The 56,803-nt window shown below is 59.6% G+C and carries 52 protein-coding genes and 1 riboswitch (1 of these 53 running past the window's edge); of the genes, 27 read left to right on the forward strand and 25 right to left on the reverse strand.

All coding sequences use genetic code 11. The annotated features are described in order from the left end of the window. Positions 1–1,215, reverse strand: partial view of a MocR-like pyridoxine biosynthesis transcription factor PdxR gene (pdxR, locus tag PMX21_RS00245; RefSeq protein ID WP_271757000.1) — the 5' portion only. The gene continues 225 nt to the left of window position 1, outside the view; the window shows 1,215 of its 1,440 coding nt (coding positions 1–1,215); the start codon lies at positions 1,213–1,215; its stop codon lies beyond the left edge, outside the window. Between the two features lie 145 nt (positions 1,216–1,360). Between pdxR and pdxS the strand changes: the two genes are divergently transcribed. Both pdxS and pdxT read left to right on the forward strand, forming a co-directional pair. Next, a complete protein-coding gene (pdxS, locus tag PMX21_RS00250) occupies positions 1,361–2,251 on the forward strand; it encodes a pyridoxal 5'-phosphate synthase lyase subunit PdxS (RefSeq protein ID WP_271757002.1) in 891 nt (296 codons plus the stop codon). A 20-nt stretch (positions 2,252–2,271) separates the two neighbouring features. Next, positions 2,272–2,859 (forward strand): pyridoxal 5'-phosphate synthase glutaminase subunit PdxT, encoded by a 588-nt coding sequence (gene pdxT, locus PMX21_RS00255; RefSeq protein ID WP_271757004.1) that lies wholly within the window; start codon positions 2,272–2,274, stop codon positions 2,857–2,859. A gap of 374 nt (positions 2,860–3,233) precedes the next feature. Here pdxT and PMX21_RS00260 read toward each other — a convergent pair whose 3' ends face one another. Together PMX21_RS00260 and PMX21_RS00265 are read right to left on the reverse strand one after the other, a co-directional pair. Next, positions 3,234–4,145, reverse strand: a complete 912-nt coding sequence (locus tag PMX21_RS00260; RefSeq protein WP_271757006.1) for a hypothetical protein — start codon at positions 4,143–4,145, stop codon at positions 3,234–3,236. A gap of 152 nt (positions 4,146–4,297) precedes the next feature. After that, the gene (locus PMX21_RS00265) at positions 4,298–5,713 is read right to left on the reverse strand and encodes an MFS transporter (protein WP_271757007.1); all 1,416 of its coding nucleotides are present in this window, start codon (positions 5,711–5,713) and stop codon (positions 4,298–4,300) included. A 205-nt stretch (positions 5,714–5,918) separates the two neighbouring features. On the opposite strand from PMX21_RS00265, the gene PMX21_RS00270 reads away from it, so the two are divergent. Further along, positions 5,919–6,329 (forward strand): peptide deformylase, encoded by a 411-nt coding sequence (locus PMX21_RS00270; RefSeq protein ID WP_238022531.1) that lies wholly within the window; start codon positions 5,919–5,921, stop codon positions 6,327–6,329. A 199-nt stretch (positions 6,330–6,528) separates the two neighbouring features. Here the strand turns inward: PMX21_RS00270 and PMX21_RS00275 are convergent, their stop codons facing one another. Then, complete coding sequence (locus tag PMX21_RS00275; protein ID WP_271757073.1) at positions 6,529–8,010, reverse strand: aminotransferase class I/II-fold pyridoxal phosphate-dependent enzyme; 1,482 nt, start codon at positions 8,008–8,010, stop codon at positions 6,529–6,531. Between the two features lie 201 nt (positions 8,011–8,211). Continuing rightward, positions 8,212–9,069, reverse strand: coding sequence for a LysR family transcriptional regulator (locus PMX21_RS00280; RefSeq protein WP_271757009.1), 858 nt, complete (start codon positions 9,067–9,069; stop codon positions 8,212–8,214). A gap of 118 nt (positions 9,070–9,187) precedes the next feature. Here PMX21_RS00280 and PMX21_RS00285 point away from each other — a divergent pair, with 118 nt between their 5' ends. Together PMX21_RS00285 and PMX21_RS00290 are read left to right on the forward strand one after the other, a co-directional pair. Further along, complete coding sequence (locus PMX21_RS00285; RefSeq protein WP_271757011.1) at positions 9,188–10,099, forward strand: DMT family transporter; 912 nt, start codon at positions 9,188–9,190, stop codon at positions 10,097–10,099. A 140-nt stretch (positions 10,100–10,239) separates the two neighbouring features. Continuing rightward, entirely contained in the window at positions 10,240–12,489 is a 2,250-nt protein-coding gene (locus PMX21_RS00290) for a KUP/HAK/KT family potassium transporter (protein ID WP_334204066.1), read from the forward strand. 81 nt (positions 12,490–12,570) lie between these two features. Here PMX21_RS00290 and bsh read toward each other — a convergent pair whose 3' ends face one another. Together bsh and PMX21_RS00300 are read right to left on the reverse strand one after the other, a co-directional pair. Further along, the gene (gene bsh / locus PMX21_RS00295) at positions 12,571–13,536 is read right to left on the reverse strand and encodes a choloylglycine hydrolase (protein WP_271757013.1); all 966 of its coding nucleotides are present in this window, start codon (positions 13,534–13,536) and stop codon (positions 12,571–12,573) included. 245 nt (positions 13,537–13,781) lie between these two features. After that, positions 13,782–14,201, reverse strand: coding sequence for a peptide deformylase (locus tag PMX21_RS00300; protein WP_035137017.1), 420 nt, complete (start codon positions 14,199–14,201; stop codon positions 13,782–13,784). A gap of 193 nt (positions 14,202–14,394) precedes the next feature. Here PMX21_RS00300 and PMX21_RS00305 point away from each other — a divergent pair, with 193 nt between their 5' ends. Next, the gene (locus tag PMX21_RS00305) at positions 14,395–15,705 is read left to right on the forward strand and encodes an NCS2 family permease (RefSeq protein ID WP_271757015.1); all 1,311 of its coding nucleotides are present in this window, start codon (positions 14,395–14,397) and stop codon (positions 15,703–15,705) included. A gap of 136 nt (positions 15,706–15,841) precedes the next feature. Beyond that, the gene (locus PMX21_RS00310) at positions 15,842–16,507 is read left to right on the forward strand and encodes an alpha/beta hydrolase (protein ID WP_271757017.1); all 666 of its coding nucleotides are present in this window, start codon (positions 15,842–15,844) and stop codon (positions 16,505–16,507) included. A 57-nt stretch (positions 16,508–16,564) separates the two neighbouring features. Here PMX21_RS00310 and PMX21_RS00315 read toward each other — a convergent pair whose 3' ends face one another. The 4 genes from PMX21_RS00315 to PMX21_RS00330 form a co-directional block, all read right to left on the reverse strand. Then, positions 16,565–17,899, reverse strand: a complete 1,335-nt coding sequence (locus PMX21_RS00315; protein ID WP_271757019.1) for a uracil-xanthine permease family protein — start codon at positions 17,897–17,899, stop codon at positions 16,565–16,567. A 122-nt stretch (positions 17,900–18,021) separates the two neighbouring features. After that, positions 18,022–19,155, reverse strand: a complete 1,134-nt coding sequence (locus PMX21_RS00320) for a 5-methyltetrahydropteroyltriglutamate--homocysteine S-methyltransferase (protein ID WP_271757021.1) — start codon at positions 19,153–19,155, stop codon at positions 18,022–18,024. Between the two features lie 155 nt (positions 19,156–19,310). Beyond that, positions 19,311–20,207 (reverse strand): LysR family transcriptional regulator, encoded by an 897-nt coding sequence (locus PMX21_RS00325; protein WP_271757022.1) that lies wholly within the window; start codon positions 20,205–20,207, stop codon positions 19,311–19,313. A 10-nt stretch (positions 20,208–20,217) separates the two neighbouring features. Then, complete coding sequence (locus PMX21_RS00330; RefSeq protein ID WP_271757024.1) at positions 20,218–21,126, reverse strand: HAD-IIB family hydrolase; 909 nt, start codon at positions 21,124–21,126, stop codon at positions 20,218–20,220. A gap of 93 nt (positions 21,127–21,219) precedes the next feature. Next, a riboswitch (TPP riboswitch) is annotated at positions 21,220–21,330 on the forward strand. A 51-nt stretch (positions 21,331–21,381) separates the two neighbouring features. On the opposite strand from PMX21_RS00330, the gene thiM reads away from it, so the two are divergent. From thiM to PMX21_RS00345, 3 genes are read left to right on the forward strand one after another with little or no spacing between them, the layout of a single operon-like run. Then, complete coding sequence (thiM, locus tag PMX21_RS00335; RefSeq protein ID WP_271757027.1) at positions 21,382–22,221, forward strand: hydroxyethylthiazole kinase; 840 nt, start codon at positions 21,382–21,384, stop codon at positions 22,219–22,221. Between the two features lie 3 nt (positions 22,222–22,224). After that, complete coding sequence (locus PMX21_RS00340; protein ID WP_271757029.1) at positions 22,225–22,566, forward strand: thiamine-binding protein; 342 nt, start codon at positions 22,225–22,227, stop codon at positions 22,564–22,566. Beyond that, complete coding sequence (locus tag PMX21_RS00345) at positions 22,563–23,258, forward strand: thiamine phosphate synthase (protein WP_006234517.1); 696 nt, start codon at positions 22,563–22,565, stop codon at positions 23,256–23,258. The genes PMX21_RS00340 and PMX21_RS00345 overlap by 4 nt, the downstream gene beginning before the upstream one ends. 111 nt (positions 23,259–23,369) lie before the next feature. Here the strand turns inward: PMX21_RS00345 and PMX21_RS00350 are convergent, their stop codons facing one another. Further along, positions 23,370–24,239 carry a patatin-like phospholipase family protein gene (locus tag PMX21_RS00350; protein WP_271757031.1) on the reverse strand — a complete coding sequence of 290 codons (870 nt, stop codon included), beginning with the start codon at positions 24,237–24,239 and terminating at the stop codon, positions 23,370–23,372. Between the two features lie 324 nt (positions 24,240–24,563). Here PMX21_RS00350 and PMX21_RS00355 point away from each other — a divergent pair, with 324 nt between their 5' ends. The 7 genes from PMX21_RS00355 (at position 24,564) to PMX21_RS00385 (ending at position 33,150) form a co-directional block, all read left to right on the forward strand. Next, complete coding sequence (locus tag PMX21_RS00355) at positions 24,564–27,332, forward strand: bifunctional diguanylate cyclase/phosphodiesterase (RefSeq protein WP_271757033.1); 2,769 nt, start codon at positions 24,564–24,566, stop codon at positions 27,330–27,332. A gap of 76 nt (positions 27,333–27,408) precedes the next feature. After that, positions 27,409–28,938: a diguanylate cyclase domain-containing protein gene (locus PMX21_RS00360; RefSeq protein WP_271757035.1), complete on the forward strand. Its 1,530-nt coding sequence runs from the start codon at positions 27,409–27,411 to the stop codon at positions 28,936–28,938. Between the two features lie 74 nt (positions 28,939–29,012). After that, positions 29,013–29,636: a flavodoxin family protein gene (locus PMX21_RS00365; RefSeq protein ID WP_271757036.1), complete on the forward strand. Its 624-nt coding sequence runs from the start codon at positions 29,013–29,015 to the stop codon at positions 29,634–29,636. A gap of 16 nt (positions 29,637–29,652) precedes the next feature. After that, positions 29,653–29,994 (forward strand): arsenate reductase family protein, encoded by a 342-nt coding sequence (locus tag PMX21_RS00370; RefSeq protein ID WP_055252194.1) that lies wholly within the window; start codon positions 29,653–29,655, stop codon positions 29,992–29,994. 86 nt (positions 29,995–30,080) lie between these two features. Next, the gene (locus PMX21_RS00375) at positions 30,081–31,211 is read left to right on the forward strand and encodes a GTP-binding protein (protein ID WP_271757037.1); all 1,131 of its coding nucleotides are present in this window, start codon (positions 30,081–30,083) and stop codon (positions 31,209–31,211) included. A 95-nt stretch (positions 31,212–31,306) separates the two neighbouring features. After that, on the forward strand, positions 31,307–31,906 hold the full coding sequence (locus tag PMX21_RS00380; protein WP_271757039.1) for a tRNA (cytidine(34)-2'-O)-methyltransferase: 600 nt from the start codon (positions 31,307–31,309) through the stop codon (positions 31,904–31,906). Positions 31,907–32,049: 143 nt separating this feature from the next. Then, the gene (locus PMX21_RS00385) at positions 32,050–33,150 is read left to right on the forward strand and encodes an ATP-binding protein (RefSeq protein ID WP_271757041.1); all 1,101 of its coding nucleotides are present in this window, start codon (positions 32,050–32,052) and stop codon (positions 33,148–33,150) included. A 40-nt stretch (positions 33,151–33,190) separates the two neighbouring features. Here PMX21_RS00385 and PMX21_RS00390 read toward each other — a convergent pair whose 3' ends face one another. The 4 genes from PMX21_RS00390 to PMX21_RS00405 all read right to left on the reverse strand — a co-directional run bounded on the left by PMX21_RS00390 (position 33,191) and on the right by PMX21_RS00405 (position 39,706). Next, positions 33,191–35,704, reverse strand: a complete 2,514-nt coding sequence (locus PMX21_RS00390; protein WP_465038252.1) for an excinuclease ABC subunit UvrA — start codon at positions 35,702–35,704, stop codon at positions 33,191–33,193. Then, complete coding sequence (locus PMX21_RS00395) at positions 35,697–36,815, reverse strand: AAA family ATPase (protein ID WP_271757045.1); 1,119 nt, start codon at positions 36,813–36,815, stop codon at positions 35,697–35,699. Before PMX21_RS00395 ends, PMX21_RS00390 begins: the two co-directional genes overlap by 8 nt. A gap of 93 nt (positions 36,816–36,908) precedes the next feature. Further along, positions 36,909–38,912, reverse strand: coding sequence for a GTP-binding protein (locus tag PMX21_RS00400; protein ID WP_271757047.1), 2,004 nt, complete (start codon positions 38,910–38,912; stop codon positions 36,909–36,911). Between the two features lie 305 nt (positions 38,913–39,217). Further along, positions 39,218–39,706 (reverse strand): GNAT family N-acetyltransferase, encoded by a 489-nt coding sequence (locus PMX21_RS00405; RefSeq protein WP_138375184.1) that lies wholly within the window; start codon positions 39,704–39,706, stop codon positions 39,218–39,220. A 77-nt stretch (positions 39,707–39,783) separates the two neighbouring features. Between PMX21_RS00405 and PMX21_RS00410 the strand changes: the two genes are divergently transcribed. Beyond that, the gene (locus tag PMX21_RS00410) at positions 39,784–40,080 is read left to right on the forward strand and encodes a hypothetical protein (RefSeq protein ID WP_271746880.1); all 297 of its coding nucleotides are present in this window, start codon (positions 39,784–39,786) and stop codon (positions 40,078–40,080) included. Between the two features lie 48 nt (positions 40,081–40,128). On the opposite strand, the gene PMX21_RS00415 is transcribed toward PMX21_RS00410, so the two are convergent. Then, on the reverse strand, positions 40,129–40,833 hold the full coding sequence (locus tag PMX21_RS00415; RefSeq protein ID WP_271757048.1) for a class I SAM-dependent methyltransferase: 705 nt from the start codon (positions 40,831–40,833) through the stop codon (positions 40,129–40,131). Positions 40,834–41,267: 434 nt separating this feature from the next. On the opposite strand from PMX21_RS00415, the gene PMX21_RS00420 reads away from it, so the two are divergent. Beyond that, on the forward strand, positions 41,268–41,669 hold the full coding sequence (locus PMX21_RS00420) for a hypothetical protein (RefSeq protein ID WP_055286664.1): 402 nt from the start codon (positions 41,268–41,270) through the stop codon (positions 41,667–41,669). Positions 41,670–41,798: 129 nt separating this feature from the next. Here the strand turns inward: PMX21_RS00420 and PMX21_RS00425 are convergent, their stop codons facing one another. Continuing rightward, on the reverse strand, positions 41,799–42,614 hold the full coding sequence (locus PMX21_RS00425; RefSeq protein WP_271757050.1) for a putative RNA methyltransferase: 816 nt from the start codon (positions 42,612–42,614) through the stop codon (positions 41,799–41,801). Positions 42,615–42,857: 243 nt separating this feature from the next. Between PMX21_RS00425 and PMX21_RS00430 the strand changes: the two genes are divergently transcribed. After that, the gene (locus tag PMX21_RS00430) at positions 42,858–44,240 is read left to right on the forward strand and encodes an MATE family efflux transporter (RefSeq protein WP_271757052.1); all 1,383 of its coding nucleotides are present in this window, start codon (positions 42,858–42,860) and stop codon (positions 44,238–44,240) included. A 27-nt stretch (positions 44,241–44,267) separates the two neighbouring features. Here the strand turns inward: PMX21_RS00430 and PMX21_RS00435 are convergent, their stop codons facing one another. Then, positions 44,268–45,134, reverse strand: a complete 867-nt coding sequence (locus PMX21_RS00435) for a LysR family transcriptional regulator (protein WP_271757054.1) — start codon at positions 45,132–45,134, stop codon at positions 44,268–44,270. A 158-nt stretch (positions 45,135–45,292) separates the two neighbouring features. Here PMX21_RS00435 and PMX21_RS00440 point away from each other — a divergent pair, with 158 nt between their 5' ends. Continuing rightward, on the forward strand, positions 45,293–46,195 hold the full coding sequence (locus PMX21_RS00440) for a DMT family transporter (RefSeq protein ID WP_161115293.1): 903 nt from the start codon (positions 45,293–45,295) through the stop codon (positions 46,193–46,195). An 88-nt stretch (positions 46,196–46,283) separates the two neighbouring features. Continuing rightward, positions 46,284–47,009, forward strand: a complete 726-nt coding sequence (locus PMX21_RS00445; protein ID WP_271757056.1) for a uracil-DNA glycosylase — start codon at positions 46,284–46,286, stop codon at positions 47,007–47,009. Between the two features lie 50 nt (positions 47,010–47,059). Here the strand turns inward: PMX21_RS00445 and PMX21_RS00450 are convergent, their stop codons facing one another. The 3 genes from PMX21_RS00450 to PMX21_RS00460 form a co-directional block, all read right to left on the reverse strand. Beyond that, entirely contained in the window at positions 47,060–47,740 is a 681-nt protein-coding gene (locus PMX21_RS00450) for an SDR family NAD(P)-dependent oxidoreductase (RefSeq protein WP_271757058.1), read from the reverse strand. 9 nt (positions 47,741–47,749) lie between these two features. Beyond that, a complete protein-coding gene (locus tag PMX21_RS00455) occupies positions 47,750–48,472 on the reverse strand; it encodes a VUT family protein (RefSeq protein WP_022093974.1) in 723 nt (240 codons plus the stop codon). Between the two features lie 156 nt (positions 48,473–48,628). Next, complete coding sequence (locus tag PMX21_RS00460) at positions 48,629–50,242, reverse strand: peptide chain release factor 3 (protein ID WP_055286676.1); 1,614 nt, start codon at positions 50,240–50,242, stop codon at positions 48,629–48,631. A gap of 566 nt (positions 50,243–50,808) precedes the next feature. Between PMX21_RS00460 and PMX21_RS10095 the strand changes: the two genes are divergently transcribed. The 5 genes from PMX21_RS10095 to PMX21_RS10105 all read left to right on the forward strand — a co-directional run bounded on the left by PMX21_RS10095 (position 50,809) and on the right by PMX21_RS10105 (position 54,115). Next, positions 50,809–50,952: a hypothetical protein gene (locus tag PMX21_RS10095; RefSeq protein WP_334204067.1), complete on the forward strand. Its 144-nt coding sequence runs from the start codon at positions 50,809–50,811 to the stop codon at positions 50,950–50,952. Continuing rightward, positions 50,949–51,188 (forward strand): hypothetical protein, encoded by a 240-nt coding sequence (locus PMX21_RS10100; protein ID WP_334204068.1) that lies wholly within the window; start codon positions 50,949–50,951, stop codon positions 51,186–51,188. Before PMX21_RS10095 ends, PMX21_RS10100 begins: the two co-directional genes overlap by 4 nt. A 23-nt stretch (positions 51,189–51,211) precedes the next feature. After that, positions 51,212–52,093 carry an ABC transporter ATP-binding protein gene (locus tag PMX21_RS00470; protein WP_271757060.1) on the forward strand — a complete coding sequence of 294 codons (882 nt, stop codon included), beginning with the start codon at positions 51,212–51,214 and terminating at the stop codon, positions 52,091–52,093. Then, positions 52,090–52,788 carry an ABC-2 transporter permease gene (locus tag PMX21_RS00475; RefSeq protein WP_271757062.1) on the forward strand — a complete coding sequence of 233 codons (699 nt, stop codon included), beginning with the start codon at positions 52,090–52,092 and terminating at the stop codon, positions 52,786–52,788. Before PMX21_RS00470 ends, PMX21_RS00475 begins: the two co-directional genes overlap by 4 nt. A 451-nt stretch (positions 52,789–53,239) precedes the next feature. Beyond that, positions 53,240–54,115 (forward strand): EamA family transporter, encoded by an 876-nt coding sequence (locus PMX21_RS10105; protein WP_271757064.1) that lies wholly within the window; start codon positions 53,240–53,242, stop codon positions 54,113–54,115. 94 nt (positions 54,116–54,209) lie between these two features. On the opposite strand, the gene PMX21_RS00485 is transcribed toward PMX21_RS10105, so the two are convergent. From PMX21_RS00485 to PMX21_RS00495, 3 genes are all read right to left on the reverse strand, one after another. Then, positions 54,210–55,499 carry a chloride channel protein gene (locus tag PMX21_RS00485; protein WP_271757066.1) on the reverse strand — a complete coding sequence of 430 codons (1,290 nt, stop codon included), beginning with the start codon at positions 55,497–55,499 and terminating at the stop codon, positions 54,210–54,212. Positions 55,500–55,624: 125 nt separating this feature from the next. After that, complete coding sequence (locus PMX21_RS00490) at positions 55,625–56,158, reverse strand: LOG family protein (protein WP_035136977.1); 534 nt, start codon at positions 56,156–56,158, stop codon at positions 55,625–55,627. Positions 56,159–56,194: 36 nt separating this feature from the next. Then, a complete protein-coding gene (locus tag PMX21_RS00495) occupies positions 56,195–56,620 on the reverse strand; it encodes a potassium channel family protein (protein WP_271757070.1) in 426 nt (141 codons plus the stop codon). Between the last annotated feature and the right edge of the window lie 183 nt (positions 56,621–56,803).

Consider the following 56,803-nt stretch of genomic DNA (forward strand, 5'->3'; position numbering starts at 1 on the left):
ACAGTAAAGGCCCGCATCTGCCTGCTCGATCGAGACTTCCCCTGCCGGAAACGCTTTCCGCACAAGCGACGTCAGGCCATCACGCGCCTCGCGAGCACGAACGCGCACGCGGTTCACATGTCGCTCGTAATCACCCGATTCCAGCAAACGCGCCAAAGCGACCTGGTCAACAGAGCTCACCGACGAGGCGTAGAAACCAAGGTTGCGCCTAAACCGCTCCATTAGCTCATCGGGCAACACCATATACGCCAAACGCAACGCCGATGAAAGGCTCTTCGAAAACGTGTTGGTGTAGATAACCGACTGGGCGGCATCGATCGATGCGAGCGCGGGAATCGGCTTCCCGGCAAGGCGAAACTCACAATCAAAGTCATCTTCGATGAGATACCGACCTGGTCGCTCGGCGGCCCAGCTCAGAAGCGCATAGCGACACGCAATGCTCGTCACAAGGCCGGTCGGATACTGATGGGACGGCATCAGGTGAAGGACATCGGTCCCGCTTTTCTGCAGAGTGCTCAAGTCCACGCCCTCGTCATCCAACGGGATATGTCGAACTTTGCAGCCCATAGCCTGATAGATACGCGTCAGACGCAAATAGCCCGGGTCCTCAACGGCATACACCTTGTCGGCTCCAAGCAACTGAACCAACATGGTATCGAGCAGCTGGGCGCCTGCACCGATAACAATGTTGTTGGGGTCGACATTCATGCCCCTTGTCCCACGCAGATGGTGAGCAATTGCGCGTCGCAGCCGAGCGGTGCCCTGCGCCGGTGCGGGCGAAAAGATTTCGCGCTCATCTTCGGATGCCAGCGTCGCCCGTAGTGCGCTTTGCCAAAGCCGCGCCGCCTCCAAAGCGGAAGGAGAAAGTGCATCGAACAGCTCGACCTGTCCGTTGACATCATGCGCGCTGAGGCCCACAGAGACGGTATCTCGGTCGATGCCCTGCGAAGCCAAAGGCAAAACCGGTGCATCCGGAAGCTTGCAAGCGTAGTAGCCACGACGCGGCATTGAGCAAATATAGCCCTCGGCAAGTAACTGGCTATATGCATTCTCGATGGTAATGACACTGATTCCCAGATGACTGGCAAAGGCGCGCTTAGACGGAAGATGCTCCCCCGCCACAATACGTCCAGCAACAATATCATCTCGAATTTGCTGGTAAACATACTCATAAAGCGATGCTTCGCCGCGTTTTTCCAAATTGTAGTCAAGCATGAGTTTGCCACCTGACCTTATCGAGCTGTTCAATCTGGTATTAGGCTGACATTATTATTATCTCGAAAACTGAGTATTTTGCCATACCCAGCTCCCCGATAGGATGTTCCGTCAAGCAATGCACATGCCAACCAAGGGAGCAACCATGGCAGGACAGACCAGCAAGGCCGATCGCGTCAAACTCAATCGCGAACTCGCGCAGATGCTCAAGGGCGGCGTCATCATGGACGTCACCACGCCCGAGCAGGCACGCATCGCCGAGGAGGCAGGCGCCTGCGCCGTCATGGCACTCGAGCGCATCCCGGCCGACATCCGCGCCGCAGGCGGCGTCTCGCGCATGAGCGACCCCAAGATGATCAAGGGCATCCAAGAGGCCGTCTCCATCCCCGTCATGGCCAAGTGCCGCATCGGTCACATTGTCGAGGCGCAGGTCCTGCAGGCCATCGAGATCGATTACATCGACGAGTCCGAGGTTCTCTCCCCCGCCGATGACGTCTATCACATCGACAAGACCCAGTTTGACGTGCCGTTTGTCTGCGGCGCCCGCGATTTGGGCGAGGCGTTGCGCCGTGTTGCCGAGGGCGCCACTATGATTCGCACCAAGGGTGAGCCGGGTACGGGCGACGTCGTTCAGGCCGTGCGTCACATGCGCAAGATCCAAAAGCAGATCCGCGACGTTGTTGCCCTGCGCGACGACGAGCTCTTTGAGGCAGCCAAGCAACTGCAGGTTCCGGTCGAGCTGGTACGCGAGGTCCATGCCACGGGCAAGCTTCCCGTCGTGAACTTTGCCGCCGGCGGCGTAGCGACCCCTGCCGACGCCGCGCTGATGATGCAACTGGGCGCCGAGGGCGTCTTTGTCGGCTCGGGCATCTTTAAGAGCGGCGACCCCGCCAAGCGCGCCGCCGCCATCGTCAAGGCCGTGGCAAACTTCACCGATGCCAAGCTCATCGCCGAGCTTTCGGAGGACCTGGGCGAGGCCATGGTGGGCATCAACGCCGACGAGATCGAGATTATCATGGAAGAGCGCGGGCGCTAGTCCAGCAGAAAGGATCGCACATGAGCGATTATGCAGACCAGACGGTCGCCGTGCTGGCGGTCCAAGGCGCTTTTGCCGAGCACGAGGCAAGACTAGCTGAGCTTGGCGCACACTGTATTGAGCTGAGGCAGGCGGCTGATTTGAAGCAGGACTTTGACCGTCTGGTACTTCCCGGCGGCGAGTCCACCGTTCAGGGCAAGCTACTTGCCGAGCTCGGCATGCTCGATGAGCTTCGCACCCACATTGTTGAAGGCATGCCCGTCCTGGGCACCTGCGCCGGCCTGATTCTACTGGCTCACGACCTTGCCGCCCATGACGATAAGGGCACGCCGCGTTTGGCAACCATGGATGTACTTGTCGAGCGCAATGCCTACGGCAGGCAGCTCGGCAGCTTTCGAACCAAGGGGCAGGTAGCTGGCATCGACGGTGAAGTGCCGCTGACGTTTATCCGCGCGCCCCGCATCGTCGAGGTCCACGGCGACGCAAAGGCCTTAGCGAAAGTCGACGGCCGTATCGTCGCCGCGCGCCAGGGCAACCAGCTCGGCGTAACCTTCCACCCCGAACTCGACGACGACGTCCGCCTCCACGAGCTCTTCCTCCAAATGTAGGCAGAGTAGAAACGAGCGTGGATTTTCGGACACGCAACAAATGAGAGTGGATAATCTCCCACTTTGAGCTTGAATGCAGGCTCAAACCGGGAGATCATCCACTCTTGTTCTATGTAGTCGTTTAAGAACGTCCCCAATGACTACAAGGAGTGTCCCAAGCTGCCGGCAGAAAAGGAACGTCCCTAACTGCCGCATCCGGAGCAAGACAACGCCGCAGGCAGAGGACGGACAGCGAGCGGGTCGCATTTGAGGCAAGGTGACGTGAAACGAAAGGGCGCTGACCTTCTGGTCGCGCCCTTGAAGTTGAACGTCAGATTGTCCAAATGCGGCCCGCGCAGCGTCGGCCCGTTACGGCGTTTGGTAAAACGCCGTAACTAAAAACGGTTACCGCGGAAGCCGCCACCGTTGCGGCCGCCACGATCGCCACCGCGACCGCCGCGGTCGTTACCGCGGTTGCCGCCGAAGCCGCCACGGTTGCCGCCGCGGTCGCCATAGCCACCACGGTTGCCGCCGAAGCCGCCGCGACCGCCACGGTCGCCGCCACGGTCACCAAAGCCGCCACGGCCGCCGCGATCGCCACCGCGACCGCCACGATCGCCGCCACGGCCGCCGCGGTCGCCAAAGCCGCCGCGACCGCCGCGGTCGCCGCCGCGGCCGCCGCGGTCGTCACGGCCGCCACGAGGACCGCGGTCCTCGTCCAGGCCCATGGCGACGAGCGGAGCGATAACCTTATCGAGAGCGGCCATCAGCTCGGTGGCCTCCTCATAAGAAAGCTCGGGCAGGAGCTTCTCCTTCTTGTTGGCAAGCTCGACCAGGCCCTCAGCGGCATCCTCGGCAGCGAAGACGACGATCTTGCGCATATCGCCCTCGGCGTCGTCGATGCGGCCGACCAGATCGGCAGCCTCGGCCTCGGCCATCAGGCCATCGAGCTCACGGAGGCGCATGCCCAGCAGGTCGGACATTTCCTTCTGCTCCATCTTGGGCTTGAGGTCAAGAAGCTTGATGGCGCGCTCGATGTTCGCCATGCGCTCGGCCTTGGCCTCCTCCTCCTTGGAAATAGCAAAGCGACGGCTACGCAGCAGGCGGGCGGCCTTCTGCATCTTGTCCATCAGCTCTTCGTCATCGAAATCAGCGGCGGCCTCGACAACCTCGGCCTCCTCCTCGGCGGAAACCTCGTCAGCAGCCTCAACCTCGGCAGCTTCGGTCTCCACGGTCTCGACTGCCTCGACCTCGGCAGCCATGGTCTCGTTCTCGGTCTCGTTCATGATCTCTTCGTTCTCGGACATGAGACTCCTTCTTGGCCCTCTCGGGCATCATCGCCCCATTCGCGGGGCCCGTCGCGCACTCTTTGCGCTTTAAACATTCATGCCTCTCGGCAAAACGTCCATTAGTTTATGGTGTCGCCATCCAATCTAGCTGCAGAATCTATGTGCACACATTAATGCGACATGTGCGACTCGCGACGAGCGTACACCAGCGACGTCGCGAACCCGACCACGGCAATCACAGCCGCCACACGCACGGCAGTTGCAAATCCAATCGCCTGGGCAACGTCGGTCGCAGCGCCAGCCGCGCCGGCAGTCGCGGCAGAACTCGAGAGCAGGCCGATAAACAGCGACGGGCCAAACGATGCGGCAATCATGTTCCACGTGTTGAGCAATGCCGTTCCGTGAGGATGCTCAGCGGCAGGCAGCGTCTCCAAGCCGGCCGTCTGCGAGGGACTCAGCACCAAACCGACTCCGGCATACACCACAACGGTCAGCGCCACGACGACGCCGATGTTCATACTTGCCGCCGTCATCGAGATGGCAGTCTGCCCCACGGCAATCAGGGCAAAGCCGACCGGCAGCAGCGGCCATGCGCCACGGGTGTCCATCACGCGTCCGCCCACAATCGAGGTCACGGCGTTGCAGGCAATCGCCGGCAAAATGAGCAAGCCCGCAATAAGTGCGGTCATGCCGTATGCGCCCTCAAAATAGAGCGGCAACAAAACGCTCATCGAGAACGTCGTCATCATCGACACCACCACAAGCAGGCACGCGGGCCAAAAACGAACGCTCGCCATGGGACGCACGTTAAGCACCGGATGCTCGAGCTTGAGCTGACGGGCCGCAAACAGGCCGAGCAGCACAATGGCGGCGAAAAGCGCCACGATGCCGGCAATCGGATTGGTCGAGAACTCGCCTACGGAATACACGAATGCCGTAATGCCGGCGGCGAGCAAAACAACCGACAGAATATCAAGCGTGGTGCTCGAGCGCTCTCCGACATTCTGAACAAGCTTAACGCCCGCCGCAGCGACCACAATGCCGCCCACCAGTGGCACTACGAACACCGCCCTCCAGCCGAACAACGTGCACATAAGACCGCTGATTACGGGTCCAAACGCCGGCCCTAGCGTAATGCAGGCACCGCCCAGGCTAAGATACAGACCGAGCTTCTCGCGCGGGGCGCAAGACAGCACCACGTTCATCATGAGCGGGAACAAGATGCCCGATCCCGCAGCCTGCAAAATACGACTTGGTAGCAAAACGCTAAACGACGGAGCGATCAGACACAGGACTTCGCCGGCGACCATACATCCGCATGCGAAAAACAACAGCTTGCGCGTCGAGAAACGGCCGGACAGGAAGGCCATGATGGCCGTAAAGATCGACGTCACGATCATGTAGCCCGAAACGAGCCACTGCGCCGTGGTGGCACTCACCGAAAAGGCTGCCATAATGTCGTGCAACGCCACGTTAATGATGTTCTCGTTAAACGCGGCAACAAAGGCTGCAATATACATAACGACGAGAAGTGCCGCAGTGGCCGATGGCGTTGCTTGAACTTGTTGCTGAGATTTGCTCCCCATGCATTTCCTTCCTCTTGGAACGACAGTCGCATCGCCCCAGAGGAACAGTCCAGGGCGAAAAATGAGCCCTAGACTTACGCCAGACGCCGTACACGACGAATCTGGCAACATGGTCCAACGTCAAAAGATTGTAACGCGGACGCGCAGCTTTCCTTCCGCGCTATTATTAAAAGTCCACGAAAGCATAAGACATGAGGAGCCCGCCATGATTAAGCCCATCATGAAATCCGAGTTCTTTTTGCGCCTGCCTTCCGAAGACGCGGGGCCCGACGATGCCGCGACCGGGCAGGACCTCCTGGATACACTCCACGAGCATGAGCACGAGTGCGTGGGGCTCGCCGCCAACATGATCGGTGTGCGCAAACGCATCATCTGCGTAAAGGACGGCAACAGGGCGCTCCTGATGTACAACCCTCAAATTCTTGAACAGGTCAATGCCTATCAGACGAGCGAAGGATGCCTCTCGCTGATCGGCGAGCGTCCCTGCACCCGCTATCGCCGCATTAAGGTTGAGTATTTGGACGAGAACTTCGTTCACCGCATCAAAAACTTCTCGGGCTACACCGCCGAGATCATCCAGCACGAAATCGACCACTGCAACGGGATTGTTATTTAGTTCCGCCGTTCTACCGAACGGCGGGCCACTTGACGCTGCGCGAGCCGCATTCACGCCAATCTGACGTTCAATTTCGAGGGCGCGACCAGAAGGTCAGCGCCCTCTCATTTCACGTCACCTTGGCGCAAATGCGGCTCGCTCGCTGTCGTATGTCTATCCTGCGACGCCTCGATTCTTGCGGCGGCAGGCACCTAATCCCCTACGATTGGCGGTAATGGTCAAAGAAGTCGGCGAGGTCTTCGAGGGACTCTTTGAGTACTTCCATGCGCGGCAGGTACACGATGCGGAAGTGATCGGGCTCGGCCCAGTTAAAGCCGCCGCCGCGCGTGATCAGAATCTTCTTCTCGTGCAGCAGGTCGAGGGCAAACTGCTCGTCATCGGTGATGTTGAACTTCTTAACATCCATCTTGGGGAAGATGTAGAACGCCGCGCGCGGCTTGACCACCGAGATGCCGTCGATCTTGTTGAGCGCCTCATACACAAAGTTGCGCTGCTCGTAGACACGACCGCCGGGACGGATGTAGTCGTTGACCGACTGATGGCCGCCGAGCGCCGTCTGGACAATCGACTGAGCCGGCACGTTGGAGCACAGGCGCATGTTGGAGAGCATGTTAATGCCCATGATGAAGTCGCTCATGCAGCGCTGGTTGCCCGAAAGCACCATCCAGCCAATACGATAGCCCGCGATCATGTGCGACTTGGAAAGGCCGCTAAAGGTGACGCAGGGCAGGTCGGGGGCGAGCGAGGCAATCGAGACGTGCTCGTAGCCGTCCATGCACAGGCGGTCGTAGATCTCATCGGCAAAGATCATCAGCTGATGCCTACGTGCAACCTCGACGATGCCCTCGAGCACCTCGCGCGGATAGACGGAACCCGTGGGGTTGTTGGGGTTGATGATGACGAGAGCTTTGGTCGCGCTCGTAATCTTGGACTCCATATCCTCCAAGTCGGGATACCAATCCGCCTGCTCATCACACAGATAATGTACGGGATGACCGCCGGCAAGGGTTGCGCACGCCGTCCAGAGCGGATAGTCGGGGCTGGGGATCAGAATCTCGTCGCCGTTGTCGAGCAGCGCGTTCATCGAAAGCTGAATGAGCTCGGACACGCCGTTGCCCGTGTAGATATGCTCCATCTGAACGTTGGGCAGGCCCTTGATCTGCGAATACTGCATGATTGCCTTGCGCGCGGAGAACAGGCCACGCGAGTTGGAATAGCCTTCGCAGTCGGGCAGCTGCTGGCGCATGTCCTTGATGACCTCATCGGGCGTGCGGAAACCGAAGGGCGCCGGGTTGCCGATATTGAGCTTGAGGATGCGCTCACCCTCGTCCTCCATACGGGCGGCCTCGTCGACGACGGGACCGCGCACGTCATACAGGACGTTATCGAGCTTGGTGGATTTAGAAAAAGTACGCATGGTGGTGCTCCTTGCAATTTGAGCTGAGGGATGGGGTTCGGGTTTGGAATCGTTGCGGGGTGATGATGCCTCGCCTTGATCGGCGTCACCGGTAAGCAGCCAGGTAACATCGACCTCCAAAATACGGGCGAGCAGCTCAGCCACATCGCGCCGCGGGATCGTCTTGCCGCTCACATATTGGCTCATCTGACTCTTGCCGAGTTTTTTGCCGAGCATCTCCGATGCGCGGATTACGTCCGACTGGCGAACGTCGCGATCGGACATAGTCTGTCGCAGGCGATCGCTAAACGTCTCTTGGGCCACTAGAACCTCCTTGCTGGCAAAGTTCAATTTATAGAACACGAATTGAACCAAGGTTCAATTTAGGCAGCAGTATAACGCGGTACCTCATTCGAAAGTTCAATTTCATAAGAAAATGCACCAGACTCTGAGATTTGCCCAAAGCGGACAATAACATGCACGCGTTTAGAGGTATTCAAGGAATCGAGCAGCGGCAAGCGAAACGTCGGTCGTTCGATATATGGCGTTGATCTGCCGATGAGGATGTCCCTCGAGTGGGCGCACGGCAACATCGAACTGACAGCGGCGCAAGATGAGCGCGGGAAGAATGCTCACGCCCAAGCCGTCCTCGACCATAGCCATAATCGCATAGTCATCCCAAGTCGACAGTTTTGAGCGCACTGTCAGTCCCGCCCGACGAAACAGCGGCGTAATCTCGTCATCGGTGCCGCGTTCTAGCAGAATAAACTGCTCGTTGGCTAAATCGGCAAGAGAAACGACCTCCGCCGTGGCAAGCAAAGAATCTGCCGGCACTACCGCCATCAACTCGTCGCGCACCAAAGACCGCGATGCCATGCCGTTTTCTCGAGGCTCATACGGGATAAAGCCCAGATCGCAGCGGCCCTCTGCCACCCATTGTTCGATCTCTGAATAGTCGCCCATCAGCAACTCATAATCGACGTCCGGGTGATCGGCGCGAAAGCGCGCAATCACCGGCGGCAGCACGTGGGTCGCCACGCTCGAAAACGTACCGATGCAGATTTTGCCGCGCATGAGCCCACGCATCTCATCCACCCGTCGCTGCAAACGAACAAATTCCTCGCATAACGCCTCGACCGCCGGCATGACTTGCCGCCCATCGGCAGAAAGTACTACGCCCTCGCGGCTTCTATCGAGCACTTTAAAGCCCCAGTCTGTCTCAAGATCGGCCACCATACGGCTCACGCCCGACTGCGAATAGCTCAGCCGCTCGGCGGCGCGCGTAAAACTGCCGGCGCGCACGGTCTCGAGCAGCACCTGCATCTTTTGAATATTCGTTTCCACGGCACCCCTCCACCTTTGCATGAGTTTTTGTCATGTTATCCATGCATTATATTCGCTTTTCTTCTAAAGCCAGTTCACCCATAGTGAACATGCTCGGATATAGAAGGGATGTCAGCGCATGAACAACGGACTGTTTACGTACTTAGCAGCATTGCTATTGTTTGGCTCCAACGGCATCATCGCCGCCGCCATCGCGCTGCCGAGCTCCGATATCGTGCTACTACGCACGTTTTTGGGTGCACTCTCGCTTGTCACCATCCTCGCCATCACCCAACGCCATAAGTTGCAGGCGCCATCTCGCCCCCGCGAAGCCGCAGCCCTCCTCCTCTCGGGAGCCGCGCTGGGCGCCAGCTGGATTTTTCTGTTCCGCGCCTACCAGACGATCGGCGTCGGCGTATCCTCGCTGCTGTACTACTGCGGCCCCATCATTGTCATGGCCCTCTCGCCATTTATCTTTGGCGAAAAACTGACCGGCGGCAAAATCGCCGGGTTTATCGCCGTCGCCTGCGGTGCTTTTCTCATTGCAGCACAAGGTCTAGGCGGCAATATGCCCATTGCGGGTATCGTCTGCGGTATCGCCTCGGCATTTTGCTATGCGCTGATGGTCATCGCTAGCAAGGGTGCGCCACACATCGAAGGCCTCGAGAACTCCACGCTCCAGGTGAGCGCCGCCTTTGTGACCGCGCTGGTCCTCACGCTCATCACGCAGGGCGCTCCCTCATTCCTGTCCGCCAGCGTCGCCGCCAGTATTGATTGGCACGCCGTTGCCATGCTCGGCATTGTCAACACCGGACTCGGTTGCCTGCTCTACTTTAGCGCCGTCGCCAAACTGCCCGTGCAGACCGTCGCCGTCGTCGGCTACCTTGAGCCGCTTTCGGCCGTCGTGTTCTCGGCCGTCCTTTTGGGCGAAGCCATAACACCGGTCCGCCTGATGGGTGCCGCGCTTATCATCGGCGGCGCGATTTTTTGCGAACTCGCCGGCAAACGCGCAAGCGCCAAGGCTGGCATAGCCCAGACAGCACGTGCTTAAAAGCCCCTGTTTTGAAATGCTACCTACGTACATAAATAATCCCCAGCTGGGGATTATTGTCTAAAATAACCTGATGTGCCAAACTGCTCTTGTATGTATAAAGACGGCATAAAGATTATCTGTCCTAGACAGACAACCGGATGTCTAAGGGAGTCCACGTGGCACACAACAAACTGGAGGCAAGCCCCCAAGACCAGCGTGGTCAAGGCGGGCACGGAGCCATCCCCCTCTCCGCTGGCATGCTGCTCGTAACGCTCGGCGTCGTCTATGGCGACATCGGCACGAGCCCCATGTACACCATGAAATCAATCGTCGCCAACAACGGCGGCATCGGTACCGTCAGCGAGGACATGATCCTGGGCGCGCTTTCACTCGTCATCTGGACCATGACGCTCGTGACCACGGTCAAGTACGTGGTAATCGCCATGAAGGCCGATAACCACAACGAAGGCGGCATCTTCGCCCTGTTTAGCCTGGTGCGCAAAGTAGCACCATGGCTGATCCTACCTGCCATGATCGGCGGCGCGGCACTGCTCGCCGACGGCATCCTCACCCCCGCGGTCACGGTCACCACAGCCATTGAGGGCCTGCGCACCATCGAGTGGGGCCACGCGCTATTGGGTGACGGACAAACCAACGTCATCATTATTACCATCATCATTATCTGCGGCCTGTTTGCCATGCAGCGCGCCGGCACCTCGTCAATCGGCAAGCTGTTCGGCCCGCTCATGACGCTGTGGTTCTTGTTCCTAGCAGGCGCCGGCCTGTTCAACATGCTCGGCAACCTGTCCATCCTGCGCGCACTCAACCCCATCCGCGGCATCATGTTCCTGTTCTCGCCCATCAACCACTCGGGCATCATGGTGCTCGGCTTCGTCTTCCTGTCGACGACCGGCGCCGAGGCGCTCTATTCAGACATGGGCCACGTGGGCAAGGCCAACATCTACGCATCCTGGCCGTTTGTTAAAGCGGCGCTTATCCTTAACTACCTGGGTCAGGGAGCTTGGCTGCTCGCCAATAACTCCAACCCCCAGATGCTCGCGATGGATATCGTCAACCCGTTCTATATGATGCTTCCCGAGCCCCTGCGCCCCTTTGCCATCGTGCTTTCGGCCGTGGCGGCCATCATCGCCTCGCAGGCGCTCATCACCGGCTCGTTCTCGCTGGTATCCGAGGCCACGCGCCTCAACCTTATGCCGCATCTGCGCATCCACTACCCCAGCGACACCAAGGGCCAGCTCTATATTCCGCTCGTCAACAACATCATGTGGGTCGGCTGCGTCTTCATCGTGCTGCTGTTCCAAAACTCCGAGCGCATGGAGAGCGCCTACGGCCTCGCCATTACCGTGACCATGCTCATGACCACGACGCTTTTGACGAGCTACATCGCCGGCGTCCTCAAGCACAAGCTGGGTGCCTGCGTCTTCGCCCTGCTCTTTGGTGCCATTGAGCTGTGCTTCTTCGCTTCGTGCCTCACCATGTTCTTTGACGGCGGCTACGTCATGATCTTCCTGGCCGCACTGCTGTTTGGCCTTATGTATGTGTGGCGCCGCGGTACTGCCATCGAACGCACGCAGACGATTCTGCTGCCCGTCTCCAAGTACATCGACCAGCTCAACCGCCTGCGCAATGACGAGACCTATCCCGTGCTCGCTGACAATCTAGTATTTCTCACCAACAGCCCCGACCCGCTCACGCTCGACCGCGACGTGCTCTATTCCATCCTGGACAAGCACCCCAAGCGCGCCAAGGCATATTGGTTCATTAACGTGCATGTCACCGATGAGCCCTATACGCACGAGTATTCCGTTGAGACCTTTGGCACAGACTTCCTGTTCCGCGTGCGCTTGGACCTGGGCTTTAAGGTCAACCAGCGCGTTAATGCCTACCTGCGCCAGATCGTTGGCGACCTGATGGCATCGGGTGAGTTGCCGCCGCAGCATCACACCTACTCCATCTACGAGACACGCGGCAACGTGGGCGACTTCCGTTTTTGCATGCTGCGCAAGATGCTTGCCCCCGAAACGGACATCAACCGCAACGACCACCGCGTGATGGCCATCAAGTACGCCGTCCGCCGCGCCTGCGGAAGCCCGGCACGTTGGTATGGTCTCGAGAACTCGGCCATCATCATTGAGTACGTACCGCTCTTTGCCCGCATGCGTCCGGCAGTCAAGCTCGTACGCACCCAGGTGCCGCTCGAAGTTCAGATTGAAGAGGCCGAGGAAATGGAAGTCGACATCTTCTCGGACGACTTGGTCAACGGCAACGAGGCCGGTAGGGACATGAACGTCGATCCCACCGAGCTGCTCGAGAGCGTCGCCGATACGCCCGAGCAACAGCAACTCGGCGGACTCGAAAGCACCCAGCTCAACGACGCCAACTTCTAACACGCCACCAGCCATTGACGACAGCGGCCCTGCACCTCACGAGAGACGCAGGGCCGCCTTGCATTGCAGTAAAGCTATCGGCTACGAACGACGCGGCTCGGGAACCACGAGCTTATCGGGGCTCGCGCCCTCGGCATCCATCAGGCTCACGTAGCGAATCGACGGATCCCCATACATCGCGTAGTAATAATTGCCCGTGCGCGCGCTAAAGCATCCGGTGTAGATAGTCTTCTCGAACTTGCCATCGCCCATCCTAGACGCACCCTCAATCATCACCACGCCCTCGAGCGATCGGAACATGCGGACGACGTTTTCGGTCTCGCTCTCCTTTTGCGGGTAATTGGCATTGAGGTACGCCGCCTTTACAAAACGGCTCGGCGAATAGCAGTCACCCGGAATACCGCGCATGCCGGCACCCGCGCCATAGGGTTTGAGCTCGACGCCACGCCATGTCGCCGTCTGCGGAAAATCGCTTGTGGCCGTGATATAGGTGCGCAGGTTTTCCATGTGCCACGGGAAGGTGGGCTGATTGGCAAGGGTGTCGACCGGATCGTCGTATACATGCAGGCCGTCAGCCATCATCTCGACCACGATGCTGCGCTGGCTGTCGCCGATAACCCAATGGAGCAGCGACACGCCCAGCCCCTCTCCTGCAGATTTGGCAACAATCACCGTATCGCGCAGCGCAGCCTCGACCTCGTCGACCGTCGAGAACGTCGCTGCCACCCACAGGGGAAACTCATAGGCCGCGATATTGGTCTTGCCATCAACCGGACCCTCGGCATACTCGGCATAACCCGGGAAATTGAGACCCGCCACGGCGAGGCCCGCATCGTTGCCGCAGTCGAAGAACATAGGGTAGTTCTTGTAATCGATGCACATACCGATCACCGCGTGTGCCGCTGTCACGTCGTCGATAAACGAATACGGAATGTGAAACCCGCGCGGCATCACGCGAACCTGTTGGCCGTAGTCAAAGCTCCAGTCGAGGTTGCGGCCCAGATACATGTGGCCAGAATTATCGGTAAATCGAATGCTCGTGCACATAGCGCCTCCTAGCCTTACGTTCTTGCTAAGGTTATTGTCTCCAAACAAAAAGGCGCTAAACACAAAAGCCCGGACATGACAACAATGCCACGCCCGGACTTACACAAGCAAGATAAACTCAACCAATTCAACCCCGCAGGTCGTCTAAGGGGTCAAAGTGCCGCAGATTGCCACGAAAGAGGAGCGAAGCGTACTTAAGGTACGCGAGCGACGATTGAGCGGCAAGGTGCGGTGCTTTGGTCCCCTTAGACCAACTTTCCAAGACAGTGATCGATCATATGCTGGATCATCTGTGCCTCAAAGCCCGCGTAGTCGCGGCGGCACTCCTTCATCTTGCCGTCGACGATCTGGTCAAAGGCAACCTTGCACTTGATATAGCGCGTGGACTTGGTGACCTCCTCGTGCGTCAGGCAGCTCTCTTCCATCTTGCTGGCGCCCAGGCCAAACACCAGACGGGGGTTGTAGAGTACGTGGGGCTCGCCGGCGTCGTCCAGGTAGACGCAGACCTTCTTGGTGACGCCAATCTGGTTAGCGGCAAGGCAGCCGGCATCGTCGAGCGACTTGATGGTATCGATCAGGTCCTGAGCAACCGACTCGTCCTCGACGGTCGCAACCTCGCAACGCTGGGACAAGATAGCCTCGTCGTGGCAAAGCTCTTTAATCATACGTTCCTCCATAGGGGTCGTTGTAACCGCTTAAGTATACGGTACCCACACGTTTTCATGCGAAAAATACCGTCCGTCTGCCACAAAGCGCCGAACATCAACATGCGAGGAACAACAGCGTCGTAAAGGGGCTATAGTGGGAGCGTTCGTGTCAATCGGCCTAAACTCGGGGCCGAACAAGGAAAGGGTATGCATGGACGAACTTTTTCACGTCAGTGAGCGCAAGTCCACAATCGGGACCGAACTCCGCGCTGGACTGACAACATTCCTGGCGATGGCCTACATCATCGCCGTCAACCCCGCGGTGCTCTCGGGCGCTGGCATCGATGCGGGAGCGCTCGCCTGCGCCACCTGCCTGGGCGCCGGCATCATGACCATCTGCATGGGCATCTTCGCCAACCGCCCGCTCGCCTGCGCGTCGGGCTTAGGCGTCAACGCGATGATCGCTGGAATCGCCACCACCGTCTGCGGCGGTGACTGGCACGTGGCCATGAGCGTTATCTTCCTTGAGGGCGTCGTCATCTTGCTGCTCGTGCTTTGTGGCCTGCGCGAGGCCATCATGGACGCCATCCCGGTTGTCCTGCGTCACGCCATCTCGGTGGGTCTGGGCCTGTTCATCGCCATGATTGGCCTGTGCGATGCCGGCATTATCACCGCTGGCGCCGGTACACTCGTCGGTCTGGGCGACATCACCTCCCCCACCTTCATCGTCGGCATCATCTCCATCCTGGTGACAGTCGCCCTCGCCTGCCGCAACGTCCCCGGCTCGCTGCTCATCGGCATCGTCGTCGCCGTCATCGCCGGTATCCCCCTAGGTGCGACCCAGGCCCCGACCGGTATCATCGCCCCGCTCGACTTCTCGAGCATCGGTGGCCCCATCGCCGACGCCGGCGGCGTGCCCGCCATCGTCAAGGTTCTTACCGACCCCACGCTCCTCGTCATCTCGTTCTCGCTGCTCATGAGTGACTTCTTCGACACCATGGGCACCGCGATGGCCGTGGCCAAGCAGGGCGAGTTCCTCACCGACGACGGCAACGTCGAGAATATCAAGGAGATCCTGATCGTCGACTCCGCCGCCGCTGCTGTGGGCGGTTTCATGGGCGTCTCCTCCATCACCACCTTCGTCGAGTCCACCTCTGGCGCTGCCGACGGTGGCCGCACGGGCCTCACCTCCGTCACCACCGGCGTGCTGTTCATTCTCGCCGCGTTCTTCTCCCCCATCGTCACCATCGTTTCCAGCGCCGCCACTTGTGGTGCTCTGGTCTACGTCGGCTACCTCATGATGAGCGAGGCCTCCGAGATCGACTGGTCCGACGTGTCGCAGGGTTTCCCGGCGTTCATGATTGTCGCCGGCGTGCCCTTCACCTATTCCATCTCTGCCGGCATTGGCCTGGGCTTTATCGCCTACGTGATCGTCGCGCTCTTTAAGGGCGAGGCCTCCAAGATCAAGCCGCTCATGTGGATCGCAGCCCTCGCCTTTCTCGTCTACTTCTTCGTAGCGTAGCGGCAAAGCTGCCAAAGCAGAACACCAAAGCGCGGAGTCGCATCGAGCGGCTCCGCGCTTTTCTTTTCGGCAGAGCGGATGCATCGGCGTGCGACAATTGGGACTGCCGATATCACAACGTCAAGGGAAGCCCGTCATGGAAGCGTGCCAAAAGCAGATAACCGTTTATCCGAATCATACGGAAAGCGCACCTGTCATCTACCTCCCCGTGGTCATGGGAGACGGCAGTGAAGTCTACGAGTGCTGCCAAGAGCTCGACTGCCCACCGCTTACCCTTGTCGCCATTGGCGGGCTCGATTGGAATCGCGAGCTGAGCCCCTGGGCATGCGACGGGACCGTACGCGATGCCGAGCCTTTCGGCGGCCAAGCTGCCGGTTTTCTTGATGAGCTGCTGAATCAGATAATCCCCCAGGTCGAGTCGTCGCTTCCTCAGCCGCCCACCTGGCGCGGCATTGCTGGCTACTCGCTGGCGGGCCTCTTTTCGCTTTGGGCCCTCTGGCAAACCGATGCCTTTGACCGCGCCGCAAGCGCATCGGGGTCCCTGTGGTTTCCTGGCTTTATCGACTATGCGCACGAGCACACGATGCCGAGCACGCCCGACGCCGCCTACCTGTCACTCGGCAAAAAAGAAACCAAGACGCCCAACCGCATGATGCGACACGTCCTCGAAGACACGCGCGCCATGGAAAAACTGCTCGGCGAACGTGGTATTCCCACGACGCTGGAGCTCAACCCCGGCAATCACTTTGCCCAAACCGACTTGCGCATGGCCCGCGGCATCCGCTGGATACTGACGTATTAATAATGGCGCCCACGCGTACGCACGGGCGCCATTTTTTGATTTAGCTGAACACAACCGCTATTCGACAGTCTCCTCGAGTTCCGAGACATCGAACTCAAAATCATTACCGGGCAGAATCGCATTGAGCACGATACCGACCAGCGAGCCCACGGCAAGACCGGAAAGCGAAATCGTCACGCCGCCCAGCTCCAGCACGATAGCACCGGCGGTGCTATACGCAATACCGAGCGAAAGCACGAGCACCAGAGCCGCCACCAGCACGTTACGGTTGTTCTGGAAATCGACCTGGTTTTCGATAAGGTTGCGAACGCCCACGGCACTGATCATGCCATAGAGTACGAGCGACACGCCGCCGATTACACACGCCGGCATGGCCGCAATGACAGCCGCGAACTTGGGGCAGAACGAAAGCACGATGGCGCAGCACGCGGCAATGCGAATCACGCGCGGGTCAAACACACGCGTCAGGGCAAGCACGCCGGTGTTCTCACCATACGTGGTGTTGGCCGGAGCGCCAAAGAGCGAAGCCAGAATCGTGGCAAGACCATCGCCGAGCAGCGTGCGATGCAGACCGGGATCGGCAATGTAGTTGCGCTCGCAAGTCGAACCGATAGCAGAGATGTCACCGATATGCTCGATCATGGTCGCAAAGGCCAGCGGCATGATGGTAATGATGGCCGTCGTGGCGAGGCCGCTATCGAGCTGCGGCCCAAAGAGCGCAAACACGGTGTTGTCCCACACGACGGGCAAGCCAACCCAGGGAGCGGCTGCGACGCCCGAAAAATCGACCTCGCCCAGCGCAGTCGCAACGGCATAGCTCACCACAACGCCCAGCAGAATCGGCACGATCTTGACCATGCCGCGGCCCCAGATGTTGCAGATGACGATCACGGCCACAGCGATAACGGCGACAAGCCAGTTGGTCTGGCAGTTGGCAATGGCAGAGCTCGCCAGGATCAGGCCGATGGAAATGACAATGGGACCGGTCACCACCGGCGGAAAGAAGCGCATGACACGCTTGGCGCCAAATGCGCGGAACAGCGCTGCCAGCACCGGATAGAGCAGGCCGGCGCAGGCAACGCCCAAGCAAGCGTAGGGCAAAAGCTCGGCCTCGCCGTTGGGTGCAATGGCGGCATAGCCCGCGATAAAGGCAAACGACGAGCCCAGGAACGCGGGCACCTTACCGCGCGACAGGAAGTGGAACAGCAGGGTGCCCAAGCCGGCAAACAATAGTGTTGCCGAAACCGAGAGACCGGTGAGCACGGGCACCAGCACGGTGGCGCCAAACATGGCAAACAGGTGCTGCAGGCCGAGCAAAAACATGCGCGGGTGGCCGAGCGATGACGCATCGTAGATGGCATCGGTGACGGCGGGCATCGAAGACTGGGACATGGATGTCCTTTCGAATGGAAGGGCGATCGGACATATCGGATAACCTGCCCGAACGATACGATCCGAACCATTGTACGCGATACGCTATGTCTCGCACGCGCCGTCACCTGCAAACGGTAGCGTTACTTCCAAACGCGCTCGGCAATGCTCCTGACCAGCGCGATCTTTGCCCACTGCTCGTCCTCGGTCAGCTTGTTGCCAATCTCGCAGCTGGCAAAGCCACACTGCGGAGACAGATACAGGTTCTCGAGCGGCACGTACTTTGCCGCCTCGCGGATGCGCTCGACAATAGCGTCCTCGTTCTCGAGCTCTGCCGCCTTGGTAGTCACCAAACCCAGCACGACCTTCTTGCCGGGAGCAACGTACTTGAGCGGCTCAAAACCACCGGCGCGCGGCGTGTCGAACTCCAAATAGAACGCATCGACATCCTCATGCGCAAACAGGTACGGCGCGATGGGGTCGTAGCCGCCCTCAAAAGCGTAGGTGGAGTGGTAGTTGCCGCGGCATACATGCGTGTTGATGACCAGATCGTCGGGCTTGTCCGCGATGGCGGCATTGTTGAGCGCCACGCCCAGCTCGCTCACCTTTTGCAGGTCAACCGGGCTCATGCCAGTCTTGGACACAAAGTCGGTATCGCAATAGATGCCCCAGGTGCAGTCATCAAATTGGATGTTGCGGCAGCCTGCGGCATACAGGTCGGCAATCACGGTGCGATATGCTGCAGCGATGGCATCGGCAAGTTCTTCGTCGGTCTTATAAACGGCACGTAGACTCTCCTGCTGGCCGTCGCAGCGGTCGAGCGTAACTTCGGAGAACGTCTGGATCGGCGCCGGAATGGTTTGCCGCGCGACCTGGCCCTCTCCCTCAAGCGCCTTGACAAACTTAAAGTGCTCGACGAAGGGGTGGCTCTCGCCGCTGATGGAGCCGGTCACCACGGCGGTATCGGCCGTCGTCTCCTCATCATGGAACATATAACCCGTACGCGAGGTACGGCGCTCAATGCCATTGAGGCCCCACATAAAGTCGAGGTGCCAGTAACTACGGCGGAACTCGCCATCGGTGATGACCTGCAGGCCGGCGGCCTTCTGCTTGGCCACCAAATCGCGAATGGCATCGTCCTCGACGGCCTTAAGCCCCTCGGCATCAAGCGTGCCTGCCGCATAGGCAGCGCGGGCGTCTTTTACGGTCTGTGGACGAAGAAAGCTGCCGACGATATCGGCGCGAAACGGTGCGTTCAGCGTGGTTAAAGCACTCATAGATATCTCCCTTTGCATTGGTTGCTTTGCTGGGACAGAGTATGAGCGCTCATGTGGTCATCGTAAAATATATGTTTATAACAGTTTGATATAGATGATTCCTATATCAGTTTGGACTGCCGTAAAGAGATTTGACCCGTGCAGAACGCAGCAGTCTAGATATGCTGACGAATCGCGTCGATATAGGCCTGCCCATAGCGCGTAAGTGTCGTGTTCTTGCGCGTGATGATGCCAATCTCCATGTACTCGTCCACGTCGAGCGGAATCGAGATAATGCCGGGGCCGTTGAGCTCGTGGCTGATCACGCCCGAGCATACCGTGTAGCCGTTGAGGCCCATGGCCAAATTGAACAACGTCGCACGGTCGCGCACGCGGATATTTTTGCGACGCTCGAACGTCGAAGTCAGCTCCTCGGAATAGTAGAACGAGTTATAACTGCCCTGCTCATAGGACAAGAACGGGTAGTCTTCCAAGTCCTCGAGCGTCACGCTGGCGCAGTCCGCCAGTGGATGGTCGGCGCATACAAAGACATGCGGCGCGGCGCAGAAGAGTCCCTCGAATACGAGCTCGTTGGCGGCGAGCATGCGCTCGATAACCTCGCGGTTATGCTCGGATAAGTACAGGATGCCCAGTTCGCTTTTCATATGCGCGACGTCCTCGATAATCTCGTGAGTCTGTTCCTCGCGCAGGGTGAAGTCGTAACGCGCGGCATCGAACTCGCGGATCACGTCAACAAACGCGTTAACGGCAAAGGAATAATGCTGGCAGCTCACACTAAAGTGCGGCACCTGCTCGGATGCGCCCTTGTATTTGCCCTCGAGCAGGTCGGCCTGGTCGAGTACCTGGCGCGCGTAGCCCAAGAAGGTCTCGCCTTCCTCGGACACAATGACGCCCTTGTTGGTGCGCTCAAAGATGTGCACGCCCATCTCGTTTTCGAGATCGCGGATCGACGCGGTAATCGAAGGCTGCGACACAAAGAGCCGGCGCGAGGCCTCGGTGATGCTGCCGCATTCGGCAACTTTGACGACATACCTGAGCTGCTGGAGCTTCATAGCTTTCTCCCTAGACGTTCGTGACGTCGAAACCCGTCGTATCCATCTGACGCATAAACGGCGGCATCTCCCCCGTCGCGGCGCAGGCGGCAATCTGATGCAGGACTCCGGCGACCGCATCATCCACCGCGGCGCCGATATGCCAGCGCGCGGCAGCCGTGACGGCCTCGTTGGCATTGGCGACTGCAACGGAGTTGGGAACGGCATCGATCATGGGCAGATCGTTATCGGAATCGCCAAATACGGCCACCTCGTCGGGCGTCAGGCTCAAGGCGCGCGCCAGCTCCAGCGCAGCGCAGCCCTTGTCCCAACCATCCGGAAGGATGTCGAACAGGCGCACTCGGTTGTTGGGAAACACAAGCGAGAGTTCCGGCACCTCAACGGCAACGCGCTCGCGTAGCTCCGCGAGCTCCTCACGCGAACGGGCACTCCAGATATTCGCCTTAAACACCGGCGCGCCATCGACGACGGGACGACACGGGGCCTCTTCGCCTTTGAGCCACGCATTGCCGCCCGACTCCATAGCGCGACGCACACGCTCGGGATTGCTCGTCACGCAATAGGCATCGTTGCCCCAAAAGTCATCGCCCAGGCTGTAGACTTTTAGAAATGTATCGTCGGTCTCTTGCTCCAGATAGTCAGCCAAACGCATCAGAGCATCGTTGTCGATTGCGCGCGAAGCGACTACTTCGCCGTCGACAAACATCACCTGGCCGTTACAGAACGCACCGGTCGAAAAACACTCGGAACGGTTTTTGAACATCCAGCCCATCGCGGACGGCTGACGACCCGAAACCGGCCCAAAGTGCAGACCCGCCGCCTGCATGGCATGAATACCCTCAATGGCGTAGTCGCTGGCGCCGTCATGCCCGGCTGGAATCAGCGTATCGTCCATATCGGTCAGCACAAGTTTAATCATAAGGCCCCCATTCGTATCGGTCCTACCTATTGTAACGACCTGCCAAAATAAACCTGTCCCTTTTTGGCAGGTGCGCTAGTATAGGGAACAACAGATTCGATGCGGGAGTGCCGGCGGTGCAAACCACAAGGCTGAGAGGGCATGGGGCCCAATCCTTTGAACCTGTCAGTTAATGCTGGCGTAGGGAGCATGCCGCCTTTACAGGGGCGCTGTCTATGCACAGCGCCCCTTTTCTATGCCAAGGAGGCATGTGCAGTGATTGATTCGGAACAGCTTAAGCAACATATGGTCAAGGCCGTAGAGGAAATTCGCGCCACCAATCCGATGGCCGGCTCCATCACCAACACGGTGACGATCGACTTTGTCGCCAACGCGCAGCTCGCCGTGGGCGGATCGGCCGCCATGGTCTATCTGCCCGACGAGGGCGAAGCGCTCGTTGCCGGCGGCGGCGCCATCTATCTCAACATGGGCACGCTCTTCCCCATCTACGAGCAGACGATTCCCCGCGCGGCCAAGGCGGCACACGACGCCGGCAAGCCCTGGGTGCTCGATCCGGTGGGCCTGGGCATCGGTAGCCTGCGCACCCAGCTGGTAAACGAGCTCAAGCAGTACAAGCCCGCCATCGTGCGCGGCAACGCCTCCGAGATTATCGCGCTCGCCGGCCTGTGGGGTCTTGAGGGCGAGGCGGCCGATCTGAGCCGCGTGCGCGGTGTCGATACCACCGACACGGTCGACGCCGCCCGTGGTGCCGCCGTGGCGCTCGCCCGCTACACCGGCGGCGCCGTAGTGGTCTCGGGCGAAGTCGACCTGATTACCGACGGCACGACCGTAGCCAAGTCCCACGGCGGCAGCCCGCTCATGTCCAAGATCACCGGCTGCGGCTGCTCGCAGGGCGGCGTGCTGGCCGTGTACGCCTGCGCCGCCGACCCGTTTACGGCAGCCGTCTGCGGCACCGCGGTCTACAACGTTGCCGGCACCCGTGCCGCCGCTGTCGCCGATGCCCCGGCAAGCTTTAAGGTCACCTTTATCGACGAGCTCTACCGCGCGACCGCCCAAGACATCGCCGATAACCGACTCGAGCTCGAGGAGGCATAAGCCATGTCCGAGCCCGCAACCAATGCCGGCATGAACACGCTCGTCGCCGTGGCTATCGCCCCATGCGGCACCGGCGACGAGCTATCCGCCGAGGTCGCCGAAGTCGTGCGCGTCATTCGCGAGAGCGGCCTTCCCAACCGCACCACCTCGATGTTCACCGAGATCGAGGGCGACTGGGACGAGGTCATGCAGGTCGTGCGCGACGCAACCTTTGTGTTGGCGAGCAAGGGCATCCGCACCGAAGTCGTGCTCAAAGCCGATATTCGACCCGGATTTACCGACACCATGACCGGCAAACTCGAGCGCATGGAAGCACAGATCAGGAAACAGGAGGAAGCACGATGAGCATCCGCGACAACCTTGATATCTCGGCCTATCTGGTACTCGGTCCCGAAAACACCCTCGGGCGCCCCGTGGGCGATGTGGTGGCCCAGGCGCTCGACGCCGGCTTTACCTGCATCCAGGTGCGCTCCAAGGTGGCAAGCGCCCGCGAGATCATTGCGCTGACCGGCGACGCCGCGCAGGCAATCGCACAGGCCGGCAAGACCGGTCAGGTCGCCCTGTTAATCGATGACCGCCTTGACTGCGTACTCGCCGCGCGCGAGCAGGGCATCGCCGTCGACGGCGTGCACGTGGGCCAGAGCGATATTCCCGTCGAGGTCTGCCGCAAGCTGCTGGGCCCCGATGCCATCGTGGGCCTTTCGGCCCGCTGCGAGGAGATGCTCGAGTACGTCAAGACCGCCGACATGAGCCTGGTCGACTACCTGGGAATCGGCCCGCTCCACGAGACCGAGACCAAGCGCGATTGCGGACGCGCGGCCGACGGCTCAATCATTACCAAAAGCTTTGAGGACCTGGCCGCCCTCCACGCGGCAAGCCCCGTGCCCATCGTGGTGGGCGGCGGCGTCAAGACGGCCGACCTGCCGCAGCTCAAGGCCACCGGCGTCGATGGCTTCTTTGTGGTGAGCGCCGTCTGCAGCGCCGATGACCCCTACGCCGCGGCCAAGGAGCTCGTCGACACCTGGCAGCAGGCATAAGTCTAGGCCGAGCAGCTGATTCGCAGCCTCATATCTTCAATAGCGGAAAGCGCATCCCAGTTTGGACCTCCATTCCGGGATGCGCTTTCCGCCGAGCCGGCAGCCGATGCCTTACCCCGCCAGATACGCTTCCAGCGCGGGCAAGGTCGTCTCCGCATCGCGACGACCGATCTGGTAGATGCGCTCGAGTTCATCGGGCTCGCGGCACAGCGACGGCACCTTCACCGATTCGCTCGGACGCACCACAAAGATATCGCCGGCGGCCTCGCGACGCGCCAGGTCATCGAGCGTGGCATTGTAGACCTCATGCCGATGCTCAAGCGCTGCGACAAACTCCGGGTAGTGACGGAACACGCGCCGCAGCATGGGCATCACGCTGTTGGGTTGCTTCACAAAACCCGCTGGCTGCGTGAGTACCACGATATTGCGGTCATATCCCTGCGCAAACAGCCATGCGCTGGGAATGGAATCAGCCACGCCGCCATCCAGATACTTATGCCCGTCAATAGCAACGGGACGCGTCGCCACGGGAATTGCCGATGACGCCCGAATCCACTCGATATCCCGCTCGTCGCCATAGGGCAGATCGTGGTAGACGGCCTTGCCCGTCTCGATATCGGTACACACGCACGTAAATCGCATGGGGCAGGCACGGTACGCCTCCAAATCGATGGGATCGCGCTCGATAGGCACCTCGTGATAAGCAAAGTCGGCATTGTACATATCGCCGGTTCGCAGCCAGCTGGTCACGCTCGCATAGCGCTTGTCGGCGCAATAGGCCTTGTTATAGCGAATGGCGCGGCCGATCTGGCGCGATTTAAAGTTGTAGCCAAACGCCGCGCCCGCCGAGACGCCCACCATATGGTCGCAGGTCAAACCGTGCTCCATCCAAACGTCGAGCACGCCCGCCGTATACATACCGCGGTAGCCGCCTCCCTCGAGCGCCAGCCCCACCGTGCGCGTCATATTTGACTGTGCCATGCGACCATCTCCGTTCCTGCGTTTTAAAACGGGACAAGTATACCCGTCAACATATATCGTCCCAGTCGCATTTTTATCGAACATCGCATCGTCGCGCTACCGCTTGTCGAATAATAGCCGCCCACAGCATGTGCACCCATATATAATTGTGCACTATTGTTTACACTACTCAGCTGTTATCAACAGCGAACATTAGCCGACAAATTAACTCAACAACGCGGCAAGGCGGGGGCCTGGATACATGCAAAGCGCTGGGCAACGACGCGTGTACACAACGAGCTCGCCCGACGCAATCCGCCCCGACCTCAGAAAGCCGCTTAGAACATGGATACTGTCAGCAATTACACCGAAACGCTCGAAAAGACCGTCCGTGACCTTCTCGAGCGTCAGGAGGATCTGATCAGGACGGCCTTTACCGACCAGCTTACCGGGCTTGGCAACCGTGGCGGCTTTGCCCGTTCCCTCGAGGAGCTCTGGGAGCAGGACGCCCCCGTTACCATGGCGTTCATCGATATCGACAATCTCAAGCACTGCAACGACGTCTTTGGGCATGACGAGGGCAACCGCTATATCTTGCAGGTAAGTCTCTATCTTAAGCTGTATATGAAGGTGGGCGAAGCGGCGTTTCGCATAGGCGGCGACGAGTTTGCCATCCTATCTACGATTGCAACCGAGGACGACCTCGCCGAACGTCTGAAACACTGCCGAACGGTTCTGCTCAAAAACAACGATTCCGAGATGCCCCACTCGTTTAGCTACGGAGTGTCACATGCCGACCCCGCCCTGGGCGAAGCTTCCAATCGCATGACGCTCGATGCCGACCATCGCATGTACGACTACAAGCTACGTCACGCCATGCACCTCGATCGACGCAATATCACGCAAGTTCACGCCGACGACTTCGAAATAAGCGATCGAATTTTTGACGCCTTTTCGATGCTCAACGAGGGCCGTTATTTCTTTATCGAGAACTTGGACAAACATCGCACCCTTTGGTCACAAGGCGCCTTGCGCGATCTTGGCCTTCCCTCGGAGCACATAGACAACTGTCGCGATTACTGGAAAACGCGCGTCCATCCCGACGACCTTGAGGCCTGCATCAACGACATCGACCAAGTCTACAACGGCACCAAGCACCGTCGCGTCATGCAGTATCGTGTGCGCAACGCCGTCGGCGACTACGTCCTTTGCCGCGCTCGCGGGTTTCGTATCGACGGCGACGGAAATGTCCCCTCGCTCTATGTCGGCGAGCTCGTCAACCACTCACTTGCCGAAACCGTCGACGCCGCCACAGGCCTCGGAACGCAGCGCATGCTGGCCAACGCCATCGACGCCTGCCGCCGCGATCGTTGCGAGACAGGGCTTATAGCGGTGCGCGTTCGTGGCACGACAAAGCTCAACGAGCTCTACGGGGCCGAGGCTGTCGACAACATGCTTGCCGAATACGCTGGCCGCATGCTGTCGATCACCCGCGGCAGGAGCCGGGTCTACCGTTCACGAAGCGTCCAGTTCGTCGTGCTCAGCAACGACCTAGACCACAAGGCATTCGAGCAACTGACCCGCCACCTTAAAGAGGCCGTTTTCGCTCCTGTTCGAATCGCAGGCGACACCATTACTCCCGTCTGCCTTGTCGTCCCGGCCTTTTACGAGCACTTAACCCATCAAGCGACCGCCGTTTTAGGCGAACTCGATCGTCGCCTTCGCACAGCTGGCGGGCTTGTCCCCAACGACAGCCTCCCTATACCCGAGGTCGAACGCAAAAGCGCAATCGCCGAACGCATCGATATGCTCACGGGCCTCTATCGACCCAGCGAGTTTATGCGGCGCGCCAACGCATTTCTCGAGGCAAGGCGCGACGGCACCTGGTGCATCGCCACGGTCGACATGGGCCACATGCGCCTGTTTAATGAATGGCACGGCCAGGCCGAGGGCGACCGCGTACTCGCCGATGTGGGCACGGTCCTCAAGGACATCGAGAATGCCGATATGGGCGTCGCAGGGTACTGGGGCCAAGATGACTTTTGCGTACTCATCCCTTTTAAGCACATCACCGTCCATCAAATCTACAACCGCGTTCGCGAGGCCGTAGCCAGACATGATGATGGCGTAGGCTTCTGGCCGTCCATGGGCGTTTACCCCATCGACTCCAATGAGGAAATCACTATCGACGCGCAGGCCAAGGCCATGTTTACCAATCGACGCGCCAAAAACGACTTTAAGGAGCGCATTGCCGTTTTCCGCCCCGAGGAATATGAGCATGAGGTTGCGTTCCACCACACGCTAACCGAGTTCCAGTATGCGCTCTCAAACGGCCGCATCACGTACTACCTGCAGCCCCAGGTCGACATGGAAACCGGCGAGATCATTGGCGCCGAGGCACTCACGCGCTGGATTGACAAGGACGGTTCTCTCATTTCGCCCGCAACGTTTATCCCCGCACTCGAGGAAAGCGGCTTTGTGGTGACGCTCGACAAGTACATTTGGCAGGGTGTCGCCTCGTGGCTGCGCGAACGCATCAATCGAGGACTTCGCGTGGTTCCGGTTTCGCTTAATGTGTCACGCGTGGATATCCTTGCCTGCGACGTTGCCGAACATATGGGGGCGCTTGCCGCCCAATACAACCTACCGCCCGAGCTCATGCGTATCGAAATCACCGAGACGGCTTATACGGGAGAGTCCGAGGCCGTGGACAAGCTGACGGCTGACCTGCACACCCGCGGCTTCTCGACCTATATGGACGATTTTGGCACCGGCCAGTCCACGCTCGCGATGCTCAAGAACGTCAACGTCGACGTCATCAAGCTCGACCGCACCTTTGTGCCCACCGACCGCGATCAAGGCCGCAGCACGCGGATCATTTCATCGATGCTCGAAATGGCGCAGTCGCTCCATCTGCCCGTCGTGGTCGAAGGCGTCGAGACAAATGAGCAGGCGAGCATGCTACGCCACATGGGCGCCCGCTACGCTCAGGGCTTCCTCTACTACCGCCCCATGCCGGCGAAGGATTTTGAGGCATTGTTCGATGGTGGCAATAACAACTGGTACGCTCGCGAGCAAAACGCCACCGCCGAAGGGGGCATTTGTCTCCATTAGCTAACTTATATCCCCAATTCAAACCGAATTGGGGATATGATACAAACCATTGTTCCGCCCAAGGAGGTTATTCATCATGAACGAGCCATATCGCCTGGGCGAGCAATCGATTATTGCCTATCTCCAGCGACTTGCGAATGGCGTCTCGACCGCCGAGCTTGACGTTGCCGCCCTGCCCGTAGAGTTGCGCGGCATTGGCGAGCAGTTGAAAAAGACGCATGCCATCCTGCAACAAGAGCGCCGGCTGCTTGAGAGCAACGCCTATATCGACCCGCTCACCAACTTGGGCAACCGCAGCGGACTCGACCGTCACGTCGAGCAACTCTGGCGCAAAGGCGGCCCCTTCACCTGCGCCTATATTGACATCGACCATCTCAAGCATTGCAATGATAGGTTTGGCCACGCCGAAGGCAATCGCTATATTCTGAGCATCTGCCGCACGCTCTCCGAAACCATGGAGCACGATGAGATGCTGTTCCGTATCGGTGGAGACGAGTTTGTGCTCATCTCGCTCTCCGCAAACGAGACTGAACTCGAGCAGCGCTTGGAGCAGGTACGTGCCGGGCTGATCGAGGCGAGCTCAGGTGGCAAGGCGCCCATGATCGGCAGCTTTAGCTTTGGCTGCTCGCGCGTCGATCCACTTGCCGGCGACACGCGTCGCCAGATGACGATGGATGCCGATCGCAAGATGTATCGCTATAAGCTTATGCATCGTGTGCAGCAACCGAAAGACGATGACGCGCCGCAACGCCCAATCGTCGATCAGCTTCCCTGCAACGACCGGGTGTTCCAAGCGATCTCCATGAGCTCCGAGACGCGCTATCCGTTTATCCTCAATCTCGATACGGGAGAATCGCAATGGTCGGTTAACGCCGTGCGCGATTTTGACCTGCCCTCCCAGCACCCTTTTAACTCACTCGACATGTGGCTCGCCCGCGTTCATCCCGAGGACCGCGACAACGTACGTGTCGAGCTCGACATGGTGATAAACGGCACGTGGCACTTCCACTACATGCAGTATCGCGTAATGGATGCCACCGGAAAATACGTGCTTTGCGACTGCACGGGCTACCGCTTGGACGGCACCGATACCGAGCCCGGCATGTATGTGGGCATTATCATCAACCGAAGCTTGGCAGATACGACCGATTCCGTGACCGGCTTGGGCGATATTCACGCCCTGGTCAACGCCATTGGCGAAATGCGTCGCGTGGCGCGCAAGGCTGGTTTGATCGCCATCAAAATCGACGATATCGCTCAGGTCAATGCCCGCTTTGGCTTTGATGCGGGCGACCGCGTTTTGGCAGAATGTGCCGCCTGTCTGGTGGAATGCTCGCGCGGTAAGGGTCGTATGTTCCGCTCGACGGGACCGATGTTCGTGGCTCTTTTCGACGACTTTGATCCCGAAGAAACCGATGCGATTGCAGAGGAAATCGAGCGGTTCCTGGGTTCGCCCGTGCTCTTTGGCCCATTTGAATATCAGCCGCCCATTCGCGTGGCCACGCTCCATCTGGACGGCGTCGACCGTCAGCCCGTTTCGATTTTGAACGAGCTCAAAGCGTTGCTCGGGAAAGCCGTGCAGGTGCCAGGTACCAAACTGGATTAGCGCCGCGCCCGCGCCGCCTCCCCCATCGTGCGATAATCCTCTGCAGAAGTCACCAAAAGCAGAGGGAGTTTGTGATGAAGGTTCTTTTGGTCAATGGCAGCCCCAAGGCAAACGGCAACACCGCCCGCGCACTCGCCGAGGTCGCCGAGCAGCTCAACGCCGAAGGCATTGATACCGAGGTGTTTCAGCTGGGCGCCAAGCCCATTCGCGACTGCATCGGCTGTGGTCAGTGCGGCAAGCTTGGCGGGCGCTGCACCTTTGACGATGACGTGGTGAACGAGCTCATCGCTGCCGCCGAGCAGGCAGACGGCTTTATCTTTGGCTCGCCCGTCTACTATGCGCACCCCAGCGGACGCATCCTTTCGGCCCTCGATCGCGCCTTCTACGCGGGCGGGCATGCCTTTGAGCACAAACCCGGCGCCGCAGTCGCCGTCGCCCGCCGCGGCGGCACGTCGACCACCTTCGATGTGCTCAACAAGTACTTCACCATTAAGCAAATGCCCGTAGTTGCCTCCACCTACTGGAACAACGTATTTGGCCGCGTGCCCGGCGACGCCGATGGGGATGCCGAGGGCCTTGCCACCATGCGAAACATCGGCAAAAACATGGCCTGGCTCCTGCGCTGCATCGAGGCAGGACAGGCCGCCGGTATCAACGCACCCGAGGCAGATCGCGCAACGACCAACTTCATCAGGTAGAACGGCGGAACATACTATGAACGTGCAAATCTTCGGCACCAAAAAGTCGTTCGACACCAAGAAGGCCCAGCGCTATTTTAAGGAGCGCCGCATTAAGGTGCAGTTTATTGACCTTAAGGAAAAGGAGATGAGCAAGGGCGAGCTCACGAGCGTGATGCAGGCGGTCGGCGGCATCGACAAGTTGCTCAACCCCAAAGCCAAGGACGAGGAGACGCTCGCACTCATCCAGCACCTCACCCCTAGCCAGCGCTTCGACAAGCTGCTCGAGAACCAGCAGGTCTTGGCCGAGCCCATCGTGCGCAACGGCAAAAAGGCCACCGTCGGTTATTGCCCCGATGTATGGGGAGCCTGGGAGTAGCCTGTGTTATTTGCCGGCGCGTGGGTATAAGAGCAGGCGTTTGGCATATGATTCAACTGTAAGCCATGTCTAACAAAGGAGGGCACATGCCCAACAAACCCGTGAAAATCATCATGCTTACCGGATACCTCGGTGCCGGCAAGACCACGCTGCTCAACCACATCCTCGCTAACGACGGCGGTATCCGCGCCGCCGTGATCGTCAACGATATTGGCGAGATCAATGTGGACGCCAGCCTCATCGCCGACGGCGGCCTTTCCGAGACCGACGACCTCATCCCGCTCACCAACGGCTGCATTTGCTGCACGCTTTCGGACGACCTTGCTAACCAGCTGCAGGGCATCGCCGATTCGGGCAACTTCGATTACATCATCATCGAGGCCTCGGGCATTTGCGAGCCCATCCCCATCGCTTACACCATCTCGAGCTTCTGTGACGAGGCCAAGGTGGGCGGCGAGCCCAAGCTCGCGCTCGACAACATCGTGGCCGTAGTCGATTGCGCCCGCATGTATGACGAGTTCAACGGCGGCCGCGACCTGCTGGCAGAGGATATCGACGAGGACGACATCGAAAGCCTGCTCATCCAGCAGATCGAGTTCTGCTCCACGCTGATCCTCAACAAGACCGATACCGTGAGCCCTGAGCAGATCGCCGAGCTCAAGGCCATCGTGCGTAGCCTGCAGAAAGACGCCGTGATTGTCGAGGCCCAAAACGGCGAGGTCCCCATGGAGGAGCTGCTCGACACCGACCGCTTCGACTTTATGCGCGCCTACAACTCCGCCGCCTGGATCGAGGCCATGGAGCATCCCGAAGAGCACGACGACCCCGAGGTGCTCGAGTACGACATCGAGACCTTTGTGTACTCGCGCCGCAAGCCGTTTGACCTGCAAAAGTTCACCAATTTTGTTGAGCAGGAGTGGCCCGACGAGGTCATCCGCGTCAAGGGTCCGCTGTGGCAGGCCGGCGATCCGGACATGTGCTACATGTTTGAGCAGGCCGGCCACCAGATGCGCCTGATGGAGAACGGCCTGTTCGTTGACTCAGCGCCCGAGGGCGAGAAGCAGAAGATCATCGACGAGAACCCCGAGATCATGCAGATTTGGGACGACGAGACGGGCGACCGCATGACGAGCCTGTGCATCATCGGCCGTCACATGGACAAGGATGCGCTCATCGCCTCCCTCGATGCCTGCCTGACCGACTGGCACCGCGCCTAGGTTTATCCAAGCGGATATTTTTCCGCCTACGTAACCGCCAAGCCACCACGAAGGTACCCTTCGTGGTGGCTTTTCGTTCTGAGCCAAGGAGATTCATGTTTAATATCGTGCTGTACGCGCCCGAGATTCCGGCCAATACGGGCAATATCGGCCGTACCTGCGTGGTCACCGGCACTCGCCTGCATCTGGTGGAGCCGCTGGGCTTTTCGCTCGACGACAAGACGGTGCGTCGCGCCGGCCTGGGCTACTGGCAAAACTTGGACGTGACGACCTATGCCGGCTGGGAGGATTTCCTTGCGCGCAACGGCCTCTCCCCTGCCGACGAGCGCCTGCATCTGCTGACCAAAAAGGCACGCCGCACCTATGCGCAGAGTACCTACCGCGATGGAGACTACTTGGTCTTTGGCAGCGAGAGCTCGGGCATTCCCGAGGAGCTACTCGCTGCAACGCCCACGTGCTGCGAGCGCATCCCGATGCTGCGCGATTGTGACTCACTCGATAACGCCGAGGCCTGGGAAGCCCACGAGGAATCGCTGGGACATACCGAGGACAGCCACGAGGCCATCCTGCAGCAGGATATCTGCGGCAACTTCGTTAACCCCGACGACTACCGCATCAGCGCGCTCAACCTCTCCAACAGCGCCGCCATCGTCCTCTACGAGGCCCTACGCCAGGCAGGCTTTCCGGGAATGTGACAAAGGGACTATCCTTTTGCCACATTCGAGCGCCACGTCGATGGCACACACGCCTAATTGATGCTCTAGATAAAGGCCCTCACTTTTAATCAGAATTAACTAAAGTAAAATGAAGTTAAACGGCGGTGTGAAAGGAGAGCCGTGTGAAATATCTCGAGAACCCGTTTACCCCCAGTTTTGGTGAGGTTCCTGCCCATCTCGCTGGCAGACAGCAGATTATTCGGGATTTGGACCGTGCCTTCTTGAGCCAGCGCAGGCGCCCAGAATTGACCTCGATCTTCTCAGGCGCGCGTGGAACCGGTAAAACCGCTCTCATGTCGTCGCTCGCGACAAGGGCGGAATCCCACGGCTGGATAGCCGTAAAGACGACCGCGCTCCCGGGAATGCTTGAGGAAATCGAGTTCGGGACGAAACGCGCCGCAGCCCATCTCATCGAATCGTCCAACCACTTCGAAGTCACCGGTCTCGGAATTGCACCGCTCGGCAGCATCGAGGTCAATCGCGTTCACGATGCCTCAACCTGGCGTTATCGCATGAGCGACATCATCGACCAGCTCAACGAGGCGGGCACCGGTCTGCTCGTCACGGTTGACGAGGTGGACCCGACACTCGACGAGATGATTCAGCTCGCAGCGACGTATCAGCACTTTGTGACCGATGGGAAACGCGTCGCCCTGCTCATGGCGGGACTTCCCAACAATGTCTCGACGTTGCTGAACCACAAGACGGTCTCGTTCCTTCGCCGCGCCCAACAATATCATCTGGGTCGCATTGCCGACTATGACGTACGCGAGGCCTTGATTCGCACAATCCAGGAAAACGATCGCCTGGCAGATGCTGAGGGAATCGATAGAGCCGTTCGCTCGATCTCTGGTTTTCCCTTCCTATTGCAACTCGTAGGCTACCGTGCCTGGGATCTCACAAGCGATTCGAAGGAAATCTCGTCACGCGACTTTGACCTGGGAATCAAAATCGCGCGCGACGAGATGGACGACCGAATCCTCGCGGCAACCTATCGGGAACTCACTGCAGAGGACAAGCGATTCGTCATCGCCATGCTCGATGACGAAGAAGAGTCCACCACCGCCGACCTTATCGAGCGCCTTAAGCGTTCGCCGCAGCAGGTCTCCCGCTACCGACGCCGCATGATAGATGCCGGCATCATCGGAGAACGAGGACGAGGGCTCGTCGCATTTGAATTGCCATTCTTCCGCGACTATCTCGCGGCTCAATGCGTGAAATAGAAATCAATGTGACAAAGAGGCAGTCCCTTTGTCACATTGCCTATAGGTAGCGACCGGTAATGCTCTTGGAGCAGGCCGCGATGTCGCCCGGCGTGCCGGCGCAGACGATTTGCCCGCCGGCGTCGCCACCGCCTGGGCCCATGTCGATTACGTAATCGGCGTTACGGATAAGGTCGAGATCGTGTTCGATCACGATAACCGTGGCGCCCTTGGCAACGAGGCCGTCGAACACACTCAGCAACACCTGAACATCGAGCGGATGCAGGCCGATCGTGGGTTCGTCGAACACGAATACAGCATCATCCTGCACGCGGCCCATCTCGCTCGCAAGCTTTAGACGCTGTGCCTCACCGCCCGAAAGCGCCGGTGTGGGCTCGCCAAGCGTGAGATAACCCAGGCCCAGATCGTGCAAGGTCTGCAAACGCGTCTGAACTTTCTTGAGCCCCACCGTGGCGTCGATAGCCTCGTCCACACTCATATCCATGAGCTGCGGCAACGTAAGCAGGCTCCCGTCCTTGCCCTCACGATGGATATGCGAAGCCGCGTCTGCATAACGTGAGCCGCGGCATGCCGGGCAGACGATCTCGACATCGGGCAAAAACTGCACGTCGAGCGATATCGATCCCGTGCCGTCGCACGTAGGGCACCGCAAGGCGCCAGTGTTGTAGCTAAAGGCACCCGCCTTGTAGCCGGCTGCCTTGGCCTCGGGCGTACGGGCGAAGGCGCGGCGCAGCTCATCATGGATGTCGACATAGGTTGCCACCGTCGAGCGAACATTGGCGCCGATGGGCGTGGCGTCAATCAGGTTGGCACGCGCAATGCCCTCGGCATCGACCCAACGCACGTGCCCCGGCAGGCGCTCGCCAGCTGCCTGCGCCTTGAGTGCCGGGATGAGCGTCTCAAGCACCAACGTCGTCTTACCCGAACCCGAAACACCCGTCACCGCGACGAGACGGCCACGCGGGATATCGACTTCGAGCGGCTTGACGGTATGGATGGCATCGGTCGCCATGCGGATATGGCCCTGGTCGAACATTTCGTCGTCAATCACCTGCGGACGCAAGCGCTTGGGCTCGGCGCGCAAAAACGGCGCGATACGGCTGTCCTGCGATTGCTCAACCTCGTCTACCGTACCAGCGGCGATTACATTGCCGCCGCCTGCTCCGGCAACGGGGCCCATCTCAACCAGATAGTCGGCTTCCGCCAGTACGCGCGTATCGTGGTCGACAACAACCACGGTGTTGCCGTCATCCACCAGATCGCGCATCACGCCCACCAGGCCGTCGACATTGGCAGGATGCAGGCCGATCGAAGGCTCGTCCAGCACATAAAGCACGCCCGTCGATCGGTTGCGCACCACGCGAGCAAGCTGTACGCGCTGGCGCTCACCCGTGGAGAGCGTGGCACCGGCGCGATCGAGTGAAAGGTAATCGAGACCCAGGTCGACCAGACGACGGGCCGCGCTCAAAAACGAATCGCAGATATCCGTCGCCATGGGCCGCATCTCGGGCGGCAAGGATGCGGGCACCCCGCGCACCCACTCAATCGCCCCGCCCAGCGTCATGGCCGCCGCTTGCGCCAGATTGATACCGCGCACCTGGGGCTGGCGCGCAGCCTCGGAGAGACGCGTGCCGCCGCAATCGCGGCATGCTCCCTCGCGCAAAAAGCGCGCAACGCGTTTTAAACCCTTATCGTCCTTGACCTTGGCGAGCGCATTCTCGACGGTATAGACGGCGTTGTAATAGGTGAAGTCGAGCGGCGTGCTGCCCTCACCGTTTTTGGGAACGTAGAGAATGTGCTTCTTAACCGCCGGACCATGAAACACGATGTCGCGCTCTTGAGGCGTGAGCTGGTTAAACGGCACGTCGGTGCGTACGCCCATCTCACCTGCCACCTGCTTCATCAGATCCCACATGAGCGTACCCCAGGGAAGCACCGCGCCCTCGTTGATAGTCTTTGACTCGTCGGGCACCAGGCTCGCTTCGTCCACCTCGCGCATGACACCGGTGCCGCCACATGTGGGGCATGCACCGCCGCTATTGAAAGCCAAATCCTCGGCACTCGGCGCGTAGAACTCGCGGCCGCATGTCGGACACGTGAGCGACAGGCCAGCCGCTACGTTAAGGCTCGGCTCCACACGCGCCCCGCAATGCGGGCACACGTGATGGGCACAGCGGCTAAAGAGTAGGCGCAGGCTGTTGTTGAGCTCGGTCATGGTGCCAAAGGTAGAGCGCACGCCCGGCACGCTCGGACGCTGGTGTAGCGCGAGCGCTGCCGGCACGTGCAGCACCTCGTCCACCTGGGCGTGTTCGGCCTGCGTTAGGCGACGTCGAGTATAGGTGCTGAGTGCTTCCAAGTAGCGACGCGAGCCCTCGGCATAAAGAACCCCCAGCGCCAGCGAACTCTTGCCCGAACCCGACACGCCGGCAATGCCCACGAGCTTTCCCAGCGGAATATCGATATCGATGTCTTTAAGGTTATGAACGCGCGCGCCACGCACCTCGATAGCCTGCGGGCTCATCTTCTGTTCCGTCACCTTTATCACCCTACTCATGCCATAAAACTCGATCGCGAACGTACGCGCCCAGCATGGGCACGGTAAACCGGACGAGGCCGTATCCGGCAGCCTCGATGACGCGCTCGCGAATCAGGCTTGCGCGATATTTACTCGCCCAGCTCTGGGTACGATCACAACGCTCAATGATATCCGCCATGCGCGTCGGTTTGTTCTCGTCAACCGCCATAGCCTCGATAAAAAGGCGCTGTGGACTGCGCAGCCCGTAATACAGGGGCGCGTCAACCGCTTCGTAGAACTCGGAGACGGCATCCGCATGGCCATCCTCGACATCGCGCCTTTCGATGACCTGCGAGCCACGCCGGACAGCAGACCGCCACATGTAATATCCCACCAGCTGAACCATGTAGGGATGCCCCATGCTCTTGCGCGCCGCAAGGTCCGCCGTCTCCGCGTCAACGTAAAGACCAGCGTCTTTGACCGTCTGGATATACGAATCGCGCACCTTGGGCAAAGATATCGCCCCCAACGTACGCTGCTGGGCACGCCGCAAAAACGTCACGCTCGGCTCTTCGAGCAAGTCATCAACCATACTGGGCAAGCCGGCGAACGCCAGCGCAAGACCGCGCTGGTCGCTATCGGGCAAGCCCGTGGCATCTTGATCTCCGAGCACCTGCTGATAGAGAACGGCAAGAGCCGCCAGTTCCTCGATAGACGCCGATTGCGCCTCGTCAATCGCAAACAGTATGCCCTTGCCTGGACCGAGCCTCTTGAGGCGCTCGTTAACCAGCCCTCGCAACGTCTCGCCCTTTGCTCGCGCCGCCTCGACCGACATCCGGCCAAACGACGGACCGAACTCCATTGACGTCACAACGGGTTTATTCGAACGAAGCGCGTCGGCCAAGCGGTCGCATAAGCCAAGCGAAGCGGAATCGGAGACAACCGCCCATCCACGCTCATTGGCTAGACGTTGCAGCTCCCGTAGGAGAACCGTCTTGCCACAGCCGCGGTTTCCCGTAATGAGCATGAGCCTGCCCGGCGCTCCAGCGCCGTTGTCGAGTCCTTCCTCAAAATCTTCGATGACCGACTCGCGGCCGATGAGCATCGGGGGCCGCTTGCCGGCAGTGGGCTTAAAGGGATTTGGATTCATGTCGGACTCCTCGGATTGGCAAACCCTGGCAATAGTTATACCAACTTGTACCGAGTTATACCAATAGCATGTGACAAAGGAACTGTCCCTTTGTCACATGTGGCCGAAAAACTCGGCGTCTGCTGCTCGCCAGGGGCGGAAGGTGGAGGGATCGACCTTTACGTGCGCCGCGGCGGGTACGTCGTACCATTTGACCGTGTAACCGGCACCGTGAGAGCAAAAGACCGAATCAGGCGTGTTGGGCAGATCGGCCTCGGGCTCATAGGCGGCAGTCTCGATTACACGCTCGGCATCATGGCAAGCCGCATAACCGGCGAACTCCAGGTACAGATGACCGCGGCCGCTTGTGTAGGCAGCTACCTCCAGGGCATAGTCCTGCACCTCGGATGCCGGCACGCGACCCACAAGCTTCGCCCGGTCCCCCGCCATCGTCGGCGGCTCGTACTCGGCACCCATGCGCGTGGCATCTGAAAGCGCCCGGCCCACGCACTCTCCCGGCACCTCGAGCTCAAAGCGATACCACGGCTCCAGCAGCACCGCCGCGCCGGCCTCACGCGCCTGCATCAAACCCTGGCGAATCGCGCGGTACGTGGCCTGGCGAAAATCGCCGCCCTCGGTATGTTTGGCATGCGCACGGCCGCCCGTGAGCGTAATGCGCACATCGGTGATGGGCGAGCCGGTCAGCACGCCCAGATGATCGCGCTCCATGGCGTTGGTGAGCGCCAGACGCTGCCAGTTAAGATCGAGCTCGTCGGTCGAGGTCACGGTGCCAAACTGTACGCCCGAGCCCGCCGGCAACGGCTCCAGGCGCAGATGCACCTCGGCATAGTGACGCAGTGGCTCAAAGTGGCCCACGCCCTCGACCGGCTGCGAAATGGTCTCCTTATAGAGGATGCCGCCGGGCTCAAACTCGACCGCAAGGCCAAAACGATCGGCCAACACCCGCTGCACGACTTCGAGTTGCACGGCGCCCATCAACTGCAAATGAATCTGCTCAAGATGCGTATTCCAGCTTACGCCGAGCATGGGATCTTCGTCCGCCAACTCAGTCAACGCTTTGAACACCGTATGGACATCGTGTTCGCCCGGAAGCACCGTATAGGTGAGGACTGGCGCAATGACGGGCGCATCGCCCGCGGTCTCCGCGCCCAGGGCGTCCCCCGGGCGAACGTGCGCAAGACCCGTCACGGCACAAATACCGCCAGCAGCAACTTCTTGGGCAAGCTCATACTTCTCGCCGTTATAGATGCGTACCTGATCGACCTTCTGCTCCCATGCCTCGGCACCGGAACGTCCGCCAATCATCTGCTTGGCATGCAGTGTGCCGCCCGTCACCTTGACCCAGGTAAGACGCTCGCCACGGTCTCCACGACTCACGCGGTAGACACGCGCGGCGAACTCCTGGGGCCATGTTCGCTCGCGCATCAGAGCGCATATGCCGTCGAGTAGCTCTGCCACACGCTGGTCCTTGAGCGCCGAGCCCGCAAAGCAGGGAAACAACTTTCGTTCTGCGACCAGCCGCGAAAGCGTGGCAGTCGAAAGCTCCCCTGCGTCGAGAAACTCGTCGAGAGCCGCTTCATCCAACGCAGCAGCGTCCTCCTGAACGGCACCGCCCGCCAACAGTTCGTTGGCATCCAGGCAGCCTTCGGAAAGATGTTGCCCAAGTTGTGCCAGCAAAACATCGCGACCGGGATTCTCCAAATCGATTTTGTTGATAAAGATGAACGTCGGGATGTCATAGCGCGCAAGCAGGCGCCACAGGGTTTCGGTGTGCCCCTGCACGCCGTCGTTGGCGCCCACCACCAGAATCGCGTAGTCCAGCGCGCGCAACGTGCGCTCCGCCTCGGCAGAAAAATCGACATGGCCGGGAGCATCCACAAGCATGACGTGGGTATCGCCATGGTCGAGCACAGCCTGCGACGAGAAAATCGTAATACCGCGCTCGCGCTCGATCGCATTAGTGTCCAGATGCGAATTGCCATCGTCCACGCGTCCGCGCTTGCGAATGCGACCCGCGTTAAACAGCATGGCCTCGGCCAGCGTGGTCTTGCCGGCATCGACATGCGCCAAGATTCCAACGACCGCTTGTTTCGACATGCTTCTCCTCTTATTGCAAGCCCATCGCACGCGGCAACGGGCACCCTCGTTCCACACTGGATGATACAATTTACGGGCCGGCGGGCGAAGCGGGCCCTATCCCCCGACCGAGCTCATCGCCCCGCGTTGCCGCGCGGCGATTTTCGTAGGTTCGCGCCTTGCGAAAGCCGGCACCTCCCCTTTTTGTCTGCCCGGGTTCATCTGGGGCAGTAACAACGCGAGCCCCACAACAACGCGTTTTACCAAAAATGGCCCCACTCGGGGCCATTTTCATTTCGGTGAAACGCTGGTATGTGACTCGGCCTTTATGCCTCGCGCAGCCAATCAAACGCGACGCGCGGCGTACCGTCCGACACATATACGATACCGGCGCGCTTAAACCCGGCCTTGGCAATGGCTCCCTGCATGGGCAGGTTGTCCTGATGTGTGTCGATGCGCAGGTGATCGGCACGCTCCTTGGCAAAGGCAAACATCGCGGCCGCGATACCGTGCACGGTGCCGTCGGATGCCACACGGTGCAGCACGGCGTACGGAGTGTCGCTACGCCATTGACCGTCCTCAATTACGTCATAGCACTCGTCCGGGCCCGGTAAAAAGGCAAACGTCGCCACCACGCGACCATCGACTTCGCACACATAGCTGCCACCGGCGGCGATATCGGCAGCCAGCTGCTCGGCAGAAGGCGTGCCCTCGGGCCACTGCGTGGCGTTGCCATGCGCGCGCATAAAGGCGCGGGCCGCGTCATAGATAGCCATGACGGCGGGAATGTCGGTATCGAGGGTTTTTCTGATCATCACGCGGCGACCTCACGTTTATTGGTATCACTTTGATTGAGCAATGATACCAACGTTTGGAGAGGGGCGCGATGCAGATGGGAAGCAAAAAGCGAGCCGCCTGGTCAAAGGCCAAAAGCGAGTTTTTGGGCGCTGCCACCGGCGGCGATATGAGCGACCTGTTTGCGCGCGAAGACGAGCGCCGCGACGCCCTGAACGCCGAGCGCAATGAAGCCTGGCGCTACAAGTCGTGCGAACGCAAAAACCGTTACGACACGCGCGCCGAGGCCGAGGCAGTTATGGCCGACTGCGAAAACCGCGGGCGGCGTGGTTTGGCCTGCTACAAATGCGAATACTGCGGTGGATGGCACCTGACGTCGCACCCATGGAAATAGACGCCGCATCGGCACGGCGCTAGCGAAGCGCCGGTAATCGCACGCAAGTTACGGGCGCGGCGGCACTAACACATCGTAGCGAACGGCCTTGCCCGCAAGCTGATAGCTCGGCTTAACGCCGGCAAGCAGCGGGCCCTTTACCGGCCGCTTGATAACGACCTTGCGCGGATGCACAGCAAGCGCCGCCTCGACCAGCGTCTCCTCATCGGCACACGGCTGTTCCAGATGATGCAAGAGCTGGAACTTCTTTTTCACCGCCGCGCTCTTGGTGCGCTCGGGAAACATGGGATCCAGATACACCACGTCGGGAGCTGCAAGCTCGTCCCGCTCGATCAGCCCAGCTGTATGGCGAAGGCCGGCAATGCTGTCCTCGCCCGCATGTAAGCGCATGCGCGCCACGGCTGTCGCAAGCGCCGGATCATCTACCGCGCGATCCAAGGCATCCTTGAGGAGCGCCGCGATCACGCAATCCTGCTCATACAGATCGACGGTAAAGCCCGCGGCCGCCAGCAGCAGCGAATCCTCGCCAAAGCCTGCCGTAGCGTCAATCGCCCATGGTCGCTCGATGCCCTTTGTGCGCGCAGCCTTCACCAACAGCTCTTGCTGCAGACGGCCCTGCTTGAGTCGCGGCAGCATGCGGCCAAAATCGGCACGCAGCTCCATCGTGCCGTCGGTGAGCGTGAGGCCCTCGGGCTTCCCGGTCAGCTCAAGCCCCGCGGCCCGAGCAACAGAAAAGGGATCGACGACGCCCATGGGTACTCCTTAGCAAGCAAAACGAATACGTGGGCGCCGTTCATGACGACACCCAACCGTCCGCTATTGTCCCACATGTGACATGGCCCACAGCATCCCAATGCAAAGCACCGCCATCAATCCCGTGCACACGGCAGCGATCACGGAATCACTCATGCGCCTTCCCAACGACCGCGGCTCACGCACTTGCCCTGCTCCGTACATCATGGCTTCTCCTTCGGTCCAGCTCTTACCATGGCCCCATCATCGCAGCGCCGCGCATACGCTGCCATCGATTTGACTTACGCCCAGCTTTCTTTTTTGAAAGGTTGGACCGTGCGGGCAAGAGACGCTTTCAAACGCATGCATCGCCGCGTTGAACTACAATGTGCTTCACCATATGTGCAGTACATTGGGTGCGCCAAGTTGGCGTACTCGTATCGAAAGGACCAGCCATGAGCTTCACTCGCAAGACTCTCAAAATCCTTGCTCTCATCTACTTTGTTTTGGGCATCGCCAGCCTCGTCACCGCCGGCGTCGGTATCGCCACGGGCGGTCTCGATTCCACGTACGGTTCGTACGCCACGCTCGCAGCGGTCGTGCTTATCGCCAAGGGTCTCGTCGACCTTGCCGCAGGCGTCGCCGGTATCAAGGGCGCCAACAAGCCTTCGCAGGTGGACGGCGCGTTTAAGCTCGGTATTGTTGCCGCGGTCGCCACGCTTGCCCAAGCGGTGCTCACGCTTCCCGCGTTTGGCGGCGACGCCATCAACTTTGGCGCCTTTGTCATCGTGGTGTACGACCTGTTCTTTGTTCAGCAGGCACACGCCGTTAAGGCCGAGAACAAGGACCGCCTATAAGCGCTCGCTTCTCATAACCTCTGCAGCCAAGCAACTAAAAAGGGCCGATCGCGCATCTCCGCGGTCGGCCCTTTACGTTTGCCTAGATAAAACCCACCAAAATAAACCTGTCCCTTTTTTGGCTGGTTGTTAGCTGTGGCGGTACTCGGCGATGATGAAGTCGATATCGGTTTGGAGCGTGTCCAGGTTTGCCAGGCGCTCTTTGTCGGCAGGGCGCGTGCGATAGTAGTACGGCGTCATCTGGAACACCGCCTCGATATCGGCCTGGGTCTGAAGCGTAATATTCGCGGACACCCGCTGCGTTCCAACCAGCTTGAGCTCCGTTGTTTGTGGCAGCTTCTCATCGTTAAGGTACGGCGTGTCGTAGAGTACCTCCTTGAGCCCAAAGAGGTGACGAGCACCCGGCACCACGGTGTAGAGCGAACCCTCCGGCGCCAGCACGCGGGCAAACTCGCGCTCGTTAAAGGGGGCAAAGAGCTCGGTCACCATATCGAAGGCGCCATCGGCCACGGGGATGTCCTTCATGTTGGCCACGAAGTAGGTCGCATCGCCGCGCTTGGCGGCCAGGCGCACCATCTCCTTGCCCAGGTCAAAACCGTAAGCATCTACGCCCGGCACCGCGCCCATGGCACTGGTGTAATAGCCCTCGCCACAGCAAATATCGAGCAGCGTCATGGGGCCGTTCGCAGACGTGGCGCGCCCAGACACCTGCTTGCGCACCAGCTCGACCATCGCATCGCGCAACGGCGCGTAGTATCCACGGTTCAAAAAGTCACGACGGCTGCGCGCCTGCGACTTGGGATCGCCCATGGAGTCGCCGCTCTTGGACGAGCGCAGTAGATATAGATAACCCTCGCGCGCACGGTCAAACCGGTGTCCGCCCGCGCATGCGGCCCCACGCTCATCGTCCACCAACGGTTCATGGCAAACGGGACACAACAACATGGCAACTCCTTAGCGCGAACAACACAACGCCCACCATTGTCGCACGCCTTCCCCACCTAGTCATTGGGGACGTTCTTGAATGACTAGTTAGAAGAGACGTTCTTGAATGACTAGTTAGAAGAGATAAGGAGTGTCCCCAGCTGCCGGCAGAAAAGGAACGTCCCTAAGTGCCGACTGGTTGCATTAGGAGTATCATCATCTGCGCAAATAAGCACGAAAGAGCATATTAGAGATTGAGAGCATATGGCTGACACCGTATCTAAGCACATTGACATGACCACCGGCTCGCTGTGGCGCAATATCCCCCTGTTCGCCTTCCCCGTGGCCGCCACGAGCATCTTGGAGCAGCTGTCGAACCTCATCGCCACGGTCATCATCGGTAATTTCTCGGGCGACCAGGGAACCCTCGCCATGGCGGCGGTCGGCTCCAATGTTCCGCTTACCAGTCTTATGCTCAACCTGTTTATTGGCATGTCGCTTGGCTCCAACGTGGTCATCGCCAACGCTATCGGCCGCAACGATCAGAACATGGTCAAACGCGCCGTCCATACCTCGATTTTAATGGCGCTCGTGGGCTTTGTCGTCATCGCCCTGGGCGAGATCTTTGCCGAGCCCATGCTCGCCGCGCTCAGCGTTCCTGCCGAAACCATGCCGCTCGCTTCGCTCTACCTGCGCGTCTTTTTGCTGAGCATGCCCTCGATCTTGCTCTACAACTTTGAGGCCGCGATCTTCCGCTCCGTCGGCATCACCCGCATGCCGCTGCAGGCGCTTGCCGTGTCCACCGTCCTCAACATTGGCCTGGATCTCATCTTTGTCCCCGTACTCCACTGGGGTGTCGCGGGCGTCGCCATCGCCACCGCCATCGCCTACACCGTCAGCGCCGCCACGCTCTTTATCCGCCTGCTCAAGACCGACTCCGTCGTCCGCGTCACCCCATGCGACCTGGCTATCGACCCCGTCGCCCTCAAGCGCATCGTCAAGATCGGCCTGCCCGCCGGCATCCAAAGCGCCGTCTTTGCCGTCGCCAACATCATCATCCAGTCCGCCATTAACAGCCTGGGCACCGAGGTCATGGCGGCATCGAGCGCCGCCATGAGCCTGGAGTACGTGTGCTACAACCTGCTCAACAGCTTTAGCCAGGCGTGCACCACCTTTGTGGGACAAAACCACGGTGCCCGCCAGATTGATCGCTGCACCAAAACGCTTAAGGTCTGCCTAGTCGAAGGCGGTATCGTTGCGCTCACTACGATCATCGTTATTGTCGGCCTGGGGCGCGAGATCTTGTCGCTCTTTAACAGCGATCCCAACATCGTCTCGATCGGCTATATCCGCGTGTGTTCGATCTTCCCGGCGTACGCCTTTAGCATGTTCTACGAAAACATGTCAGGCTACCTGCGCGGCTTTGGTATCTCGCTCACGCCCGCCCTCATCACCATGATCTGCGTCTGCGGCATCCGCTTCTATTGGGTGTTCTGCGTGTTCCCGCACTTCCGCACCTTTGCGAACATCATGATGGTCTACCCCATCAGCCTGGGCACCACGGCGTTCTTTATGGTCGTAGCGGTACTACTTTGCCACCCGGCACGCACCTATCGCGCCACCCAAGCCAAAGCGACAGCCCGCTAAACACCGCACCCAACGCTACGCCAGTCATTAATTGACAATATGCGAGCTCATATAGTCGATAAAGCGCCTCGTGGCGATAGGCATGGTGTCCCAGCTGCGCCAGGCGGCCACCACGTCGCGCGAGGGGGCATGCACGATGGGCCGCACACGAATATCGGCTCGCATGCCCTCCACAGTACGACGGTAGAGCATGCTCACGCCTAGGCCCTCCTCCACCATCGCCATGATGGTGTAGTCGTCGGTGACCTCGCTCGTCACGTGCGGCGACAGGCCATGCGCCGCGAATGCATCGAGCACCAGGCTCTGTTCGCCCTCATCCAGAAGCACAAACGGCTCGGAAGCCAGGTCGGCGAGCGTCACCTTTTCCTTTGCCGCCAGCGGATGCGCGGCCGGCAACAATGCCACCAACTCGTCGTGATAGACCACGCGCTTCTCGAGCCCAGCGGTAAATCCGCGTGCCGTAAAGCAAAAATCAACCACGCCATCGTGCACCCACTGGGCGTTGCGCGTGTAATCGCCCTGCTTGAGGGTAAAGCGTACGCCCGGGTGCAGGGCTCCAAAATCGCGGATCACGCGCGGCAATACGGTTCGACTCACGTTGGTAAACGTCGCGATGCGAATATCAGTCGACGAAAGTCCCAGCAGCTCCTGGCGCTTGCCCTCGAGCTCGGCCTCGGCAGTCACAATCTGGCGCAGGTACGGCAGATACTGTTTACCGTCGCGCGTAAGCGAGACGCCCTGCTTTCCGCGCTCGATAAGCGTGGTGCCCAGCTCGCGCTCGAGTGCCTTGACGGCCTGGCTCACCGCGCTTTGCGTATAGCCCAGCTCGTCGGCCGCACGTTTCAGGCTGCCGCAATCGACCACCATACAAACAATCTGATACCGCGATGCCATCGTGCCTCCACATCAATGCAGCCGTAAAACGTTTTGTCAGGGCTTTTCGCACCAACTTTAGCATTTCTTAATCATACTGAAGATACATTCGCTTTACTACATCAACATCTGGGAGCAGAATCCTTTTTGCGAAACCGTTCTGTAACAAAAGGAGTCCCATGGATCGCAAAAAAGCAATCGCGCTCTCATTTTCCGTTCCCGTCGCATGGGGCTTTTCGTATCCCCTCATGAAGATCGGCATGGACAGCATGAACGCCACGAGCATCGTCGCGCTACGCTGCATCATCGCCTTTGTGGTCTGCCTGCTGCTCTTCCACAAGCACGCGTTGCGCATTAACCGCGACCTTATGGTCCGTGCCGCCATCATCGGCGCCATTATGGCAACCGAGCTCACCTGCATGTGCCTGGGCTCCAGCCTCACCTCTGCCTCCACTGCCGGCTTTTTGCAGAGCCTGACGGTCGTGATCGTGCCGTTTGCCAACGCAGCTCTGCTGCGTCGCGCCCCCGAGCGCAAGGTGCTCATCGGCACGGCTATCGTCACCTGCGGCATGCTGCTGCTCTCGGGCGCCGACTTTACCAGCCTGAATCCCGGCGCAATCATCATGCTGCTCTCGGCCTTTATCTATGCCAGCCACATTATCGTGGCCAAGCGCTTTGTCGAAGAAGTCGATCCGCTGGCTCTGGGCGTTTGGCAGCTAGGCTTTGGCGGTTTGTTCTCGGGCGTCGCGGCATTCACCTTTGGCGGCTTCACGCTTCCCAGCACGCCCAGCGAGATCGTCGTTGTCGTCGCGCTCGCACTCATCTGCTCTGCCTACGGCTTTATCACCCAGACGCTCGTGCAGCCCCACGTGCCCGCCGAGACCACCGGCTTTGCCTTCTCGCTCGAGCCGGTCTGCTCCGCTGTCTTCTCGTTCTTCCTAGTCGGCGAGGTCCTGAGCCCCATCGCCTTCCTGGGTGCAGCTCTCATCCTCACCGGCGTCATGGCGGCAACCGTCGAGCTTCCGCGCCTCCGCGCACATGGACGCGCTCGTATGGCAGGAGCGCCCGAGCGCGCCTCGTAGACCCCGCTCTTCATGCAGCCGCGGCATAAAGGCAACCGGTGCGCCTTTACAATAGATGCCAACAGAGCATCTGACGTAAAGGAGCCCCATGGACACCGCAACCCGCGACCGCAACATAGCAACTTGGTTGGGCAATGCGCCGCAGCCGGTACGTGACACTACGAACCAGCTGCTCGAGCGCATCGCCCTTTTGCGTGCCGAGCAGACTATCTACCCGGCACAAGACGACATCCTCAATGCCCTCGCCTACACCCCGGCCGACCAGGTCAAAGTTGTCATCTTGGGTCAAGACCCCTATCACGGACCCAACCAGGCCATGGGACTGTCGTTCTCGGTCCCCGCGACGCAAACCAAGTTGCCGCCGAGCCTGCGCAACATTTACAAGGAACTCAATGCCGATCTTGACTGCCCTATTCCCGCCACGGGAGATCTAACACCATGGGCACAACAGGGCGTCCTGCTCCTCAACACTACGCTCACCGTGCGCGAACACGCCGCGAACTCGCACGCCAAGCTGGGCTGGAGCATTCTGACCGACTATGTTACCGAACGCTGCTGTCAGCTGCCCCAAACTGTAGTCTTTTTGGCTTGGGGCCGCTTTGCCCAACAGATGGTCGAAGGCAAGCTCGCCGCGACCGGTGCGGGCAAGGCAACCAGCAAGTTCTGTCTGGCCTCTACGCACCCCTCGCCGCTTTCGGCCAACCGTGCCACGGCAGAACTCCCTGCTTTTATGGGGTCGCGTCCCTTCTCGGCAGCCAATCGGCTACTCGAACAGCACGGCTCGACCCCTGTCAACTGGACTTGCCTCGGCTAAAAACCGATACATCAAAAACGCGCCCGACGGCTTTCCATCGGGCGCGTTTCCTATTCGGGCCAAATAAATTGTGTGCGGCCGGCCTCGCCGCCATCGATCAGCAGGCTCTGCCCGGTCATAAACCGGTTGGTCACGCCCACAAAGTAGATCCACTCGGCGATCTCTTGGGCGGTGGCCCAGCGCTTAAGCGGCGTGAGCTCCATAATTTGGTTCCACAGGTGCTCGTCTTCCATCACGCAACGGTTGAGCGGCGTGATAACGCCACCCGGGTCCACACTGTTGGCGATAGCCTGCGGCGCCAGACGGTTTGCAAGGTTCTTGGTGTAGGCGATAACGCCGCCTTTGCTGGCGGCATAGGCGGGAAACTCCGACCCCGTATGCCCGCTCGCCGACCCCACATTGACCACGGATCTGATAGCCGGCGCCGGCTTGGCGGCAAGCCCCTCCCCCACAAAGGCGTAGCACTCGGTCACGTTGATGGTGCCACACAGGTTGGCGGCGATGTCGTCGGCCGAATCCTGCGTACCGGCAACGTTCACGATTACCTGAGGCTCAAGGTCGCCCGGAAACGAGTCCGGCTCGCGGACATCAACGATCAGATGGCGGTAGCGCTCGTGTTCGATCGCCGCCGGCAAAAGATCAAAGCCCACGACCTCGTGGCCCTCGTCCAAAAAGCGCTGCACGCACGCGGCTCCGATACCGCCCGAAGCGCCCGTAATCAAAACCCGCATACTTGCTCCTTAGGCGGTTGCGTGGCGCTCGAGGTACTCGGAGCCCACATTCTCGCGCTCCCAGCCGCGCACGACCTTGTAGCCCACGGGGCTCAGGAAGACCTCGCACAGCAGCTCGGCAACAGCGCCGGTCAGCGAGCACATAAGAACCTGCACCCAGGTCCAACCAAAGAACGTGTGGCTCACCACGATGGCAAAGACCAGGTTGTCGATAAACTGGCCAACACCCGTAGACACATAGGAACGGAAGGCAAAGCTCGCAAAGTTATTCTTTTTGAGCATACGGCCGAGCGACTGGTTAAGCGTGGAGTTAACCACGGCAGAAACGAGCATTGCCAGCGAAGAGCCCAGCACCACGTACCAGGTGCCGCCGATGGTGGCGTTAAGGGCAGTGTTGACCTCGATCATGCCCGTGTCGTAGTAGGCGCCCCACATGCCGGGCGTGAGCGAGCATGCCCAAAAGCACAGGCTCACGGCCAGGTTGACCAGCAGCGCGAGGATAGAGATTTTGATGGATGCCTTGGCGCCAAAGCGCTTGCAGATCATGTCCTGGCACAAAAACGAAACCCAGCTCACCACAAAGCCGCAATCGAGCGCCAGATACGGCAGGCTGATAAGCTCCTTGTTGGCCAGCAGGTTCATCATGATGACACTCACGAAAAACAGCGAAACCGTTGCCGCGGGAATGCTCCGCAACAGGACCTTATAGTCCTCCATGACCTTCTTGATCATTATGTACTCCTTTGGTTTTAGGTTTAACGAGCAGGATATCGGACCCGAACTGCTCGGACGCCCCGGTCTTGAGACGACGGTGGGTATGATAGCCGCTCACACGGCATCAGGCAAGCAAGCGGCGCGGCAGCCCCGCAGGGCCACCGCGCCGATGCGTTAAAAGGCCACGTTGCCAAACTCCGACAGGATAAGGTCGGGGTTGTGGTCGGTTGCCCAATCCACGTTCCACGGGCTCGTGAACAGCAGCAGCTTACCACCGCGCATGTCCTCGACGCGCAGCGTGTCGCGCGTGAGCGAAAGGCCCGGGATATCGATAGTGTCGGGGTCGTTCTGGATCCAGCGGATGTCCGTATAGGGCAGCGGCTGGCGACGAACCTCAACACGGTACTCGGCCTTGAGGCGGCGCTCGAGTACCTCAAACTGCAGGACGCCGACCACGCCCACGATGACGCTCTCCATGCCGGCACCCAGCTCGCGGAAGATCTGGATGGCGCCCTCCTGGGCAAGCTCCTCCATACCCTTGACGAACTGCTTGCGCTTGAGCGTGTCGACCTGCGTAATGCGAGCGAACATCTCGGGGGCAAACGTCGGGATCTGCGGATACTGCACGTGGCGCTTGCCGGAGCACACGGTGTCGCCGATGCTAAAGATACCCGGATCGAACAGGCCCACGATATCGCCCGCGTACGCCTCGTCCACGATGGCGCGGTCATCGGCCATCATCGACGTGCCCGTGGCAAGCTTAAGCTTGCGGTTGCCCTGCACGTGGAAGGCATCCATGCCGCGCTCGAACTTGCCCGAGCAAATGCGCACAAAGGCGATGCGGTCGCGGTGGTTCTTGTCCATGTTGGCCTGGATCTTAAACACAAAGCCGCTAAAGTCGTCGCGGCAAGGATCGACCGGCTCGCTGGTGAGCGTATCGGTATAGGCACGCGGCGTCGGGGCCAGACGCAGGAACTCCTTGAGGAAGGGCTCCACGCCAAAGTTGGTGAGCGCCGAGCCAAAGAACGCCGGGCTCAGCTTGCCGCAGGCCACGGCATCCAAGTCGAGCTCGTCACCGGCGCCATCGAGCAGCTCGATGTCGTCCATCAGGTTCTTATGGTTCTCCTCGCCGATGAGCTCGTCCATGGAAGGATCGCCCAGCTCGGCCTCGACCTCGGCGACCTTCTTGGTGGCGTTGGCGTGGCCGTCGCCCTCAAAGGCAATGACGCGACGGGTCTGACGATCGAACACGCCGCGGAAGTTGCGGCCGCTGCCGATCGGCCAGTTCATGGGATACGTATTGATGCCCAGGACGTTCTCAATCTCTTCCATGAGCTCAAACGGATCGCGAGCCTCGTGGTCGAGCTTGTTCACAAAGGTGAAGATGGGAATGTGGCGCAGCGTGCAGACCTTAAAGAGCTTTTTGGTCTGGGCCTCGACGCCCTTGGCGCCGTCGATGACCATGACCGCAGCGTCGGCGGCCATAAGGGTACGGTAGGTATCCTCCGAGAAGTCCTGGTGGCCGGGGGTATCGAGGATATTGACGCAGGCGCCGTTGTAGGTGAACTGCAGGACCGAGGAGGTAACGGAAATACCGCGCTCCTTCTCGATGTCCATCCAGTCCGAGACGGCATGCTTGGCCGAGCTCTTGCCCTTGACCGAGCCGGCGGTCTGGATACTGCCGGTATAGAGCAGCAGCTTCTCGGTAAGCGTGGTCTTACCGGCGTCCGGGTGGCTGATGATCGCGAATGTGCGGCGCGACGAGATTTCATCCGACAGGCTTGCCATGCGGATCCTTTCTTGCATTAAGTGCATTACGTCGATGTAACCGTACTATTGTAGCCGCGAAATCTCGTCATAGGGCACCTATCAGGACAAATTCATCAGTCAGAACGTGAGCGGCTAGTTATCGAAAGTATTCTGCAGCAGACTGTCTCAATCTGTAACAGCAGGCGACCCAAAACGGACCCAGATGTTACAGATTGAGACAAACAAACCTGCCCGCCGACACAATCTCAATCTGTAACACCTGACCGCCCAAATTGGGTCTAGCTGTTACAAATCGAGATAAACGGAAAGGCAGGCAGCCAATGTCTCGTTCTGTAACATCTAGCCGCGCAAATCGACTCTTACTGTTACAGATTGAGACAAATAGGCAGGCGGGAAAATAACATCTCAATCTGTAACAGCTGGCGACCAAAAACGGATCCAGATGTTACAGATTGAGATTGTTTTGGAGCAAGCGCGGCGCCGATGGTCTATTCCACATTTAGCTCTTGCATTACTGTGCATAGTGTATATATACTGTGCTTACCGGTTATATACACATGTAGCCCAACAGCTAAGGAGCCGCTGTGGACATCATCCTATCCAATTCGAGCGATAAGCCCATCTACGAGCAGATAACCTCGCAGGTCAAAGCTCAGATCTTATCGGGCACGCTCGCTGCGGGAGCCAAACTCCCAGCATTCGTGCACTCGCGAGCGACCTGGGCGTGAGCGTAATCACCACCAAGCGTGCCTACGCCGACTTGGAGCAGCTTGGCTTTATCTGCACCGTGCAGGGCAAGGGCTGTTTTGTCGCCGAGGGCAACCAGGAGCTTTTGCGCGAAAACCAGCTCTGCCATATCGAAGAGCTGCTTGCGAAAGCGGCGAGCCAAGCCGAAACCCTGGGCGTCACGCGCGACAAACTGCACGAGATGCTCGACCTGGTAGCCCCCGAAACCATGCAGTAGCCATCTGCAAGAAACGCTATACCATGCAAAACTTGCTTGAACTCAAAGGCATCTCACACGCTGTAAGCGACCGCTTTTCGCTGCGCGACGTCACGCTTGCCGTGGAGCCTGGCCAGATCATCGGCTTTGTTGGTGCCAACGGTGCTGGCAAAACAACGACGATTCGAGCTGCTCTCGGGCTTATAAAGCTCGATGCCGGCGAAGTGCACCTGTTTGGGCAGCGCTGTGGCGCCGACGCGCCCGATGAGTCGCAACGCCATCTACGCTCCCGCGTCGGTCTTGTCCTGGACACGTGCCCCTTCCCCTCCACGCTCAAGGTGGGCCAGATCGAGTCGCTCGTAGGCCCAGCGTACCCCACGTGGGACCGCGAAACGTTCGCCGGATTCATCAACCGATTTGGCCTCGATCCCAAGACAAAGGTCAAGGACCTCTCCCGCGGCATGGGCATGAAACTGCAGCTTGCCTGTGCGCTCAGTCACAAGGCCAAGCTGCTCGTTTTGGACGAAGCCACCGCGGGCCTCGATCCCATGGCACGCGAGGAACTGCTCGATGAGCTGCTTGCCTTTGTCGCCGACGGCCAGCACAGTGTGCTGCTCTCGAGCCACATTACGTCCGACCTCGATCGCACCGCTGATCGCGTCATCTGCATCGATAATGGCTCGATTATTTTTGACCTGCCGCGCGAGGACATTACCGACCGCGCCGGCATCGCCCACTGCACCCAATCGCAGGCTGCCGAGCTTATGGCTTGCGTCGAAGGCGCCCGTGCCGCCCGTCACGCCTACAGCGTGGACGTACTCGTACCCAACCGTCGCGAAACGCTCGAGGCCTTTCCCGAGATTCCCTGCGATCGGGCAACCATTGATGACTATCTGCGCCTCATACTGAAAGGGGCTTCGGAATGAAACGCGCCTTTATGTCCGAACTCGCCATCGTTCGCACGCTCATCCCGAGCATTGCGGGCGTCGGCTTGTTCATCTTCGTTGTGCTGACGCTCGTCAACGCGTCGGATGGCGATTCCGGTATGAGCGCCGGCGCCTGCGCCGTCAGTGCCATGTCGCCCATCATAGTCATGAACTCACTGGCCGGTTTCGACAATCAAAACGGTTGGGAGCGCTACCGGGCAACGCTGCCCTTCTCGCGCAAAGACATCATCCGCGCACGCTACCTGAGCGTTATTGTCTTCTCCGCCGTCATGGCATGTGCAGCTACGCTTTTGAGCATCGCCTCCATCCCGCTCTTCAACAGCGCGGGCATTCCTTCGACGGGACAGACGGTCTTTGAAATCGCAATCGCCTCGGCAGCATCGATGCTCATCTCCCTCATGATGGTGTTTTTGGCGCAGCCGCTGTTCTTTCGATTTGGTCACATGGAGGCGCTGCGCCTATCCGTTGGCCTGTTTGCCCTGCTTGGTTGCGGCACCATGGCCACGCTGAGCTCCTCCAACCCCATCAGCAACTGGCTCATGTCGATTGCCGGAGCGAATCCCGATCCTGCCGTCCTTGGCGGTCTGTGCGCAGGAATTGCCGTACTGGCCCTCGCGCTATGTGCAATCAGCTGCGCTGTCAGCACCAAGGTCTATCGAGCGCGCGACCTGTAATCGACAGCCAAAGGGCTTGGGCTGCACGCCACCTCATTTACTAGATAAGACGAAGCAGCAACAACGTCGCTACCGCCCTTCACGGCATGCCGTTTAAATCTTGGCAACCAAAGAGAAGCCGACAGCATATCGAGGGTGAATGTTTTTCCGAGAAGTGAACGAGTAAAATCAGCACCCCGTATCATCGACATTTTTATGGGCTTAATTCCTGCGGTTTTTGCCTAGGAATCCTGCGGTTTTATTCGAAAAAAGTGTGCATGCTCCAGGGGTCCATATTTACTCGTTCACTTCTCGGAAAAACACTCACCTTCAATTCGAGCCTTCACCAAATGGCTCCCCGGAACATAACCCCCGTCTCGCCGCGGCCATATCAAACCTTCATGGTGGGGCGGTATCCTCATGTCCATAAAACTCGCAGGATAAACCCATTATCCAAGGAGGCACCGCACCCGTGTCGTGGGTTGTCGCAGCATTTGCGTCAGCATTCTTTGCCGGCATCACATCCATCTTGGCCAAATGCGGCATCAAGCAGACCGACTCCGATGTCGCGACGGCCATTCGCACCTGCGTGGTGCTCGTTTTCGCCTGGGCAATGGCGGGCATTTCTGGATCCATTGGAACCATTGGCAGCATCGAACCCAGATCCTGGCTCTTTCTCGTCCTCTCGGGACTCGCTACCGGTGCTTCGTGGATCTGTTACTTTAAGGCGTTGAGCATCGGAAATGTCAATAAGGTCGTACCGGTCGACAAGATGAGCACCGTGCTCGCCGCGCTGGTCGCCATCGCGCTTTTTGACGAGACGAGCAACCTTGCGGTTAAGCTCGTGGGAACCGCTGTCATCACCCTCGGCACGTTTTTAATGATCGAGAAGAAGCAGTCCGCCGAACCCGAGCAGCAGCAAGACCGAACCTGGCTCGCTTACGCCCTCGGCGCCGCCGTGTTCGCGGCACTCACCTCCGTCCTCGCCAAGATCGGCATCGAAGGCATCGAGTCAAACCTGGCCACGGCAATCCGCACCTGCGTGGTACTGGTTATGGCATGGGCAATCGTGGCAGCCAAGGGAAAACTGGAGCAGGTCGCGCACGCTGACCGGCGCGAACTCACATTTCTCGCAACATCGGGCATCGCGACTGGAGCATCGTGGCTGCTCTATTACTATGCCATCGCTGCAGGCCAGGTGAGTGTCGTGGTGCAGATCGACAAACTATCGATTGTCGTATCGGTGCTATTTGCGCGCCTGGCATTCAACGAAAAACTCTCCCGCCGCAGCGCCATCGGTCTCGCCCTCATCGTACTGGGCACCGCCGCGCTTGCAATTTGGAAGTAGCGCCGATACCGAACGAAATCCAGTCCACCCGCAAATCCGTGACACAGCGCCCGCACCGGACTTGAGATGTTTGTACTGACTGCGCGCTACCGTGCTACTTGCGCAGCGGCTTGGGCAGCGGAATGCCGGCGGCGATGACAGCCGCGATGATCATGCAAACGATGCCCTTGAGCGGGAAACACATAAGCAGCAGGCCCACAACCATGACAGGCTGGCGCATGACCGCACCCATCGTCGATGCCGTGCAGACGGCGACGCAAAAGACCGGATCTGCGCCGGTGAGGATGGCAAGGCCATAGCCCAGGCTTACGCCTGAGAAGATAACGGGGAAGAAGTGACCGCCGCGCCAACCAAGGTTGATGAGGGCGGGGGTCAGCATGGCCTTGACCAGACCGGTCGCGATAAGCACGCCAGCGGGAATGGTCAGGTAGGTTTCCATGAGCACGTCGGCCTGAGTCTCGCCGGCAAACATGGTGTAGGGCAGGACCGTGCCGCAGATGGCGAGCGCCAGACCGGCTAGCATGGCCTTGACGACAGGACGCTCCCCTATTGCATGGGCAAGCGCCTCGCTGGCGTGCTCGGAGACAAAGTACAGCCAGCCGCAGATTGTTCCGATCAGCGACAGAGGAATGAGCCAGGTAAGCTCCAGGTTGCCCACCTCGGCGGCCTCGAACCTGGGCATGCCCATGCCGCCGCCCATGAGCTGGCCGAGCAGCAGGTAGGTGCCCAGACCGCCGGCAATCGCAATACCGTAGACCACCGTCTTTTGCGCCTTGGGCAGCTTGATGGTGATCTCGCCGGACGCAGAGCCCTCGTCGCCGTCGGCGCTACCGGCAAGCGGTGCCACAAAACCAAAGACGGGCGCGGTAAAGAGCGCCGTCAGCGCGGCCTGGGTGCCCAGCAGCGTGAGCTCCCTAAACTCGGCGCCAAAGCGGCGCATACGGTCGCCGACCCAGCTGCACAGTCCCGCAATGACGCCGGTCAGACCGGCTTCCGGTCCAATACTTCCGCCAAACAGCAGCGGTAGCAGCGCGGCAAGCGACAGCTTGCCCAGATTGTCGTAGGGGTAGCACCCATCCTGTTTGACCTTGGCCATCACCTGGTTGAGGTCATCGGTCTTGGTGCCCGTCACCTTTTCATACAGACCGATCAGCAGGCCGCCCAGCAGGCAGACAAAAAACGGGTACGGCAGAAAGCCAAACGGGCCGCTGGCAAGCTCGGGCGAAGCGACGCCCAGCGCGTGCGGAATCTCGGTCCATAGATAGTCGATACCGTGCTCCATCGCGAAAAAGAACAGCCAGACCGCGGCACCTGCGAACGCACCGGTCACGGCAACGCTAACTAAAAACAGCGCGCGGTTTGTGGGTTTGGCAAGGTTATCCATCGGGTCCTCCCGCGGTCAAAGTCGACATAGTTACGTTTTATTGTAGAGCGAGCGTTGCCCGAACGAGCCAACCGTCTGCGCCGCAAACGGCACCATTGGGAGCCATAGTGGGGCAGGCTCAAGGCTTATCCGTTGATAATCGAGGCAATCTCGCGCAAATCGTCGGCAAAGTAGATGCCCTGCTGACGCCTCGGGCTCGAAAGTCCTTTATCAATCATGTGCCCGAGCAGCGCCTTGAGGTCGTTGTAGTAACCGTCCAGGTTATACAGGATGCACGGAGCACTCAGGTGCCCCAACGACACCGCGGACATGACCTCGGCAATCTCCTCGAGCGTGCCCGTCCCACCGGGAAAGGCGATGAACGCATCGCCGAGCTCAATCATCTTGGCTTTGCGCTCGGCCATATCGCTCGTCACGATAAGGTCGTCGATGCCGTCATGTTGAAACTCGGCCTCGATAAAAAAGCTCGGCTCAACACCCGTCACGTGTCCGCCGGCATCGAGTACGCTATCGGCGAGCGCACCCATCAGACCCGATTTGGACCCGCCGTATACCAGCGCGTGCCCGTTGGCGCCAATCCAGTTGCCCAGCTCCTGCACCGCGGGCAGAAACGCCGGGTCATTGCCAGTGTTGGCACCCAGGTACACGGTGATGTTCATATTCAGTCCCCCTTATCGTGACGCGCGGCGCCCGTTCTAGCGCTGGCGTCGACGATACTCGCGCACGCGACGCGAAAGATCGGCAAGCTCGTCGCGATCGAGCTCTTCCAAATGCTCCAGATCGTCCATAAAGCGCGCCATGGTGTCCTTTTGACGCATCTTGATAAGCGTATTGCAGTAGTTCACCGCCACGCCCGTGAGCATAGCGATGTAGAAGATGCTGATGACGCTCAAGACGACGGTAATGGCGCGGGCAACCGGCGTCTCGGCCGGAATGTCACCAAAGCCGATGGTCGAGACCGTCTCAAAGCTAAACCACAGGCCATCGCCAAAGGTGAGGGTCGTGGGCTCGGACAGCCAAACGGCCGTCGAGCATAGCAGGTAGAAGACGAGGAACAGCTCCGTAATGCGCACGAAGCCCGCCTGGCGCAACACGTCAGCAAGCGTCTTGAGCTTTTTCATCGCGACCCTTTCCACGGACAACCAATCACGTTCGCTCGGTATTGTCCCACGCCTCCCCAGCAAACGGAACTAGTCATTGGGGACGTTCTTAAATGACTAGTCAAACAAGAACGTCCATTACAGTCGAAATTGTCAGCCCGGGACCGTCTCGGGCTACGATTGAGGCGCGCCCAGAACGGGCCG

Source organism: Collinsella aerofaciens, assembly GCF_028209885.1.
GTDB lineage: Bacteria > Actinomycetota > Coriobacteriia > Coriobacteriales > Coriobacteriaceae > Collinsella > Collinsella aerofaciens_BA.

What these genes read in the sequence shown, in the direction of transcription:
- pdxS (WP_271757002.1), top strand. Translation starts at nt 1,361, where the DNA reads ATGGCAGGACAGACCAGCAAGGCCGATCGCGTCAAACTCAATCGCGAA.
- pdxT (WP_271757004.1), top strand. Translation starts at nt 2,272, where the DNA reads ATGAGCGATTATGCAGACCAGACGGTCGCCGTGCTGGCGGTCCAAGGC.
- PMX21_RS00260 (WP_271757006.1), bottom strand. Translation starts at nt 4,145, where the DNA reads ATGTCCGAGAACGAAGAGATCATGAACGAGACCGAGAACGAGACCATG.
- PMX21_RS00265 (WP_271757007.1), bottom strand. Translation starts at nt 5,713, where the DNA reads ATGGGGAGCAAATCTCAGCAACAAGTTCAAGCAACGCCATCGGCCACT.
- PMX21_RS00270 (WP_238022531.1), top strand. Translation starts at nt 5,919, where the DNA reads ATGATTAAGCCCATCATGAAATCCGAGTTCTTTTTGCGCCTGCCTTCC.
- PMX21_RS00275 (WP_271757073.1), bottom strand. Translation starts at nt 8,010, where the DNA reads ATGTCCGATCGCGACGTTCGCCAGTCGGACGTAATCCGCGCATCGGAG.
- PMX21_RS00285 (WP_271757011.1), top strand. Translation starts at nt 9,188, where the DNA reads ATGAACAACGGACTGTTTACGTACTTAGCAGCATTGCTATTGTTTGGC.
- PMX21_RS00290 (WP_334204066.1), top strand. Translation starts at nt 10,240, where the DNA reads ATGTCTAAGGGAGTCCACGTGGCACACAACAAACTGGAGGCAAGCCCC.
- bsh (WP_271757013.1), bottom strand. Translation starts at nt 13,536, where the DNA reads ATGTGCACGAGCATTCGATTTACCGATAATTCTGGCCACATGTATCTG.
- PMX21_RS00300 (WP_035137017.1), bottom strand. Translation starts at nt 14,201, where the DNA reads ATGATTAAAGAGCTTTGCCACGACGAGGCTATCTTGTCCCAGCGTTGC.
- PMX21_RS00305 (WP_271757015.1), top strand. Translation starts at nt 14,395, where the DNA reads ATGGACGAACTTTTTCACGTCAGTGAGCGCAAGTCCACAATCGGGACC.
- PMX21_RS00310 (WP_271757017.1), top strand. Translation starts at nt 15,842, where the DNA reads ATGGAAGCGTGCCAAAAGCAGATAACCGTTTATCCGAATCATACGGAA.
- PMX21_RS00315 (WP_271757019.1), bottom strand. Translation starts at nt 17,899, where the DNA reads ATGTCCCAGTCTTCGATGCCCGCCGTCACCGATGCCATCTACGATGCG.
- PMX21_RS00320 (WP_271757021.1), bottom strand. Translation starts at nt 19,155, where the DNA reads ATGAGTGCTTTAACCACGCTGAACGCACCGTTTCGCGCCGATATCGTC.
- PMX21_RS00325 (WP_271757022.1), bottom strand. Translation starts at nt 20,207, where the DNA reads ATGAAGCTCCAGCAGCTCAGGTATGTCGTCAAAGTTGCCGAATGCGGC.
- PMX21_RS00330 (WP_271757024.1), bottom strand. Translation starts at nt 21,126, where the DNA reads ATGATTAAACTTGTGCTGACCGATATGGACGATACGCTGATTCCAGCC.
- PMX21_RS00340 (WP_271757029.1), top strand. Translation starts at nt 22,225, where the DNA reads ATGTCCGAGCCCGCAACCAATGCCGGCATGAACACGCTCGTCGCCGTG.
- PMX21_RS00345 (WP_006234517.1), top strand. Translation starts at nt 22,563, where the DNA reads ATGAGCATCCGCGACAACCTTGATATCTCGGCCTATCTGGTACTCGGT.
- PMX21_RS00350 (WP_271757031.1), bottom strand. Translation starts at nt 24,239, where the DNA reads ATGGCACAGTCAAATATGACGCGCACGGTGGGGCTGGCGCTCGAGGGA.
- PMX21_RS00355 (WP_271757033.1), top strand. Translation starts at nt 24,564, where the DNA reads ATGGATACTGTCAGCAATTACACCGAAACGCTCGAAAAGACCGTCCGT.
- PMX21_RS00360 (WP_271757035.1), top strand. Translation starts at nt 27,409, where the DNA reads ATGAACGAGCCATATCGCCTGGGCGAGCAATCGATTATTGCCTATCTC.
- PMX21_RS00365 (WP_271757036.1), top strand. Translation starts at nt 29,013, where the DNA reads ATGAAGGTTCTTTTGGTCAATGGCAGCCCCAAGGCAAACGGCAACACC.
- PMX21_RS00370 (WP_055252194.1), top strand. Translation starts at nt 29,653, where the DNA reads ATGAACGTGCAAATCTTCGGCACCAAAAAGTCGTTCGACACCAAGAAG.
- PMX21_RS00375 (WP_271757037.1), top strand. Translation starts at nt 30,081, where the DNA reads ATGCCCAACAAACCCGTGAAAATCATCATGCTTACCGGATACCTCGGT.
- PMX21_RS00380 (WP_271757039.1), top strand. Translation starts at nt 31,307, where the DNA reads ATGTTTAATATCGTGCTGTACGCGCCCGAGATTCCGGCCAATACGGGC.
- PMX21_RS00390 (WP_465038252.1), bottom strand. Translation starts at nt 35,704, where the DNA reads ATGAGTAGGGTGATAAAGGTGACGGAACAGAAGATGAGCCCGCAGGCT.
- PMX21_RS00395 (WP_271757045.1), bottom strand. Translation starts at nt 36,815, where the DNA reads ATGAATCCAAATCCCTTTAAGCCCACTGCCGGCAAGCGGCCCCCGATG.
- PMX21_RS00400 (WP_271757047.1), bottom strand. Translation starts at nt 38,912, where the DNA reads ATGTCGAAACAAGCGGTCGTTGGAATCTTGGCGCATGTCGATGCCGGC.
- PMX21_RS00405 (WP_138375184.1), bottom strand. Translation starts at nt 39,706, where the DNA reads ATGATCAGAAAAACCCTCGATACCGACATTCCCGCCGTCATGGCTATC.
- PMX21_RS00410 (WP_271746880.1), top strand. Translation starts at nt 39,784, where the DNA reads ATGGGAAGCAAAAAGCGAGCCGCCTGGTCAAAGGCCAAAAGCGAGTTT.
- PMX21_RS00415 (WP_271757048.1), bottom strand. Translation starts at nt 40,833, where the DNA reads ATGGGCGTCGTCGATCCCTTTTCTGTTGCTCGGGCCGCGGGGCTTGAG.
- PMX21_RS00420 (WP_055286664.1), top strand. Translation starts at nt 41,268, where the DNA reads ATGAGCTTCACTCGCAAGACTCTCAAAATCCTTGCTCTCATCTACTTT.
- PMX21_RS00425 (WP_271757050.1), bottom strand. Translation starts at nt 42,614, where the DNA reads ATGTTGTTGTGTCCCGTTTGCCATGAACCGTTGGTGGACGATGAGCGT.
- PMX21_RS00430 (WP_271757052.1), top strand. Translation starts at nt 42,858, where the DNA reads ATGGCTGACACCGTATCTAAGCACATTGACATGACCACCGGCTCGCTG.
- PMX21_RS00435 (WP_271757054.1), bottom strand. Translation starts at nt 45,134, where the DNA reads ATGGCATCGCGGTATCAGATTGTTTGTATGGTGGTCGATTGCGGCAGC.
- PMX21_RS00440 (WP_161115293.1), top strand. Translation starts at nt 45,293, where the DNA reads ATGGATCGCAAAAAAGCAATCGCGCTCTCATTTTCCGTTCCCGTCGCA.
- PMX21_RS00445 (WP_271757056.1), top strand. Translation starts at nt 46,284, where the DNA reads ATGGACACCGCAACCCGCGACCGCAACATAGCAACTTGGTTGGGCAAT.
- PMX21_RS00450 (WP_271757058.1), bottom strand. Translation starts at nt 47,740, where the DNA reads ATGCGGGTTTTGATTACGGGCGCTTCGGGCGGTATCGGAGCCGCGTGC.
- PMX21_RS00455 (WP_022093974.1), bottom strand. Translation starts at nt 48,472, where the DNA reads ATGATCAAGAAGGTCATGGAGGACTATAAGGTCCTGTTGCGGAGCATT.
- PMX21_RS00460 (WP_055286676.1), bottom strand. Translation starts at nt 50,242, where the DNA reads ATGGCAAGCCTGTCGGATGAAATCTCGTCGCGCCGCACATTCGCGATC.
- PMX21_RS00470 (WP_271757060.1), top strand. Translation starts at nt 51,212, where the DNA reads ATGCAAAACTTGCTTGAACTCAAAGGCATCTCACACGCTGTAAGCGAC.
- PMX21_RS00475 (WP_271757062.1), top strand. Translation starts at nt 52,090, where the DNA reads ATGAAACGCGCCTTTATGTCCGAACTCGCCATCGTTCGCACGCTCATC.
- PMX21_RS00485 (WP_271757066.1), bottom strand. Translation starts at nt 55,499, where the DNA reads ATGGATAACCTTGCCAAACCCACAAACCGCGCGCTGTTTTTAGTTAGC.
- PMX21_RS00490 (WP_035136977.1), bottom strand. Translation starts at nt 56,158, where the DNA reads ATGAACATCACCGTGTACCTGGGTGCCAACACTGGCAATGACCCGGCG.
- PMX21_RS00495 (WP_271757070.1), bottom strand. Translation starts at nt 56,620, where the DNA reads ATGAAAAAGCTCAAGACGCTTGCTGACGTGTTGCGCCAGGCGGGCTTC.